This window comes from Ammoniphilus oxalaticus (assembly GCF_003609605.1).
Taxonomy (GTDB): domain Bacteria; phylum Bacillota; class Bacilli; order Aneurinibacillales; family RAOX-1; genus Ammoniphilus; species Ammoniphilus oxalaticus.
The window spans coordinates 57,672-115,342 of record NZ_MCHY01000008.1 but is presented as its reverse complement, the minus strand read 5'-3'; the positions used below and the strand labels follow the sequence as shown (position 1 = coordinate 115,342).

Below are 57,671 nucleotides of genomic sequence, written 5' to 3'. Positions count from 1 at the left end.
ATAGAGGTGAGTTTCTTGAAAAAAACCATAATCGCTGACCTCGCGCTCCTGTCTGTCGCGTTTATATGGGGAATTACGTTTGTGATCGTGCAAAATGCGATTGAAACGTTGCCTCCTCACACGTTTAACGCGCTACGCTTTTTTATGGCGGCGGTCTTATTGTTTATCATTATTGCGCTATTCTTTAAAGAGCAACTACGAATGTTTTCGAAAAAGATGTTCATTAGCGGTTTTATTCTTGGCATCTGGCTATTTGGCGGGTATGCTCTGCAAACAATTGGCTTACTGCATACGACCTCATCGAAAGCTGGATTCATCACCGCCCTTTCTGTCGCCCTCATCCCACTGTTTAGTTTCCTTTTTTTGAAACAAAAACTTCAGTGGCCCGCGATTGCAGGCGTTGTTGCGGCAACAATCGGTCTGTATTTCCTAACGCTTGGCGATTCTTTGTCCCTAAACAAAGGAGACTTTCTCGTATTTTTGTGCGCGATCTGCTTCGCTCTGCAAATTATCTTCACTGGAATCTACGCTCCGCATTATCCAGCGATCAGCTTGGCGTTTGTTCAGATTTTAACAGTAGCTTTATTAAGCGCGGGAGGCGCCTTTTTCTTTGAAAATTGGCAAGCTGCTTTGACCCCAACCCGTTTGTTTCAACCTCAAATTATTTGGGCGTTACTGATTACAGTCGGTCCAGCGACCGTCTTTGCTTTTTTAGCCCAAACAATCTGTCAAAAATTTACGACCCCTACACGCGTTGCCCTCATCTATGCGATGGAACCCGTGTTTGCCGCCCTTGCTTCTTTCTTTTGGACTGACGATGTGTTAGGATACAAAGCATTAGGCGGATGCCTACTCATTTTTATCGGAATGATCTTGTCGGAACTACGGCCCGAACAACCGTTTGTTAAGAAAACGATCAAGCAATGATTGGAGTTGAAAGATAAAACCGTGTACAAGATGATCACGATTGATGTCGACGATACATTGCTCAATGATGCGGGAATCGTAACAGAAGGAACAAAACAAGCGATCATGCAGGCGATGGAGCGCGGTGTCAAAGTCACGTTAGCAACAGGACGGATGTATGCTTCTGCTGTACAGGTAGCGCAACAAATGGGCTTAAACGTTCCATTGATTACATATCAAGGCTCTCTCGTTAAAAACCTGATCGATGGCGAAACACTCTATGAACGTTTTGTCCCACAGGAAATTACCGAACTTTTATTTGATTACGCGGACAAACATCAGTTGCATCTTCAGGGCTACTTTCAAGATCGACTTTATGGAACGGAAGATAACGATAAGATTAAACGCTACGCTTCGATCGCCAAAGTCCCCTACACCATTGAAGATGCGGCGTTCTTACGAGCCAAGCCTCTAACTAAATTATTGTTCTTTGAAGAACCTGACGTTTTGGAAATACACGAACAACATTTTAAAAAAGTGTTTGGTGATCGCGTCTACATCACAAGATCAAAACCATTCTTTTTAGAAGTTTTGCACCGAGATGCGACAAAAGGGCATGCGGTCCGTTTCCTCGCCGAACGATCTGGGTGCTCGATGTCAGATGTGATCGCGATCGGAGATAGTTGGAACGACCATGAAATGATCGAGGCAGCAGGTCTTGGAGTGGCAATGGACAATGCAATCGATTCCCTAAAAGCAATTGCTGACTATATCACACGAAGCAATAATGACGATGGGGTTAAACACGTCATTGAAAAATTTATCTTAAAATAAAAACAAGAGACTGTCTCGGAAAAATTCTTCCGTTCAGTCTCTTTTTATTTGGGCAAGCAACTGTTTCCAAGCTTCGTCTTTTCCTTGTCCTGTTTCAGATGAAAACAGAACAATGGAATCCCCTGACTGCAAGCCAAGCGTTTCCTTCACGATCTTCTGATGTTTTTGCAATTGCCCTTTCGATATTTTATCCGCTTTCGTTGCGACGATCACGACAGGAATGTGATAAAACTTTAAGAATTCATACATCGCTTTATCATCCGCAGTGGGAGGATGACGTAGATCCACCAGTTGAACGACAGCCCGCAACGGATCTCTTCCAACAAAATATTCTTCAATCATTTTGCCCCATTTTTCTTTCTCCGTTTTGGAGACACGAGCAAACCCATAGCCAGGCACGTCTACAAAATAAAATTGTTCGTTAATCTTAAAAAAATTTAACGTCTGTGTTTTGCCAGGTCTGGATGATGTGCGAGCAATGTTTTTCCGATTTAACATGCGGTTGATAAATGACGATTTCCCAACATTCGAACGCCCAGCCAGAGCAATTTCTGGCAGGGCATCCTGAGGGTATTGGGCAGATGCGACAGCGCTAATAATAAATTCTGCCGTATTTACCTTCATACTGTGACCTTCCCATCATCAATGACTAAAGCTTTGTCTAACACTTCATCAAGATGTTCGACCGGGATAAATGTCAAGTCTTGTTTTACCGTATCTGGTATTTCGTCAATATCTTTTTCATTTTCCTTCGGCATGATAATCGTTTTTAAACCAGCGCGATGCGCCGCTAACGACTTTTCTTTCAAACCGCCAATCGGCAACACTCTGCCGCGCAACGTAATTTCACCTGTCATCCCAACTTCCTTAGAAACCGGTGTGCTGCATAACGCGGAAATAAGAGCGGTTGCGATTGTAATTCCAGCCGATGGGCCGTCTTTAGGAATGGCGCCCTCAGGAACGTGAATGTGGATGTCGCTTTTTTCGTAAAAATCGGGATCGATTTTTAACTCCTCCGCGCGAGAACGTATGTAGCTAAACGCGGCCTGCGCCGACTCCTTCATCACATCGCCTAGTTTACCAGTCAACGTCAACTTCCCTTTGCCTGGCAAAACGGCAACCTCAATCGTCAACGTGTCACCGCCCGCTTCAGTCCAAGCAAGGCCTGTGCAGGCTCCTACTTGATCTTCTGTTTCCGCCAGACCATACCTAAACTTACTCTTGCCGATCAACTCTTCAAGCGTTTCAAGGGTAACATTGAGCTCTTGCGCTTCGTCGCTGACAATCTGTTTAGCCGCTTTCCGACAGATCGTTTCCATCATACGGTTTAAATCTCGAACCCCGGCTTCTCGTGTATACAAACGGATAATTTCTAGCAGTCCTTCTTCCGAGACCGTTAGTTGCTCTTCCGCCAAACCGTGTTCTTCCATTTGTTTAGGCAACAGATACTTTTTTGCGATATTTAATTTTTCAATCTCTGTGTAGCCCGGGATATGCAACATTTCCATCCGATCAAGTAATGGTCTAGGAATCGTATGCACTGTGTTCGCTGTTGTAATAAACATTACCTTGGATAAATCATAAGGTTCTTCAATGTAGTGATCACTGAACGTGTCGTTTTGATTCGGGTCTAACACTTCCAATAGCGCCGCGGCGGGATCACCCCGAAAATCATTGGCCATCTTATCGATTTCATCCAATAAAAAGACAGGATTAACCGTTCCAGCTGTCTTCATTCCTTGGATCACCCGGCCCGGCATCGCCCCGACATATGTGCGACGGTGCCCCCGAATTTCGGCTTCATCCCTAACGCCCCCCAAGGAAATTCGCACAAACTCCCTTCCAAGGGACCGAGCGACAGAACGGGCTAACGATGTTTTTCCAACACCTGGAGGTCCGACAAGACAGAGTATTGGACCTTTTAATCGTTTGACCAGCTTTTGCACCGCCAGGTATTCGAGCACTCGCTCTTTCGCCTTTTCTAAACCATAATGGTCTTCATCCAACACTTCTTTCGCATGGTTAATATCTAGGTTATCTTCAGTTACTTTTGTCCAGGGTATGGAGAATAACCAGTCGATATAGTTACGAATCACGTTTCCTTCAGCAGAGGTTGGAGGCGTCTTTTCCAGTCGGTCAATTTCTTTTGCAATTTTTTCTTCTACTTGATCCGGTCCATCAAATTCGCTTAGCTGTTTACGAAGTTCTTCGACTTCGCCCGCTCTTCCTTCTTTATCGCCTAACTCTTTCTGGATCGCTTTCATTTGTTCGCGCAAATAGTATTCCTTCTGCGTTTTTTCCATCTGTTTCTTAACGCGTTGGCCTATTTTTCGTTCTAACTCTAACACTTCGCGCTCATTGTTCAAAATCTCCAGCAATATTTCTAAGCGAGCTTTGACATTTATCGCTTCTAGCACATTTTGTTTATCCTTCATCTTCAATGTCAAATGAGAAGTAATCACATCAGCTAAGCGACCTGGTTCATCAATATCTGATACAGAGGCTAATGTCTCTGGCGTCACTTTCTTTGACAACTTAATATATTGCTCAAACGTCCTTAATACGGACCGCATTAATGCTTCGACCTCGGCCATTTCGTCCATTTCATCTTCTAACTCGCTAATAGCTACCTCGAAATACTCGTCTTCGTTTAGAAATTGATCGATTCTCGCTCTTTTTAATCCTTCTACAAGCACTCGAATCGTTCCATTTGGAAGCTTTAGCATTTGCTTAATCTTAGCAATCGTTCCCACCTTAAAAATCTGCTCTTTCGTCGGCTCTTCAAGGTGAACTTCTTCCTGTGTTGCCAGAAGAATTAAATTATCATCCACCATTGCCTTTTCTAACGCTTTTACAGATTTCTCGCGACCCACATCAAGGTGAAGAACCATCGTTGGGAAAACTAATAGACCTCTTAACGGAAGTAACGGTATCTTTCGTTCTCTCCCTGTTGTTCCCATTATGACACCTCCCTGGCCTCTTCTATGGACAATATTTTATCGTAACTCTATGTTATTGTCTAACCTTTCCAACGATTGAAGCGGTTAAATCGAGATTGACGATGCCGATAAAACGTCATTCGCCGCTGGAATGACCTTTGATTCAGATGCGACGTCTGTCCCTAAAGCATGTTGAAACACTTCTTCAACTCGCTTTACTGGAATGACCTTAATGTCCTCTACCGTGTCAAATATTGCTTGCCAATTATCACTTGGGATGATCACTTGCTTACAACCGGCCTGCTTCGCAGCCTCAACTTTTGCGACAATCCCGCCAACGGGCTTCACATTGCCGTGAATACTTACTTCACCTGTCATCGCCGTTAGATTATCCACTGCTTGCTTATGAATGGCTGAATAGATAGCTGTCGCCATCGTCACACCAGCAGATGGTCCATCGATTGGGGTTCCGCCAGGAAAATTGATATGCAAATCATAATCCTCAATATTCGACCCTTGCAACTTCAACACAGTCAATACATTTTCCAACGAACCTTTGGCCATCGATTTTCGACGAATCGTTCGATAACCGCCGCCCATCTCTTCTTCTTCAACAACCCCTGTAATGGCAATTTTACCTGTTCCAGGTTGTTCCGTTTGGCGCGCGGTCACCTCGATTTCAAGTAGCATTCCCATATTCGGCCCATACACGGCTAAACCGTTCACCAAACCCACTTGAGGCTTATCATGAACTTTTCGTTCTGCGCGAGGCGATTTTTGACTGCTATGTACAACCCATTCCACATCTGCTTTCGTCACTTTATCACGCTTATCTGTGATCGCTAAACCGACCGCAATCTGCACGGTATTAACAGCTTCCCGACCATTTGTCGCATACTTTGCAACCACTTCAATCGCGCCTGGATCAGCGACAAAGCCCATTTTTTTAACTGCATTTGCCGCAATCTTTTTAATCTCATCCGCCAACAAAGGACGAAAGAAAATTTCTAGACAACGTGAGCGAATCGCAGGGGGGATTTCATCAGGCGTTCGCGTCGTTGCCCCAACCAACCTAAAATCAGCGGGTAACCCATTCTGAAAAATATCATGAATATGTTGGGGAATCGTTGTGTTTTCTTCATTATAATAAGCGCTTTCTAAAAATACTTTTCGATCCTCGAGCACCTTTAACATTTTGTTCATTTGAATCGGATGAAGCTCACCAATTTCATCAATGAACAACATCCCGCCATGCGCCTTAGTGACTGCGCCTGGTTTTGGCTGTGGAATACCTGCTTGTCCCATCGCGCCCGCTCCTTGATAGATCGGATCATGGACAGAACCAATCAGCGGGTCCGCAATCCCTCTTTCATCAAAACGGGCCGTCGTTGCATCCAATTCTACAAAAGCGGATTGATTTGTAAAAGGGGATAGCCTACTTTTCTTTGCCTCTTCTAAAACAACTCGAGCCGCTGCCGTTTTTCCGACACCCGGAGGTCCATAAATGATGACATGCTGCGGGTTTGGCCCACATAAGGCCGCTTTTAACGTTCGAATTCCATCTTGTTGCCCAACAATATCTTGTAAATGAGAAGGTCGTGTTTTTTCCGCTATCGGTTCGGTTAAGGAAATCGCTCGTAACTTACGCAAAGACTCCATCTCTTTACGAGATTCACGATCTACAGCCGTTCGGTTCGTCCGTTGATTACGAAGCAAATTCCAAAAATAGATTCCGATCACCACTGCAAAGAAAACTTGTACCACCATCAGCAACATCGACCAATTCATTTCTATTCCCTCCCATAAAGTTTACTATATGCAATATTATTGCCTTTATGAGAGGAAATTAGACCTTCTTTTACCAGCCCAAGCGATCTTTAACAAAAAAGGGCGCTACTCGCGGCAGCACCCTCTAACAAATTTTTATGCGCTTTCCTTTGGTTTCTGAACGAGCCCTTCTTCTGTGTACATCAACGGCTCACTCTTCTCGATTACCGTTTCTTCCGTAATCACACACTTCACAATATCATCGCGCGAAGGCAAATCATACATCACATCGAGCATGATTCCTTCAATGATAGAGCGTAGACCTCGAGCGCCAGTGTTTCGTTTGATCGCTTCTTTAGAAATCTCTTCTAAAGCGCCTTCTGTAAACTCGAGTTCAACCTCATCCATCTCTAATAGCTTCTGATATTGCTTTACCAAAGCATTCTTTGGCGCGGTTAGAATCTCAACCAGAGCGCCTTCATCAAGCGGCTCTAACATACTCATAACCGGCAGACGACCTACAAACTCAGGGATTAAACCAAATCTTAATAGATCTTCTGGCAACGCCATCTTCAAATATTCACCTGGTTTCAGATCTCGCTGACCATCCGCAGCTTCTGTTCCAAAACCGATGACTTTCTTCCCAACGCGACGCTTTACGATTTGCTCAATGCCATCAAACGCGCCTCCGCAAATAAAGAGAACGTTAGACGTATCGATTTGAATAAACTCTTGATGTGGATGTTTTCGTCCACCTTGTGGAGGAACGCTGGCCACGGTTCCTTCCAGAATCTTCAGCAACGCTTGTTGCACCCCTTCGCCAGAGACATCTCTAGTGATCGAAGGATTTTCCGATTTTCTGGCCACTTTATCAATTTCATCGATATAAATAATGCCACGTTCTGCTTTTTCTACATCATAATCAGCAGCTTGAATCAACTTTAACAGTATATTTTCAACATCTTCACCCACGTAACCTGCTTCTGTTAAAGAAGTTGCATCCGCAATCGCAAACGGCACATTAAGAATTCTTGCAAGTGTTTGGGCAATGAGCGTTTTACCGCTTCCCGTAGGCCCAAGCATCAAAATATTACTCTTTGACAACTCGACATCATCAACTTTAGACCCTGTATTAATACGTTTGTAATGGTTGTAAACAGCAACAGCCATTGTCTTCTTCGCATCTTCTTGCCCGATGACATATTCATCAAGGAACTTTCTAATTTCGTTCGGCTTCGGAATTTCTTTAATATCAATCTCTTCTTCCGCGCCCAATTCCTCTTCTACAATTTCTGTGCACAGTTCGATACACTCATCACAAATATAAACGCCAGGACCGGCTACTAACTTACGAACTTGATCTTGTGATTTCCCACAAAAAGAGCACTTAAGTTGGCCCTTTTCATCATTAAACTTAAACATACTATCACCCCTTAGGCTTGGTCTCTATTAGTGATCACTGCGTCAATCAAGCCATACTCCTCAGCTTCCGACGAACTCATAAAGTAATCTCGATCCGTATCTAGCTCCACTTTTTCCAAAGGCTGACCTGTATTTTCCGCCAAAATTCGATTTAACTGATCCCTTGTTTTCAAAATCCATTCCGCATGAATCTTGATATCGGTAGCCTGACCCCTCACCCCGCCTAATGGCTGATGGATCATCACTTCACTGTTAGGGAGGGAGAAACGCTTACCCTTTTCACCTGCGGCTAGCAAAAAAGCTCCCATACTCGCCGCAAGTCCAATGCAGATAGTAGAAACATGAGGCTTTATAAATTGCATTGTATCATAAATAGCCATGCCTGCAGTGACAGAACCGCCCGGTGAATTTATGTATAGGTGAATGTCTTTATCTGGATCATCCGCCGCCAGAAATAACAGTTGGGCAACAACAGCATTAGCCACCTCATCATCGATCTCTGTCCCAAGCAATATGATTCGATCTTTTAGTAGACGGGAATAAATATCATAAGCTCGTTCTCCTCGATTGGTCGTTTCTACAACCATAGGTATAAACATATCGCCATTCCCCTCCTTTGTATCATTGTATCACTTTTGTAAAAACAAGGCACGAACATTCTCGCGCCTTGTTTTAATCTCCTAAACGTTAAGCCGTCACCTTATTCCACTCTACTAGTAAATCAATTGTTTTGCGAATGCGCACGTCATTTTTGATCCCTTCAAATTGATCGCGCATTTCGAAAAAGCCGCGAATTTCTTCAACTGGTTGTTGATACATGTCCGCTAAGTTTTGCAATTCCTCTGTAATATCTTCTTCAGTCACTTCCACATTTTCAGCTTTGGAAATCGCTTCTAACGTTAAGGAATTACGCACGCGTTGAGCCGCGTCCTCCTTCATTCTTTCTTTGATTTCATCTTCATCCGTATTCGAAATCCTTAAGTATAGCTCCATGTCAATTCCTTGTTGCATTAGGCGTTGCTCAAGATCTTTGAACATGTGATCCACTTCGTGTTCAATCATCACTTCTGGAATATCAACTGTAGCGTTTTCCGATACTTTCTCGATGACCGCTTGACGCTCATAATTTTCTTTTTCTTCCTCAGCTTCTTTTTCAAGTTTATTCTTGATGTCTGCTTTCAATTCATCTAAAGTGTCAAATTCACTGACATCTTTCGCTAACTCATCGTCTAATTCCGGCACACTTTTTCGTTTAATGCTATTCAATTTCACTTTGAATGTAGCTTCTTTTCCAGCTAGATCGTCAACATGGTAATCTTCAGGGAATGTAACGATAACATCCTTTTCCTGTCCGATCTCCATCCCAATCACTTGATCTTCAAAGCCAGGAATGAATGTGCCCGATCCGATCTCAAGATCGTAATCATCGCCTGTTCCGCCTTCAAAAGCAATGTCATCGACAAAACCTTCAAAATCGATCGTCGCTTGATCGCCTTCTTCCGCCGGGCGGTCTTCAACGACATTTAATTGCGCGGCGCGCTCTTGCATTTGTTGCAATTCCTTGTTAATGGCTTCATCCGTGACTGAAAAGTCTTGCTGTTCGATTTCTAGACCTTTGTATTCTCCTAATTCAACTTCTGGTTTCACAGTCACTGTCGCTTTAATAATCCAGTTTTGATTTCTTCCCATTTGGTCAACATCAACATCTGGGCGATCAATCGGATCAATTCCTGTTTCTTGAACAGCTTGTCCATACACTTGCGGGAAAAGAATTTCCAAAGCTTCTTGGTAAAGCGACTCTACACCAAAGCGCGCTTCAAAGATATTGCGTGGAATTCTCCCTTTTCTAAATCCAGGTAGGTTAACTTGTTTAACCACTTTTTTAAACGCTTGATCTACCGCGCCTTCAACCTGATCCTGTTCAACTTCAATCGTTAAGACACCTTGATTATTTTCAAGTTTTTCCCAATTGGCTTTCATTTTATTCTTTCTCCTCCTGAAAATTAAATACGATCTTCTATGTAAAGATCCTATCTGAACGGAATTTTATCATCGTCGATACTCGTAAAATTATAACCCTCTCATTATATCTCATAAGCTTGACCGATATCAACCGATCATCTAAGACATTTATAAGGTAATTATTTCAACGTCCCTCTAAATTCAACATAAGTTCGAGCGCTTGATAACACTCCAAAAGTTTATCGACGGGCGCCTCGTATTGTTCAGCGACCTCACTTATGGATGATTGATTGTTTAAGGCATGATCCGTCGCTAAATGCAGCGCGCCAGCCCACGTTCCAACGCGATCAAATTTAGTGTAAAGAGGATAAGCAGCAAGTAGGAATTCAATCCACAATTGCAACGCGAATGAAGAAAACATCGGATCATTATCATACGTCGTATTAGTTACGATATCAATGACCGATTGCGCTGATTCACCCAACCCTTGCTCAAAATCAGGCGTATCAGCGACCTTTGTTTTCCTGAATCCCCCCCACTTATAGACATGAACGTCACCTGATTCTCCAAGCGCTTTCAAAGCATTCAGGGCAAATGTCTTTAATATGGGGTCCGCTGCTCGATTCGTTAACAAATGTTTTAACGCTTCAATACTTTCTGGTCTTTCAACATATTTTAGTTGTTCAATCGCTTGCAGTTGCCGATCAAAATCACCGCTTGCCAAACCTCTCATTAACTTTACAACATAATCCGCGTCCGCTTCCAACCGATCATGGACTTGTTGCCCCACTAACGAACGTTCTGGCTGATTATCGTCTGTTGTCTGTTCCAACAGGGTTTCGCATGAGAGATAGATTTCAAAAAAATCCTGATAAGCTGTCGGTGATAAGGCTTGTTCGGCAAATAGCCGCGAAAGGACTTCACATACCCGTTCATACTTCTCTAAATGAATGAGCGATATAACATACATCCGTAAAACGTCCGTGAGTTCCCCCTGCTCCTGCTGCAACATCCTTTCGGCCAGCGCTACTGTATCCCGATGCAATTCAAGATCATGATAAATCATCAATAACTCCAACGCAATCTCAGCCCGCTCTGGCTCGAGCGCTAACGCTTGCTCTAGATGTTCTCGGGCGCGCTCATAATCTTGTGAATTCTTCGCTTTCAAGGCAAGAATAACATGTCTATCAAACAGATTCGGAAGCGATATGACGTTATCGGTTGATTTGTTTGTCATTAGCTCGAGGTTCACCCCTCTGCAAAATAGCCCGTATCATAGAAGGCGGGGAAGCTCTGTCACAAACTTCCTAACAGCCTCTCCCCGATGGCTAATTTTATTCTTTTCGCGTTCAGTCAATTGCGCCATCGTCAGATCCCGTTCAGGCAGATAAAATATGGGATCGTAACCGAAGCCTTCATGTCCGCGCGGAGCTAAAACGATTTCTCCTTCGCAGCTGCCAGAGCATGTCCACGTTCTTTGCCCCGGGGCGGCAAAGGCAAGCGCGCAACGAAAACGCGCTTGCCTAGCGTCGACGGGAGTTGCGCTCATCAATGCAATCAATTTTTCTATATTATCACGATCGGTTGCGTTTAAGCCAGCGAAACGCGCGGAATAAACGCCTGGCTGTCCGTCTAGCGCGTCAACTTCTAAACCAGAATCATCAGCCAAAGCAGGTAGTCCGAGTAACTTCGAAACCGTCTCCGCCTTTTTGATCGCATTCTGTTCAAAGGTTTCGCCATCCTCTTCAATTTCAGGACACTCGGGATAGTCATCCAATCCTTTGACTACAATTCCGTGTTCGCTAAGCATTCCGTTTAACTCTTCAATCTTTCCTTTGTTTCGCGTCGCCAGCACGATAATTGCGCTCATTTTAATCACCCTGATTAATGTAGGTCGCCACTTCGCCTAACGCTTCTTTCTGAAGAGCAACTAACTCCTGAACGCCTTTTCGGCCTAATTCCAAAAGGCCTTGCAGCTGGTCATACGTAAATGGCTTTTCTTCGCCCGTCCCTTGCACTTCAACGAACTGCCCGTTGCCCGTCATCACAATATTCATATCTACAATGGCGCTTGAGTCCTCGACATACGCTAAATCTAGAGCCATTTCCTCACCGATAATCCCGACGCTCGTCGCCGCCAAATAATCCCGCAATGGCAATTGCGCCCACTCGCGCTTTTCTCTCAATTTTCCTAATGCGTCAGCCATCGCGATGAAAGCCCCCGTGATTGACGCCGTCCGCGTTCCGCCATCCGCTTGAATCACGTCACAATCCAACCAAATGGTTCGCTCTCCTAACGCTTCCAAATCGACAACGGACCGAAGCGCTCTGCCAATCAAACGTTGAATTTCCATTGTTCTACCGCCGATTCTACCCTTGCTAGCCTCACGAATATTGCGCGTTTCTGTCGCGCGCGGCAACATCGAATATTCCGCGGTAATCCATCCTTTTCCTTGCCCGCGCATAAACGGGGGAACCTTTTCATCAATCGTGGCAGTACAAATCACTTTCGTATCGCCAACCTCAATTAAAACGGAACCTTCAGCATGTTTTATGTAGTCTTTCGTTATTTTAATAGGTCTTAATTGATCTAAATTTCTTTGATCCACTCTCATTACATATCCCTCCCAATCTATTACTGGATAATTATAGCATAACTCCATCCTTCATATCATTGCCTATTCAATACGGTTGCATGTGTCATAAAAAAAGAAAAAAGAGGCGGATTGCTCCCCTCTTACATTTTCCCAGGATTCATTTGTGTCGGTCTTGAAACCGGCTTACTATAATCTTTATCTCCGGCTGTTACATTTGTTTTGCCATTTACCATAAATTGAACCTGCCCAACATCCGCATTCTCGGTCAACGACAAGAGAATGGAATCCATTGCTAGCGGGTTCGCTTTACCATCGTTGTAATCTAGAATTTTCTCATCTAAATTAACGGTAGCTACACCGTTATCAATTTTCACATCAAGCACCTTCGTTGTCGGTAGAATAGAGGAGAATAGGTTCGCGCCTTGCTTCGGTCCCCTAATCAATTCATTTACCGTTGCCATCGCTTTGTCATCCGTACGCGAAATCAAGCGAGTAACCGGAACGAAATAGGTTTCTTTATTAGCCATTTCCCCTTGGAAATAAAGAGTAATCGGTGTTGTCTCACCCATTTTCACATTTGCCGCCAGTTCTTTATTGATTCCATCCGCCCGTGAAAGCGACGAGATGGGTGTTCCATCTACCGGCATGACTTCTTGGGGATGTCCATTTATCCAAATTTTCACTTCCTTTACGGATTCAAAGGAAGTAAGAGCGAAGGTAATCGCGTCCACGATCTTTTGCTCATCTTTCGCTTCATAATTTCCAAATTTATCTGAAAAATCTACTGTCGCTACACCGTCCTTAATATTAACACCTTGCACGACTGTGCCTTTTGGGAGTAATGCGGTGAATCCATCGGGCTTTACGTCCTCAATTGGCCCGCCTTTAACCATGTAATTCAGAACTTGCTTCGCTGGCCCTTCCGCTTTCGGTAATTGTACGGTAATCGGAACAACAAAGCCTTCCGGATCCATGAGATAGACAGGAGTAGCAACATCTTCTACCATCGCTTTTGCTGGGTCATCGGTATCCGCTTTCCCCTGATCGCCAATAAGACTAAGCGTAACTTCTTCACTCGGTCCTTGCGGTTTGTTGTTTTTTGACATTCTCGGCGGATCAACCGGCTTTGAGCCTGTAGATTGTTCGGGTCCAAACAACCCGCATCCTGAAAGCATAGCCACCGACAAAGTCAAAGGAATAAGTACAGTTAATTTCCGTGACATTTCTTGTCCCTCCTCAAGGTTTCTGTATTCTATATATACGAGCCTTAAGGAGATTTATACTAACTATTTGTCCAAGGTAGAGTACAAACTGTCTGATTCGCTAGATTGACCTGTTCAAGATCGAGCGGGGCATTCAAAAATGTTCTTGCAATTTGCTCCATGACAGTCGAATTTCCGCTCACGAAAAACTTATGCTGGAGCGGAACCGCTGGCTGATTTTGTGATGCGAGCAAACCTTTATAATCGAGCACAACACTTAGTTCCCGCGCCGTTTCTTCTGCCGAGCTAATCAGCTTCACTTGTTCCCCAATGACAGCGCGGATATATTTGGATAGCAACGGATAGTGGGTGCATCCCAAAATTAACGTATCAATTGGTACCCCTTTAAACGAACTTAACGATCTTTGCGCAATCTCGTAAGCCTCTCGCTCATTTGAAATACCCGCTTCCACAAAAGGAGCCAATTCAGGGCAAGCCAAACTGTAGACCTTTACATTCGGATTGATTCTTTTTAAGGCCTGTTCATAAGCTCCGCTCCGAATCGTCCCCTCCGTTCCAATCACACCGATCACGCCGCTCTTCGTTTCCTTGATTGCCGTCCTCGCGCCTGGGTCAATCACACCGATAATCGGAATTGGAGCCACTTGCGAAATTTCGCGCAACACAACCGCAGTCGCGGTATTACAAGCGATCACTAACGCCTTCATCCGCTGTTGAGCTAAGTGGGCAATCATCTGCATCGTAAATGTTCTTACCTCTTCAGCTGGTCGCGGTCCATAGGGACACCTTGCTGTATCTCCAAAGTACATCAACGGCTCTTGCGGCAATTGCCGCATAATTTCATGCGCAACCGTCAAGCCGCCCACCCCAGAATCAATTACACCTATTCTCACATTGTCTCCATCCTTTTTGCTTGGATTATTCTATATCTTATTCATTTTTATCCCTCATTGCGTCTCCGCCAAAAAATCAGGAGCTATCAAACGCCGCTTTTACGCGGTTTTCTCCATATCCGTTTCAAATAACGCTTAACGTCGCTCCAAGCGATCACTTTAAATAACATTAACCCGCAGCCATAACTAGTAACACCTGCGGCCACGAGCCACATGACGGACGCAAAAACCTGAGAACGATAAGCGAGGGCTGAATGCGGGAAATAGGTAATTAAAGCGATCAAGACAACGCTCATTAGCGCGGTTGGCTGAAACCATTTGACTAGTTCCCAACCAATCCTAACGTTCTTTTGCAGCGATGCATAAATAGCCCACAAACAAAGGACAGACATGATCACATAAGCAAGCAGCGTAGCGTATGCCGCGCCTTGAATCCCCCATTGTCTAATCAATAAGACATTCCCTGAGATCTTCGCAACCATTCCCGCTAAAAGAAACAAGGCGGGATAAAACTGCTTGCTCAAACCTTGTAAAACACCAGATGCCGATACCGCTAAAGATAGAAAGAACGTTGCCGCAGCGAGAGCTTGCAACGTTGCGCTGCCATGCGCATCCCCATAAAATAAAATATTTAATGGATGGGCGATTAAGACCATGCCGACACTCGCGGGCAAGCCAATCAATACTGTCACCTGTAACGCTTTGCGTATTTGCGCTCGCTTTTCCCGCATCGTTGCTGCCGAAGCAAGCGCGGGAACGACGGCAAGAGCAAGTCCTGTCGCATAGAAAGAAGAAAATTGCACGATCGGAACACCGCGGCTATAGATACCAAATTGTTCAGTAGCTAACGAATTTGACAAACCGCCGCTTTGTAGTAAGTGGATGACGGAGACCGAGTCGATCATCCCGATCACGGGAATCATTAATGAGCTGAGGCTGACGGGGATTGACACAACGAGAATTCTCCATCCATAGCGCGCGCGTCTCTCGCTTCGCTTTAATGAATCGCCTTGGTTACGGCTCAATCGAAAATAAGCATAGAGCAAAGACAGCAGAGCAATCGTTAATCCAAAAAAACTTCCGAACGCGGCGCCAGCCGCCGCAACCGCTACCCCTTTACCTTGACGCATAAACAAATAAACGATATAAGTCATCGCGCTGACACGAACGAGTTGTTCAATCACTTGGGATGACGCGGAAAAAACCATCTGTTGGCAGCCGTTAAAGTAACCTCGTAAAAGAGCGACAAATGGAACGACAAGCATTGCGAAAGCGAGCGCTTGAATCGATAATTTCGTATCGTGATTCCCAATCCAACCCGCGATCCTTGATGACCCAAAGAAAAATAACAAAAAACCGCCAATAGAAACAAACACCATTAAGCGAAAAGCTGATTTCATGACCACAGCAATTTCCGCTTCACGTTTTAACATTAGATTTTTTGAAATTAACTTAGATATAGCGATTGGAATCCCAGAGACAGATAAAATTAAGATCGTATTATATATCGGGAAAACGAGCTGATAAAGAGCTAAACCTTCATTACCCGCAAAATGCTTCAACGGGATCACATAGAATAGTCCGAGTAATTTTGAGACAAACGCGGCAACACTAAGCGCGATCGCTCCTTTTAAAAACACCTGCCTTGACACAATGATCCCTTTTCCTTTCTGAATACAACTTACTCCTAAGCGCAAAGTCTAGATTTTTGCGAACTACCTCACATTATGCTTTTAAATTAGAATCGATGCAATTACAAATCCAAACAAAAAAATAAGAGGAGTTCTCCAACTCCTCTTTCGCCTTAGTTATAATTATTGATCGCAAAACAATGTTATCTGCTTTTCACAAGCAGTTCAATTGCTTCCTTTACAAGCTTGCTCGTATCGCCGCCTGTTTCTTTTTCATCTAACAAACACTGTTCCAGATTAACAGCTACAATCGTCGCAATCGCCTTATCTGCCGCATTTCGCACGGCCGAAAGTTGACTTACCACATCTTTGCAATTTTTCCCTTCGTCCATCATACGAAGAATCCCGCGAACTTGACCTTCCATCCGTTTTAAACGATTCTTTATTTCATCTGTATACATAAATGTTCACCACCCCATCTTATACACATACACGTATCTTCCATTATAAGCGAACCAAACTGATTTAAACAGCCTCCAAAATGGTTTAATCTGGGATAAGCGGAAAGGTGAATATTACGTTTTAAAAAGGCGAAAACAAGAGAATAGGATTAATCTTCTTCTAAAAATAAGGTTTTATCCCTAACCACTTGTCGTTATTCTAAATTTGAATGGGGCATATTTTTTTGTTTACTGGTATACTAAACTAAAGCTATATTTATTTCATTAAAATAATTACCTGGGAGTGAGTATAGGTGAGCGGCAGCGAATTTAGAGAATACATGAAGAAAGAAGCCAATCAAATCCTATCCAAAATTAAACGTGAAAAAAATCCAACTAAAAAACACTTACTTTGCGAAAACTTACTAGAAATTTATGAAGAACTGGATATTGAGGTAGCGTCAACTCACTCTCTATGGGCCGAAATAGAAATGAATTATGAAGATTTCAAAAGATAACTCTCCTGGGAACTCACCCAAGAGAGTTTGGTTTTTAATATGCGGCCGCTTTACATAAGCACGGTCCCGAGCACGACCGATGTTCCGATAATAACAGCCCCTAACAATCGAGCCACTGCTTTATTCCCTTGCGCGATTTCATCGCTCACTTTAAATTTAGGGGTTAAAAATTCAAATAATAAATAAACAAGTGATAAAATAACCATTCCAATCACGGACCAGCTAATCATTGACAGCCAGGAAAGACTGTTATACGAAACCATCGCCACGATAATCGATAATCCAAGCAATTTACTGCCCAAATACATCCCTGCCGCTTCGTTCCCTTTCTGAATTTCCTCTAGATCATTAAATTTAGTCAGCCTACCAAATATGAATACACCGACTAACATAATCGCTATAATTAACACAACTCCGATCGCTACGTTGACTAAATCAAACAACTCAATCATATAGCACCTCCATTTTCCTCGATCCCAGCTGGAATAAAGTACGCTAAATTACCTGTCACTTCTCCCCCGACACGCGGCAAAATACCCGCAAAAACGCCACCGATCACAAACGATCCGATCAGTAAATACCCGTTGAATTGGCCTTCTTCCGTCGGTATTTCCATTCTTTCCTGCTTGATTCGTTTTTGATAGATCCGCGGTTGACTGCTGTAATAATCCCTCGTTGCCAGGGCCTCTTCATCATCTAGCTCATGTTCCCAGCTAACCTTGCTCGGTGCGCCTTGTTCATCAAAAAGCAACGTCCCTTTCCCTTCCCTTCCAAAAAAAGCTTTAGAAACCCACGCAACTTTATTTTCACGAAAATAAGTATCTTCAAAATAAGTAGGTAACAAATAATTGGCAATGGTCTCGCATTCTTCATCCGTAAAAAAAGGAGCGCCAGTGTTCCATAAGCTAGGAAGCTGATCATTCTTTTCATACAAAGACCAAATTAAGGCCATAAATCCCTTCGATTGGGTAATAATGCTTTGGACTGGATTAATAATTGCCAGCTTTTTTTGCTCAATCAAATCGAGAATAGCTCGACCAGTTTCAAAGCCATCCTCATCTGTGTCATGAACTAAATATTCTAACGGATACAGTCGATACCAAATATCAACCTGCTCCCCTTCGTAAAACAACCCAACATTCGGTACTACTTCTAATTTGTCTAATGGAGCAAAAATAGCGGGATATCCCGCTTGACGGGCTAAATTCATTAAATGTGTCGTATTGCATGCGTCCTCTTCATGCCAATCATAACATGAAAAAACAATCTGTCCCGTAAACCCGCATTGACGATAATATTGAATTAGCGTTGCGAACGATTTACGAATTTGCTCATCCATTGCTTCCGATGGATTGATCATTCCACCAACTCGCTCAACGATGGCTCCCGCAAGGTATGCCGTTTCTGGAATCCCTGTTGGCGTATCGGTATTATTTTCAATTAACTTTATCCCGTCCGGCTGAATAATCCAATCCTGCCTCGACACCCCATGATAAGGAACTTCCATGCGAGCGTTCGCAATTAAGGCGGGATGAACACCTAATTGATTAACGAGCGCGGGATCAGGCAAATAACGCTGCGTAAACCGGAGCGTCTTTTGAAATATTTTATCTACTTTTTTCGATGCGTTCTCCAATAATTCTATTTCTTTTTTAGAAAACACGGTTATCGCAGGCACACAATATTCTTGATCATACATGCGATGATATGGAATTTTGGCGCCTAGTTCACCCGAAAACAATTCATTGTGACTGAGCGGCAATGCTTTAACTTTTCTCATCGTTTATCCTCCAGAAAAAAATCCGCCGCTTTTCTTGCCGCCACTGCCTACCCCTTGCTTAATCATCGGTGAAGAGGAGCGGATTGGAGAATCTTTAGAAGCGTAGCCATGACCCCGATAATAAGAAGAATTGTTATTATCACAATCCAGCTCCCATTTTCCATTCCGATCTCGCTCCCACTTGCATTCATCTTCGGCCGTTAATTGTTGGCTTCCACACCCGCTTAACGCGATTGGCGCGCTAAACAATAAAGAAAAAGCGACCCATTTTTGAAAAAACGGTGTCCCCTCAGGCGGTTCCGTTAAACCTGATTTTTGAACTTCTTTTTTAAACCATGTTTGAACTTCCTTTTTCATATATCTTCCCACCTCCATTAATCGCGAAATGAGGTCTCTTGTATAAACAATAAAATTTTCTTTCGATTCGGATCCAAAATTGCGTAGTTGACCTCATAGTGCTTTTCGGCTATGCGCAAATAATGGTCCAATAACACTTGCGCCGCATGCCATGTTTGCTCAAATGTCGCCACCGTTAACAGATGATATTCATTTTCTAAAACAACCCAGTACTCAGCTTCGTAACGTCCGGCCAAATCATGTCTAGCAAAAACGACTTGTTCAATCTGCTCACCTGTCGGCGTTTCTTTTATTTCAAACGGTTTAATATAAATACAGGAGTAGTCCCCTTCTGTTTCATTTGATGTATGTTCCCATATTTTATTGCGAAGCACAGTAGCATCCACTAACTTTCTAATGAATAAAACTTCTCGGCTCACCAACATCCGATTAATCGTCTCAATCGGTTCAGAATTTTGTTCATCCCAATGTTGATATATAAGCGGCAACTGTTGTTGTGACAAGCGCTCCCCTCCTTTTTTTATCTTTAATAAATGATACTACTATTGCTAACGTGTGAGTATAAGACTTGTTGCTCAAATTTGGCGAAAAAGAAAAACCCCCGCTTTGCGCGAGGGTAACACGGGGTCCTAACCTGTCAACCAAACAACGTTTCTTGATGCCACTAATACTTCAATCATTATTCAGGAAAACGAAGTTCTCCGACTTTCAATAATTCGACAACTGCTTGCGCCCTACCTTTAACGCCAAGTTTTTGCATAACATTGCTGATGTGGTTGCGAACTGTCTTCTCACTGATAAACAGTTGTTTTGCAATTTCTCTCGTCGTCTTATCTTGTACTAATAATTCAAATACTTCTCTTTCACGATTGGTTAGTAAAGGCTTAGACTTTTGCTCGTTTCCCTCCAAAAAGTCTCCCCTCCTTGCTACGGGCTCAATAACAAGGCTAAGGGTACAGTCACATTATTGTATGATTGGGCGCGGGTAGCGGTGCGGACTCTAACACGATTGGGCCGGCGCCCACATTAATTATTATTGAATTTAGGGGCGCGGACCGTTCGAGCAAGCTATAATCGGCTGCTTTAAACCAAGCAAGCGGATCTGCGCCTGTTTCGCGGAGCGAGTAAATATGTACTGACACGTCCTAATATCTAGGTAACGCGCGCCGATCTCGTGTTGACTTAGTTGGATGATGGGCTCCGTCACTTCTTTGAAAACTAACACAATTTCCCCAAAACGAAAGCATTCCTTAATACAAGTTTTAGCAGAATACCCTGGGGCTGATTCCAATAAGTGGACAGGCTCAAATCCAAATTGCTCAATCAAATGCTGTCGGTCCGCTAATTGTTCCTCATTTTTTGTAGTTACGTAGGCATCAGGATATAAAAATGGATATTTTTGCTCCAAATACTTAAAGTCTATTCCGTGAAAAAACATTAAACGTTCACCTTTCTTCACTATCGTCTATTGCTCATTATGTTTTTCCGCGGTTAAATTCATACATCAATTAAAAAGCGCCTTCGTTTGTTGCTTTGTCAACAAACGAAGGCGCTCTGGGAACTTTAGGGTAGACCTAGTTACCAAAAAACTTCTTAATACTATGCTTCGTCGTCTCCCGATTCATCGCCGCGATCGACGTCGTTAATGGAATACCTTTCGGGCAAGATTGCACACAGTTTTGCGAATTTCCACATTCGGTAATGCCGCCTCTGCCCATTAACCCTTCTAAGCGTTCATGCGCATTCATTTTCCCGGTCGGATGTTCATTAAATAGTCGCACTTGAGAAATCGCGGCAGGACCAATAAAAGGCGAACCCGTATTTACATTAGGACAAGCTTCTAAACAGACACCGCAAGTCATGCATTTGGAGAGTTCGTATGCCCATTGGCGATCTGCTTCCGGCATGCGCGGTCCAGGACCAAGATCATGTGTTCCATCGATCGGAATCCAAGCTTGGACTCGTTTAAGCGAATCAAACATGAACTCGCGATCGATTACCAAATCCCGCATCACTGGGAACGTGTTCATCGGCGCTAAACGAATCGGCTGTTCCAACTGATCAATTAAAGCTGTGCAAGCCTGCCGTGGCTTCCCGTTAATGATCATTGAGCAAGCGCCGCAAACTTCTTCAAGGCAATTGGAATCCCAGATAACAGGTGTCACTTTTGACCCTTTAGAATTGACAGGGGCCCGTTGAATTTCCATCAAGGCCCCGATCACGTTCATATTTTGTCGACTTGAAATTTTAAACTCCTCTTTGTAAGGAGCGCTTTCCGGGTCATCTTGACGCGTGATAATCAATGTAACTGTTTTTTCTGGCATTACTGCGCCGCCCCCTTCTTCGTCGTGTAATCCCGCTTACGAGGCTCCAGCAAAGAAGTATCAATATCTTCATAATGGATTTGCGGTCCTTCGGCGGACCATGCGGCTATCGTTGTCTTTAGAAACTGTTCATCATTTCTGTCTGGAAAATCAGGTTTATAATGAGCCCCGCGGCTTTCATCACGTTTTAAAGCGCCGATCGTAATCACACGGGCTAACTCCAACATGTTCCATAGTTGACGAGTAAATGTTGCCGATTGGTTGTTCCATTTGGCGCTATCGCTCACATTAATCCTCTTATAACGCTCCATCAACTCTAAAATCTTATCGTCCGTTTTTTGAAGACGGTCATTAAATCGCACAACTGTAACATTATCAGTCATCCATTCCCCTAGCTCTTGATGGATCAAATAAGCATTCTCACTGCCGTCCATCTTTAAAATTTCGTCATATTGCTGCTGATCCCGCTTTAATTGTTGATCAAAAACTGAGCTAGACAAATCAGCCGCCGATCGACTTAAACCATTTATATATTCAATCGCTTTCGGTCCAGCCACCATTCCTCCATAAACAGCCGAAAGCAATGAATTAGCCCCTAAGCGGTTTGCCCCATGTTGAGAATAATCACATTCGCCAGCCGCGAACAACCCTTTAATATTCGTCTGTTGGTCATAGTCAACCCATAGACCGCCCATCGAATAGTGCACGGCGGGGAATATTTTCATCGGCACTTTCCTCGGATCCTCACCCATAAACTTTTCATAAATATCAATAATTCCACCAAGCTTAATGTCCAGATCACGCGGATTCATATGAGATAAATCAAGGTAAACCATATTTTCGCCGTTAATGCCCATTTTTTGGTCAACACAGACAGAAAATATTTCTCGCGTAGCGATATCGCGCGGCACAAGATTTCCATAAGCGGGGTATTTTTCCTCTAAGAAGTACCACGGCTTTCCATCTTTATATGTCCAAACACGTCCGCCCTCTCCGCGCGCGGATTCGCTCATCAAGCGTAGTTTATCATCTCCCGGAATCGCCGTTGGATGAATTTGAATAAATTCGCCGTTCGCGTAATAAGCGCCTTGCCGATAGGCGGCCGAAGCCGCAGCCCCGGTATTAATGACAGAGTTTGTTGATTTCCCATAGACGATGCCGGGACCGCCTGTCGCCAGTATTACCGCATCCGAACGAAACGTTTTAAATTCCATAGAACGCAAGTTTTGAGCGACAATGCCGCGACACGTTCCTTCATCATCTTGAATAATGGATGTAAACTCCCAATGTTCATACTTTGTCACAAGCCCCTTCACCTCATAACGGCGGACTTGCTCATCCAACGCATACAACAATTGTTGTCCTGTCGTCGCCCCTGAAAACGCCGTTCGGTGGTGTTGTGTGCCTCCGAAACGTCTGAAGTCGATCAACCCTTCAGGCGTCCGATTGAACATGACGCCCATTCGATCGAACATATAAATAATCCCTGGGGCTGCCTCAGTCATCGCCTTTACCGGCGGCTGATTTGCTAGGAAATCGCCGCCGTAAATCGTATCATCGAAGTGTTCCCAAGGAGAGTCGCCTTCCCCTTTCGTATTCACCGCGCCATTTATTCCGCCTTGGGCGCACACGGAGTGAGATCGCTTGACAGGGACGATGGAAAACAACTCAACTGGCGTCCCTGCTTCCGCGCATTTAATCGCCGCCATTAACCCGGCCAATCCTCCACCAACAATGATGACTTTGCTCATTCCACGTTCCTCCTATCCATTGATTACTGCTGCTATCTCTACGGGGTTAATAAATGCGAACATCGCCATCAAGCCAAGATAAGACAAAATGACGAAAAAGCCAAGACAGGCGTATGTAGAAATCCTTTGCGATCTTGGTCCAACCGTAATCCCCCATGAAACGAGGAACGACCACAACCCATTACTAAAGTGAAACGTGGCAGCAAGCAGACCGATGACATACACGGCAATCATCCCTGGCATTTGAAATACACCAACCATCAAGTCATAAAATCCCTCCGGTTGCACATTTCCAATCGCAATTTGCACACGTGTTTGCCAGACATGCCAACTAATAAAGATTAGAGTTAAAATCCCAGTAGCCCGCTGTAAAAAAAATAATACGTTACGAAAGTAACCATAATTCATGACATTGTGTTTCGCTTGCAATGCGATATACAAACCGTAAATAGCGTGATAAAGTAGGGGAAGAAAAATGAAAACGACCTCTACAATGATCAGAAAGGGAATGCTCTCCATTATCTTAACTTGAGCTGTAAAGCGTTCTTTTCCGTAAGACGCTAAAAAGTTGGTGTATAAATGGAGTATCAAAAACCCTCCCACTGGAATAACCCCCAGTAACGAATGGAGCTTCCGATTAAAAAAGTGTCGGTTCGTCGCCATCCAATGATCCCCCTTTCAGTTCGTTGAAAATTACTCTTACTTCATTTTATTCGTCAAACGTCACACTTATTTCTTTTTTAGCAAACCCCCTTCTTTCATTACTCCATATTTTCAATAAGATTCATATAATCTCAATTTTGTAAATATTGTTAATTAATTTTACACGTATATTTTAAGAGCGTCAAGAAACGAGAAAAAGCATTTCAGACTGTGATTCATAATCTACTTCTACTGCGCATATATTGACATTATATTAAGCGTGAAGGAGAGGTTTCTATGAGACAAAGCTTTGCCGTTTCTTCTCTATTTAAAGAACGTATCCTACTTCCTCCTGAAAGCGTGTCGAACTCATCGCTTGGATATTTATTTTTTAGAGAGAAACTTCTAGAGCTTGTGTTAGGAGATAGCGAAACACATATTTTGTACTGGGTGGGAAAAGAGCTGGGGAATTCTCTTGATATTTTAGTTACCGAAGAAATTGAAGATATTTTTCTTCAGCTTGATCTTGGACAAGTACATATCACACAACAAACAGCCAACTTAGTGAAATATCGGATCTCGCACCATCGATTTAATTTGTTGCCGCCCTCTCGCTTAGAAAAAACATGTTATTTAGAAGCCGGGTTCATTGCGGGGGCCTTTGAAAAAGTAACATCCTACTATTGCGCCGCTCATGTTACATTACAAGAAAATAAAGATCAGGTTGACGTCTTGATCGAAGTGGCAATTGATCGAGCAAAAAATTTAGCCACTTAAAATAGAAAAAAAGAGAGGACCAACGGTCCTCTCTTTTCATATCTACTAGAATCTTATTCCGCCCGCAACTTTTTCAATACTTCAGCCGCAAGCTTATCGCCGATTCCCAATTTTCGATATTCCTCAACGCTTGCTTCTTTCATTTTTTTAATCGAACCAAAATGCTTGAGCAGTAATTGCTTTCTCTTTGGCCCAATCCCTTTGATATCATCGAGCTGAGAATAGAGCATCGATTTACCGCGAGTTTGTCGGTGGAACGTAATCGCGAAACGGTGCACCTCATCTTGAATACGTTGCAATAAATAAAATTCATGGCTATCCCGCGCAATGTCAACATCGCGCGGGGGATCGCCTAATAACAACTCCGCGGTCCGATGCCGCTCATCTTTAGCCAACCCGCATACGGGGATATAAAGCCCCAATTCGTTTTCCAATACATCTACCGCCGCCGATATTTGCCCTTTCCCGCCATCAATCACAATCAGATCAGGCAATGGCAATTTCTCGCGAAGCGCTCGCGTATACCTTCTACGCACGACCTCGCGCATCGATTCATAGTCATCCGGACCGATCACCGTCCTAATTTTATACTTACGGTATTCCCTTTTATCTGGCTCGCCATCCGTAAATACAACCATCGCTGAAACGGGATCTGTTCCTTGAATGTTAGAATTATCAAAAGCTTCGATACGATACGGCGTTCCAATTCCGAGCAAGTTCCCCAAATTAACAACAGCTTGTGTCGTTCTTGAATGATCTCGGGCGATTAATTGAAACTTCTCTTCAAGCGCGATCCGAGCATTCTCGTACGCCAAATCAACTAGTTTTTTCTTTTCCCCTCGTCTTGGAACAAATACCTTTACGTTCAACCATTGTTCCAACGTCTCGGCATCAGCCCCTACCGGTAAAAAGATCTCTTTCGGCGCCACCTGATCATCATAATAAAACTGAGCGACATAGGACATAAAATCGGCTTCTTCTTCTGCGTAGTAAGGAAACATCGCGACATTGCGCTCGATTAATTTACCTGCTCGAACATGGAAGACTTGCACACACATCCAGCCTTTATCGGCCGCGTAAGCAAAAATATCACGATCAATTTGATCTGTAAACGTAACCTGCTGCTTGACCATCAACGCATCGATCGCTTCGATTTGGTCACGGTATTCTTTTGCTTGTTCAAACTCGAGTCGATCCGAAGCATCCATCATCTTTGAGACCAACCGCTCACGGATTTCTCCGTGACCCCCATTCAAAAAGCGGTGAATTTCATCGACCATCTCTTTATTCACATCATCACTCACTTCGTATTCACAGGGAGCGAGACATTGATCAATATGATAATATAAACAAACTTGTTTCGGTATGTTTTTGCATTTACGTAAGGGATACAATTTATCTAGTAAATTTTTCGTTTGCGCCGCTGCCCCGGCATTGGCGTACGGACCGTAATACTTAGAACCGTCGCGTTCAACTTGACGGGTAACTTCCAATCTTGGGTGTTGATCATTTGTAATCCGAATAAAAGGATATGTTTTATCGTCCTTTAACAACACATTAAAACGGGGATGATGCTGCTTGATCAAGTTACACTCCAGCAACATCGCCTCAGAGTTACTTCTCGTTACAATATATTCAAAATCGGCAATCTCGCTAACAAGGTGTTGCGTCTTACTATCGTGACTGCCTGTAAAGTAAGATCGGACACGATTTCTTAGCACTTTCGCCTTACCGACATAGATCACTTTGTTTTCGGCGTTCTTCATTAAATAACAACCCGGCTTTTCAGGAAGCAGCGCTAGCTTATCTTTAATCAAGCCCATTTAATCACTCCCTATCCGCCTTTTATTTTACCACAATTCGAACCCTTATGTAGAATGGCAAAAGCCCCTAAGACGGATGTCTTAAGGGCTCTCCTTAAAAGTTACACTCATATCCAAGTCGCCTTGGTCCCTAGAACTTAAACGTGTTTATTCAACGTGCCAACGAGAGCGTCTTTCGGTTGAAAACCTACGATTTTATCTACGACTTCCCCGTCTTTGAAAACGAGTAACGTCGGAATGCTCATTACTCCAAAACGTCCAGCCGTTTCTGGATTTTCATCTACATTTAATTTAGTTATCTTTACCTTATCTCCGATTTCCGCATCTACTTCTTCCAATACTGGGGCAATCATCTTGCAAGGGCCACACCAAGGCGCCCAGAAATCGACCAAAACCGTTCCAGATTGTTCCACCTGTTGCGTAAAATCAGAGTCCGTTACATCAATAATAGCCATGCGAAGCGCTCCTCCTTTAGGGTAAATAGGTTTATCTTTCCAAATCTAAGTATAACATAATCTTTTCACAAAAAAATAGTTTGCCTGCTGCATTTGATTTTCCGCATCCCCTTTATCCTACCCTAAGCGATTATGAATCAGACAAGAGCGCTGTTTTTAATTCTTCCGTCAGAAGCGGCACAATCTCGAATAGATCCCCCACAATTCCATAATCCGCAACTTCAAAGATCGGGGCGTCAGGATCTTTGTTAATGGCAACAATCACTTTCGCTTGCGACATCCCCGCTAAATGCTGAATCGCCCCTGATATTCCGCAGGCGATATACAAATCAGGCGTAACCACTTTGCCTGTTTGACCAATTTGCAACGAATAATCGCAATAGTCCGCGTCACATGCCCCGCGTGAAGCGCCTACAGCTCCCCCTAATAGATCCGCAAGCTGTTGCAACGGTTCAAATCCTGCCGCGCTTTTTACGCCGCGTCCGCCCGCCACGACCACTTTTGCCTCTGAAAGGTCAACGCCTGTCGCTGTTTTCTTGACAATTTCTTTGATGATTGTTCGAATCTGGCTGGTTTCTACTTTATAGTCGATAATTGTTGGGTCTGTTTTTGAGTCGAGTGGTTTTGCTGTCATGTTATTCGGTCGTATCGTAGCCAACCAGCGGTCTTCTGCCATCTCCACTTGCTGGAACGCCTTTCCCGCATAAATCGGTCTCGTAAACGTTATTTTCCCAGCTTCCAATTGTATATCGGTCACATCAGAGACTAACCCGCGCCCTAAACGAGACGCTAAACGGGGCGCGATATCTCTGCCAACCGCTGTATGACCAAATAACAAAATATCGGGCTTTTCTTCCTGCGCTAATTGATGCAATACTTGCAGATAGCCGTCTGTTGTGTAATGAGATAGCTGATCGCCCGTTACGAAATAAACTTGATCCGCCCCAAACCTTCCAAGTTCATGCGCTAACGTTTGGTCATCACAGCCGATTAATACGGCTGTGATTTTGCCGCCCTCCGCAATTTCTTGGGCCGCGCTAAGCATTTCAAAAGAAATATTTCTTAACGCGCCAGCACGGATTTCACCTAACGCCAGGATATTTCTCATCTAAATCCCTCCTTTACACTACTTTTGCTTCATGACGAAGGAGTTGCGCAAGTTCTTTTACCTGTTCCCGCGGGGCGCCGGCTAACATTCGACCCGCCTCCTTTTTCGGCGCGTTAAATTGATCCACGATGACCGTCTTTGCCGCGATTTGATCCGCATTTAATCCTAAGTCATCGATAGTTAAACGTTCCATCGGTTTTCTTTTTGCTTTCATAATGCCCGGTAATGAAGGATAGCGAGGTTCATTTAATCCTTGCTGCGCCGTAACTAATAACGGCAATGGGACTTCGATCGCCTCTGAGTCTCCCTCAACATCCCGAATAACAGTAGCGACCGAATCCTTGATATTAATTTCTGTAACCGCCGCGACATGGGCGATCCCAAGTTCCTCCGCCAAGCGCGGTCCAACCTGGGCAGCCCCATGATCGATCGACATATTACCGGCTAAAATTAAATCGAAAGCGCGATCTTTAATGACGGCGGCTAATACTTTGGATATCGTATGCCCGTCTCCATCCACTATATGCTCATCGGAAACAATCACTGCCCGATCAGCCCCCATTGCCAGCGCCGTACGCAAGGCGCTTTCCGCTCGCGCTGGACCAACCGTAATCACGGTCACTTCACCGCCCCATTCATCGCGTAGCTTAATTGCTTCTTCCACCGCGTATTCATCGTAAGGATTTATGATAAATTCGGCTCCATCATCCTTTATTTGACCTTGCTCAATAATAATTTTTTCCTCTGTATCAAACGTTTGCTTCATTACGACTAATAAATTCATTACGCTACTCCTCCTTTAAAGAGGTTTTTAACGATCTTTAAAGACAGCTTTTCTTTTTTCAAGGAAGGCGCTAACCCCTTCCCTCGCATCTTCCGTACAAAAGAGTTGCCCAAATAATTCCGCTTCTAAAGCCTGACCTTCTTGCAATGGAAGGCGCAATCCATCATGAACAGCTTGCAGCGCCGCGGAAAGGGCCCGACCACTTTTTTCTAGGGCGATATTTTCCGACCACTTTTTTGCTGTTTGCGACAAAGTCTCATTAGGCACAGCCAGATTAACTAACCCAAGCCGCTCGGCTTCAAGACCGTTTACGTGATGCCCCATGAGTAACAGCTCTAATGCCTTCGCTTTACCAATCATCCGCGGCAGCCGTTGCGTGCCAGCAAAGCCGGGTATTAAACCGAGCGTTAATTCAGGTAAACCAAGCGCGGCTTGCTCTGTGGCAAGCCGTAAATGGCAGCTTAAAGCAAGTTCTAGTCCTCCTCCAAGGCAAGGCCCATTGATCACGGCTATAACCGGTTTTGAAAATCGTTCGATCCGATCAAACACTTTTTGCCCAACGGTAGCTAACTGCGCGCCTTTTTTTTCGTCGCCAAAAGCTTGCGCTAACTCTTTCACATCGGCCCCCGCCACAAAAAAACGACCCGCCCCTGTTAACGCGACTACTTTTATCTGTTCACTTGCCTCCACATAATCCAGACAAGCGGACAGCCCGACAAAAACTTCGCTATTGAGAGCATTTACCGGGGGGCGATAAATCGTCACATAACCCACTCGGTTTTCCACTCGTAAATCAACATGGGTAAACTTCATCTTGCTTCCCTCCAATATATGAAGACAAGGCTTCAATCATGAGTCTTGTCGCGCTGACTGATTGGCCGCCTATCCTTCTATTAGCAACTTTTTGAGCACTTTTCCAATCGATGATTTGGGCAATTCCGCTCTAAATTCATACTGTTTAGGCACTTTAAAAGCAGCCAACCGCTTTCGACAAAACTGATCTAGTTGTTCTTCTGAAACGGTTTCCCCTTCTTTCAACACCAAAAAAGCTTTTACCGTCTCACCGCGATAGTCATCCGCCACGCCAACAACCGCCGCTTCCGCGATCGCAGGGTGTTCAAACAACACTTCCTCCACTTCACGCGGGTAAATATTAAATCCACTGGCAATAATCAGATCTTTTTTACGATCAACAATGAAGAAAAATCCATCTTCATCCATGTAGGCTAGGTCACCCGTATATAGCCAGCCATCGCGTAATACGGCTTCCGTTTCATCAGGCTCATTCCAATACCCTTTCATGACTTGCGGACCTTTGACGATTAATTCGCCAACCCCACCCGGGGGCAAGGCTTCCCCGCTCTCTAGGTCAACTACTTTCGCGTCCGTATCTGGCCATGGTAAGCCGATGCTACCGTTTTTTCGTTGGTCCCAAAGCGGATTTGCGTGAGTGACTGGCGAACACTCCGTCAACCCATACCCCTCCACGAGTCGACCGCCTGTTACTTGTTCGAACTTTTCTTGAATTTCTAGCGGCAACGCGGCTGAACCGCTTAGGCAGGCCTCAATCGACGATATATCATAATTTGAAAGTTCGGGGTGTTGCAAAAGCGCGATATACATCGTTGGAGCCCCGGGGAAGACCGTCGGCTTTTGTTTTTGAATCGTTTTTAAAATGGAAGGAATCTCAAAGCGAGGTAATGTGATTAGACAACCGGCAAAACAAATGGATAAATTCATCGCCACCGTCATCCCATACACATGAAAAAATGGGATCACCGCTAAAAAGTTTTCCTTTCCTTGTTCAGCCTTATAAAACCAAGCTCTACATTGAATCACATTCGCAACGAGGTTTCGGTGAGTAAGCATGACCCCTTTCGCCACCCCCGTCGTTCCCCCCGTATATTGCAACAACGCCAAGTCTTCAGAAGGGTCGATAGAGGCGGGTGAAACGCAGGGGCTAGCGCTTACCAATAAGTTCTTGAAAGAAAAGTCGTCTGGCTCGATTTTTTTAATCTTCCCCTTTAATCGCTGTATGACTGGGAATACCCAGCTTTTGGGAAATGGTAAATAATCCTGTATTCCTGTAACGATGACATGTTGCAGTGACGTCTGTACCTGCGTCTTTTTGACAATCGGATACAGCAGATCAAGACAAACAATAAATTTGGCTCCTGAATCACCCAATTGATGCGCCAATTCACGTTCCTTATATAATGGATTGACTTGAACGACAACGGCTCCTAGCATTAAAATACCGTAGTAAGAGATGACCGCTTGCGGACAATTCGGCAACATGATCGCAACACGATCACCCTTTTGGATCCCCTTTTGCTGAAGGGCGCCCGCAAAATGTTGCGCATCAGACAGCAATTCACGATAGGTGATTATTTTTCCTAAAAATTGAATCGCTCGATGATCCGGGTATTGCTTTGCCGCTTGCGTCAAAAATTCAGTTAAAGCAATCTTTGGATAGTCTAATTGAGCTGGAATCATTGGGGGATAGTTCGTTAACCACGGCTGACTGTTCATGTAATCCCTCCCAAGCAAAAAAAGCGCTACTCATACTTATGAACATGAATTCCTTCTCATGCCATCAGTAAGTCGCGCTTTTTAATGGAAAAGTGATTACGGTCCAGCCGTTTCAGGCAGTTTATCGTCCTCTAATGTTTTTTGTATGAGGTGTTGAATTCGCTTTTTTTCCTCATCACTAACAACGTGAAACCATAAATTGTACCCGTGTTTTGGCATCCGCCGACTCGTTCCCCCCAACTCCATCGTTTCAATTTCTGAAGAAGAAAAGCCTTTAAACAATATCGCAAGTCGACCGATTTCATCGCTCGTCAAGTCTGTCTTTACATGCTCTTCTAAAATATCCATCAATTTAAAAACACGAAATAATGTGGTAAAGCGAGTTGCCTTATCCGCTAATTGTTTCATGACTTCCTGTTGTCGATCCATTCGGTCAAAATCGCTTGCGTCAGAACCAATCTCGCTTTTTCGAAAACGAGCATAATCTAACGCCTGCTTCCCATCCAATTGTTGCAACCCAGGGTGTAGATCGATTTCTGTTCCATCGCTTGGATCGCGATACTTCATACGACGCTTCACATCCACTTTCACTCCATCCAGTGAATCCACCAGCTTAATGAATCCTTCAAAATCAATCGTTGCATAGCGGTCCACTTTAATTCCTAGAAAGTCTTCAATTGTCTGCTTGACTAAAGGGGCTCCGCCGTAAAACATTGCATGATTAAATTTATCTTGACCGTACCCCGGAATCTTGACTAACGTGTCCCTCGGAATCGAAAGCAACTTAACCTGTTGCGAAGTCGGGTTCACAGCAGCCAATATAATCGTATCTGAACGCGCTTTCTTTTCCCCGCGAGTATCAACCCCTAAAATCATAATGGTAAACGGATCCAATCGCGGTCGCTGTTCTTTCTTTTTTTGTTCGTTCGGCGGGGATGGTTCTTCGTCTTGCCGCCACTGATCAGATTGAATCGAATGTAAAGGCTCGAACCATTCCCCTGTCATCCGCGTGTATTTAAAGTAGCCGTATCCCGTCAGTCCAACGCTCATCAAAAAACCGATGAGAAGCGTAACCACAATCGCTCTCTTCATTGTTAATAAACTCCTTCTGCAATCAGGACTCGACAGCTCAATTTCACTGTATCAGTACCCAGATAATCTAAGTATTTGTCAATCACAGCAGATCTAACCTTCGTTTATTGGGAAAACTTCCATTTCAATAGTCAAACTGCTATACTTAAGTGTACGATGCAGGAGAGGAAGAAAGAAGGTTGCTCCATGAGTAAGGTATTGATTTCTGGTTACTATGGGTTCGATAATGCCGGGGATGACACGGTTCTATTCGGTATCATTAGCTCCCTCCAAAAACTAAACCCCGCGATTCAAATATCCGTTCTCTCCAATAAACCTCAGGAAACAACGGCATTATTCGGCATTCCTGCCTATAATCGATGGCGGTTTTCAACGATTATGAATCAACTAAGACAAACCGATCTACTAATCATGGGCGGCGGCAGCTTACTGCAAGACGCAACGAGCCCGCGTAGCGTAATGTACTATTTAAGTATCGTTACGATGGCCAAACTACTGAATAAACCGGTCATCTTTTACGCCCAAGGATTTGGACCGATCTCCCATCCCGTTAGTAAATGGTTGATCAAGCGGATCGTGAACAAAGTGGATGTGATTACGGTTCGTGATCAAGGTTCAGCGGATGATATGAAGCAACTAGGCGTGACCCGCCCGATTCATATTACTGCCGATCCTGCCGTGATGATCCATCCAGAGGACGTTGATCTTGAATTAAGCCGCGGCAGACTTACGCATAATGGAAATAAATCGATTGCCATCTCGGTTCGAAAGTGGAAAAACGAAGAAAATTATAAAGTGGAATTGGCAAAGATGGCAGATGAATTGATAAAGCAAGACTGGAACGTTTACTTTCTGCCAATGCAATATCCAGCGGACGTCTCCCCTTCGCAGGACATCATGAACTATATGACACAACCTGGAGCGATTGTAATTAACGATCAAATGAATTTCCATGAAATCATTAGCTTCATTGGAAACATGGATTTTGTGATTGGCATGAGATTACACTCCATTATTCTTGCCGCTGTGATGGGCATTCCGTTTGTTGGCGTTTCCTATGACCCGAAAATTGATCGGTTTGTGGAACGGGCCCAGATGGATTCAGCCGGTTCGATTCAAACATTAGAATACGAGGTTTTAAGCGAGATTGTTAACCGCAATTTACGATCGCATCCGTTCGTTACGAAGAGGCTGAAAGCCCGCGTAACCGATTTAACCGCTCAAGCTGAGCAAAGCGGATTGCTTGCGATCGAATTACTCAAAAAATAAAAGGGGTCGACCACTGTTACGAGGTCTACCCCTTTTTATTATTTCAATAAAACGTTTAATAAATGCTCTACATATTGCCCCTGCTGCTCGCGGTAAGCCGAAAGGTCCCGCTGTTGTTCAAGTTCATCGAGACAGGCCTGTTTAAAATCGGCTAGATCTCTATTCTTAAATAATCGCGCGCCCGCTGGTCTTCGGACCACATCGCTTGTAACGACAGGCGTCCCTACGTATAACGCCTCACGAACAGAAATTGCGTCTCCGTCACTTGCCGTCGGTCTTACGAATAACGATGCTGCCCGAATGAGCGGGTGTAACGGCATTTTCTCCTCCAAAAATAAAAATCGGTCGGTGAGATTGTACGCGGCCAACCTTTCTTTCAACTCATCTAACGACTTCCGATCCACTATGTGTGTAATCGCATAAATAAAACCACAGTTCTCATTTTGTTGGGCTAACTCTAAAAACAGCTCGACACAAAGATCCGCTCCGTATAAATCGACCCCTTCATAATGATTGCCGATCCCCCCATTAGCGACGATCAATGTAGCGTATCGAGCAACGAACTGTTCGACATAAGCCGGGAGAGGCGTTGGCTCCCCCTCAGGAGGCGGAATAAACGCTGGAATGACGGATATCTTCTGCTGCGGAATCCCGATCTCCAACAATTTTTGTTCCACTTCCTCACTTACCGCTATAAAATGATCCGACAATAACGCCGTTACCTTAATTAATAGCTTTTGGATGAAGTCAAATCCCTCTCCATCATTTCGCATACTATGGATTGTATGGACCACTTTTTTCCCCTTGAGACGAAGTAAAGACAGAAGAAAACGCACTTGCCATCTTAAAAAGTGATTATGAACAATATCCGCATTGCGTTGAAAAAGGTACTTACGGCACCACGACTCCACTTGTCCAATCGGAATTACGGTTCTTTTTTTTGGTCCGCTCTCGCCGTTTTCATCATAAATTTGATACGCGATCCCACGCTGATGCAAAACATCGCATAAGCGTTCAATATGAACAGAAATCCCCCCATAGGGCGGGGGATAAACCCCTACTTCAGCTATCGTAGGCTGTCTTTTCATTGCGCTTGCTCGCTCCCTTTTCGCGCGAAATTATAGACGACTGAAATAATCGCTAACACCATCCAAAATAGAAAATCGACACGATACTGCCTCCACACATCCTCCGTTAAGCCCGCAATTCCAATTGCGATAACGGAACAGACAGCGGCTTTCGCTACTATGGATAACAAAGGATCTTTGGCGTAGTTTTTATTCAAGTATAAACTCGATACCGTCGTCCGCGCCGACTGATAAAACATATACATCAATGTTAAAAATGAGAGGATCCCGCCCGTAACTAGACTCATGAGAAAAATATTGTGAAAGTGGAAAACGCGCACATCCGGCATCATATAATCACTATACACTTTCAAAAACGTTTCAGAATCTAAGCCGATCCCCGTTACCCAAAAATCACGAATCATCGCTAACGCCGATTTCCACATCTCGAAGCGATACGACGCGGATGTATCCGTACCCGGGCTAGCAATCGTACTGATCCGGTTAATAATCGAGGCAGGTAAAAAGTTGACACCTATTGCCCCGCCAATCATCCCGACAACAAGCAATCTGCGGCTAATCATCGCCGCTAACAAGGCGATCGCCACAAAAATGGCCACCCAGCCGCCACGGGAGAACGTTAGCAACAATGCTAAAAAAATAACGAGAAATTGCCCCGCAAACAAGACACGATTGCCCCACGTTTTTGCGTAAAATATAAACGCAAACGCAAACGGCAGAATCATAATTAAATATTGGGCAAAAATATTCGGATTACCAAAAGTAGCAAATGCCCGTTTGTCTGTTCCCCATTTAGCAGAAGTAAAATCGAGCGTGAAATATTGAAAAATACCGTACACAGAAACGAGAGTCGTTGATAAAATCAACAACACCATAAATCGATACAATGTCTCACGCCGACCGATTTGCAACACGATTAATAGATATAAAAGGAAACTAATCGCAAAATATAAACCAAAGTCTTTCATGCTTAACATTAAATTGGCTGATGTAATCGCTGAGATAAATAAAGCGATCAAAAATAAAAAAACAGCCACGTTCAGATGGTTTCTTAAACGTTCTTTCCATTGTTCCACATTCGGGCGTTGCACAAAAAAGAGCAACAAAATCATTAAGATAAAGGCAAGTAATGGTCTGTACGTTAAAATCGGCAAAGTCAACGCAAATAAATACAAACCATATTCCGCTCGATACAGCGTAATCAACAAGAAGGCCGCTAGCATCGCCACTTCCCCGATCAGCGCCGCTTTGAATTGGACCAAGCCTAAACCGAATAGGAAGATAGGAAGTATGAAAAATAGCACTCGATTTTTACTCATGTAACACACCTATTTCTATTTATTCGGATCCAACAATCGAACAATCCATTTCACTGGGAAGCTACCCATCATAACTTCGCGTATCCTTGATGATCCGTAAGCTATCACTAAACATCCGTACCCTACCGCAAAGCCGATCGTTATGAGTAAATGCTGCTTGAATAAAAACAAAAAACTAAGCAGAAAAGTAAACATAAAGATTACCCAACTAACGAACGCGACGTTTCTATTTCCCTTATTGCTAATCGCCGCCAACAGCGAATGATTTCCTATTTTACTCGAAAACCAACTAAGTAGTCTCAAAAAACGATGTAACGCGCCCCCAATGATATATTCAAAAAAAGATTTTTTGTTCATTTTTAATCCTTCCTGATCTGGATGACCCGTGAAGTGAACATGGCATGCTCGGTAATGATCGGTAAGTATTGATTAGAATAAAAGAATGTATTGTCGATGATCGGGCTACCTGCCAATGAAACAAAGCCTGGAGCTGAGATGGTCAAAGCCACATCGTTTTCTTGTTCGGCATAGACGATTTGATGTTGACCGTGTTCATCCGCGATTACTTTCCTAGCTGGTCTAACTTCCTTATCAACAATCCTTCCAAATGGAAACATCGCCCCTTTTTGATAGACAGCGTCACCGATCAAAATATCTTCAGCAAGCGGTTGCCTCACGCCTTCGGCAATGATATGAACACGCATGTTCTCCGTCGGCATTTTCAATTGCTCTCTCAAAATTACTTTTTGAGATACAATATAAGCAACTACAAGCAACGAGATCAAAAAAATCAAATCTTTAAACGTAAATCGAACAGCTTGCTGGTTCACGATGGATCACCAATCTCTACGTCGCGCACAAGCGCTTCCATCATATAGACTGGCCCTTTGATCTTCACGCGGTTACCAACTAACAAACCGGTATCGCCAACGACCGCTGAATCCCCTGATACTCTTGCATTGGCTTTCATATGAATATAAACTTCATACTTTTCCGGCACAGGCGCCAGCACCGTTCGTCCGTCGGCTGTATTCACATAGTTCATGGCCGGCTTCTTTTCAACCGCGACCACCGTTCCCAACGTACTGTTGTTATCGACTAATTTAATCATATCCCCCTCTTTAATTTCATCGACAACAAACGGATGCTCTCCGGAATTGAATAACGTATAGGATACTTCTTGTTGTCCAGAAGATGTTCCAATTTGAATGTCTCCTGGTTTTAAAAACTTTAATCCGGCAAAAACAGACGCGCCGATCAGGATGATAATTAAAAATAAGTCCAAGATATTCATAAGACCAAATAGTCTTCCTCTTTCATCAATCGCTTTCATTTCGATTGGCCCTCCCTCATTGTAAACAGCTACTCAAGTTATCAAACCGAAGTAATTATATCTTATCATCCCCCATAGCTCAACAAAAACGCTTGATTTTTGTAGCCTCCTATGCAACAAATAAACTAGGTCTTTTTTAAATAAAGAGAAAAAGGTGTAAAACATGTCGCAAACGATTTTACGTTCCGCAATGATTATCATGGTTATGACACTAATCGGCAGAGTAATCGGCTTTTTGAGAGATACGCTGCTTGCCCACCAATTCGGGAATACATTCGTAACCGACGCATATGGAGTCGCCTACTCGATTCCTTATACGATATTTTTATTTGTGCCTGGCGCGTTAAACGCAATTTTCCTACCGACACTGAAACAACAGATAACGCTTAAGCAAAAGGATCAAGCAAGCGCCCTGTTTAGAAAAATGTTTACGTTTACGCTGCTGTTATATCTTGTCATTAGCATATTGGGATTTATTTACTCAAAAAATCTCGTTCAATTATTAGCTCCCGCTTACGAAGGAAAAGAGCTTGTCATCGCCACGCATTTGATGCAAATCATGTGGCCTTCCGCTCTATTCATTGGTTTGCTCGGGATGTTTCAAAGCACGCTCAATGCCCATCAGCAATATTTTTTCCCTACATTGAGCGCGGTCGTTAATTCACTCGTCATTATCGCCGCCTATCCGCTGCTCGTCCCCCATTTTGGAATTTATGGAGTCGCAATTGGAACGACAATCGGTTTTGCTTTTGCCGCGTTTACAATGCTGCCTTCTGTGGCAAAAGCGGGATACAACTTGAAACCGGATTTTTATTGGAACACGCTTGAAATGAGAAAAATAGGCGAACGTTTCTTTCCAATCATGCTCGGTTCTATTGTCACGCAAATGACGGTTTTCATTGAACTATACTTGGCTGTTGGCTTAGGGGAAGGAAAGCTAAGCTCACTGAAAAGAGCGTTTACCGTCTATCAGCTACCGATCGCTATTTTTGTCGGGGCCTTTATTTTACCGATTTTCCCGCATTTAGTAGAACATTTTACGAACAAAAAATGGGATCAAATGAAGGCATCAATCACGGAAGGGATGCGGTATTTGTTTTTGCTGTTATTGCCAACGATATTTGCCTTTGTGATGATTCCCAAAGAGCTGATTTCCTTCCTCTATCAGTGGGGCGGGAACAGTAAATTCGATGCTCGAGATGTGCAATGGACAAGCATCGCCCTTATTTTTTATGGTCTGGGGCTCTTCTTCGTCGCTTTAAAAGACCTGCTTACACGCGCCTTTTACGCGATGGAAAACACACGGACTCCCGTCATTGCCGCTGTGCTAAGCATCGGTGTTTTTACGGGAGCGAGTATGCTGCTGATTCCTTATCTCGATCACGGCGGCATTGCGCTAGGCACGGCGATCGGCGCTTTATTCCATACGTTATTCCTTGGCATTTTGCTAAGGAAGCAAATAGGGAGGTTTATTCTGCCCTCATTCTGGATTACGATGGTAAAAACATTGCTTAGTTCGGCGGTCATGAGTCTAAGCTTGATGCTTGCTAGGTCTACACTTCCTCAGGACACGCTCATAAAGGCTAAACTATCCACACTCGGCTTGATTGGACTCGGCGCCCTCAGCTTCCTAATCGCCATGATCATCTTGCGAGAATCGTTGGTCTTACACCTCTTGCAAAATATATCGAAGCGTCTACTAAGAAGATAGTCGCAAAAACAATAAGTCCTCGACACTGTGGTTTTAACACATGTTCGAGGACTTATTTACGCTTATTTTTCGAGATTATCTTTTGGTAAACATCGGCTGTTTTTCTTCCCATCGAATCGAGAGAAAAATCTGTCTTCACTCGTTTTACAGCCTGTTCAGTCAATTGTTGAGCCAATTGATCATTTTGCATGAGCGTTAAGATTTTAATTGCGATATCTGTGCTAGAACGAAGCGGGACAAGCAAACCATTGACTTCATCCTCTACAAAATCGAGGATCCCGCCAACTCCCGTTACGACAACAGGAATAGAAGCTGCCATTGCCTCCAACACATTTAAGCCCAGACCTTCGGATAATGAACCGCTCACAAAACATTGGAAACTATGTAAACAATCTGGAATATCTTTGCGAAAACCGAGAAAATGCACGTGGTCTTGAATCGACAACTCAACGCTCATTTTTTTCAACGTTTGTTCATAGGGACCTGCTCCCACGATCACTAAATGCGCGCTAGGTTGATCACGAAGAATTGTGGGCATGGCTTGCAACACATACTCAATCCCTTTCGCTTCGACTAACCGCGAGACGACTCCGATCAGATAGGCCTCCTTCGGCAAGGCAAGTTCCTCGCGCAACTTATCCCCTTGACCAGACGCATAAAGGTCGAAATCAATCCCGTGATGGACAAGCGAAATCTTCTCGTTGGGAACTCCTTCGAACAGCAATGTATCTTCGATTGAGCGCGAAATGGCGATGAACTGATTGTTCAGCCCTCTCGTTCTCTTTTCCATATTAGAGGCTACAAAGAACGCTAACTGATTTTGGTAATCATATCTCAGTATGCTATGTATCGTCGTCACTAACGGAATAGGCAATTTCCGCGCCGCAAGTCGACTAAAGAAATTGGCTTTAACCCCGTGAGTATGAATGATATCCGGTTGTTCTTTCATAAAAATCTGTTTCAAACTTGTAAGCAATCGAAGATCAAATCGCCCATGCGCAAGAACCTCTACTTCTATGCCTTGTTTTCGCAACCTTTCGGAAAACTCGGCTTCATAAAAGCAAACAACCCTCCCAATGTAGCCGTAGCGAGGTAGTAAGGATAAAAGCTGGATGATGTGTTGTTCCGCTCCGCCAAATTCTCCTCCGCCAATTACATGTAGCGCCCTTCTGTAGTGGTTCATGGTACAATCCCTTTCCGATGCTAACTCAAAAATGAATCTATCTTTCTATTGTATCGTTAGGTCGTGATTTGATCAAGAAGCTTAGCTAACATCCCAGCTTGTGTTTTTCTTTGATACATGCTCGTTGATGGTTCAATGACTGTCGATCGCTCCGTCCCATCCTGATTCAACCATTGCTCATACAAAATCATAATGCCCGCCTTAATCTCTTCTTTTGATGTTGGATTCACAACTTGCCCAAGTCCGTATTGTTCGATGATCGCCGTCGATTCCCCAGGCAAACTTAGCGCTAAGATTGGCTTGCCAATCGCCATATATTCAAATAGCTTGCCCGGAATATAGCGTCCTGACCCTGGCGCCGTATCCGCAATTAACAGCAAAACATCTGAGCTTTTCAATTCAATTAGCGCTTCCTGGTGCGGCAAATGCCCTAACACCTTCACAATATCTTCCAAACCTAACGCCTGAGCGCAGTCCATGTTTTCTGTATAGCCTGGATAGTCAAAAACACCCGCAAATTTTAATTCAATTAAGTCGCGCTTTAATTTCCCTTCAGCCAACAGTTCATGAATCGCCTGTAAAAATAAGCGCGGATTTCTCTCCTGATAAAATATCCCTGTATAAATAAAAGAGCAGCGTTGTCGATCGGATGCAATCGTGGCTAATTGCTGATAGTCTTCGGGATCAAAACCGTTATGAATGACTTCCGTCCGTTTAATGACATTGCCAAATTTACGCTGAAAGTCGTTCGCGAATGAACGAGTAACCGTAAGCAAAATATCCGCTTCACGCAAAACGTTTCGTTCCATCTTCTCTTCAACTTTCTCCCGCCACGCCACGCCTGGACGATGCATGTTTTGAGTCCAAGGATCGCGAAAGTCTACAATCCAAGGAAGACGCGTCTTCTTCTTTAAACGCAAACCGACGAGATGATTCGTGTACGGACCAGAAGTGGAAAAGATCGCGTCAATTTGATGTTCCCTAATAATCTCAAGACCTTTCTTCGTTGCAGATGGGAACCAAAGAATTTGGTCATCGGGAATAAGCGCATATTTCTTCATCTTTTTGAGTGTCGGAAAGAGAGCCGCTTTCACTGCGCTCTTCACATTTTTCTTCTGATTCGAGTTGTCCGTCTCTGACGAATCAGCTGAAACCGCAACAGCTGGCGGGGCCCCGAATGAAAACTCCTGTGTTCGATGAATGATCACCGTCTCGGGTAATTGGTTGAGCAACGATTCGTCTAAGGAAACATGGTAGATCGGTTCGACGGTCAACACGTGAACTTGCCAGCCATATTGATTTAGATATTTCGCCATTTTTAACGCTCTTTGCACACCGCCTCCGCCGATTGGCGGAAACAAGTAAGCGATAATTAAAACCTTTTTGGATTGATTCATTTTATCTCAACTTCTTTTTACTATATTCTCAACAATGTTGCCCCGTTTGAAGCCGTTTTAGGAATACGATGCTTCGTGTCAAGCAGAATCGGATCCTCGGCCATTCGCTTAATGAGAGCCTTCCAATCTAAGTCTAAAAACTCTTCCTGGACGGTTAAATAAATAAGAACGTCCGCATCATCGATCGCTGCTTGAATGTCGTCCACTTTGTACGAATAGACACTTGGCACCGCTGGATCATAGGCCTTGACGATGGCGCCACGCTCCAAGAGAAGTTCTACCACGTGATGCGGCGGACTAATCCGATCATCATTAGAAAAGTCTTTCATCGCCAAGCCAATCACCGCCACTTTTTTATTAAGCAGTGAATCTCCTCGTTTTTTTAACTCGTTATCGACCATATCCACCAGTTCTTGCGGCACGGCGTCATTGATTTTTCGAGCCAACTCCAACAGACCAATATCTACGCCCAGTTCCTTTGCTTTCGGCAATAAATAATACAATGCATTTGGCAAACAATATCCGCCCACACCCGGTCCAGGCGTCAATAAATTCACTCGTTTATGGGTATTCGCCACTTTAATTAACTCGAACGTATCGATTCCTAACTTTTCGGAAAAACGAGCAAATTGCTGTACCATCGCAATGTTTACATCGCGCTGAATATTTTCAATCACTTTCGCCGTTTCCACAACTTTAATTTCTGAAACGGTAATTTCCGCCTCTGTCACGAACCCTAAGATCGATTGCGCCCGTTGCGCGCTCTCCTCATTGACCCCGCCTAGCGCAAGAGGCATATGGATAAATTCCTCAAATGCTTTCCCTTCGGCGATTCGCTCGGAAGAATAAGCTAAATAAAAATCTTCCCCCGCTTTTAAACCGCTCTGTTCCAGGATTGGAGCGATGAACTCCTCCGTCGACCCAGGAATGACGGTGCTTCTAACAATGACCGTGTCCCCCTGCTTCAATACGGTTGCTAGTTCTTCGCAAGCGCTTCTTAAATAGGTAAGATTCGCGTCACCGTTCTCAACCGGAATCCCGACCGTAATAATATAAGTATCAACTTGGGATGCAGCTGTTTTATAGCTCGTTGTCCCTGTAAAACGCTGCTCTTTTAATTGTTCCCTTAATATTTCTTCTAATGACTTCCCCTCGTAAAATTCGAGATGGTGGGATACGCCGCGATTGATATTTTCAATATGTTGTTCAAGTACATCCACGCCGACCACTTTGGCCCCTTTCATTGCATAAGTTAACGCTAGTGGGAGCCCGATAAATCCTAAACCGATGACAGCAACTCTAGGTTGCGCATTGAATTCCATACTATTTCCTCCAAGTTTTTGAAAATACATTTTATGTAGTAGTTATAAACCAATAGGTTATGCCGCCTATAAAAAAGATGGTTGAAAAAATAATCAAAATGATCGTTAAACGTTTAAGCATTCATTTCCTCCAACGTTTATTACCGTTAACTATCCATGAATTATACACTATTATGCCCTAAAAGGGATATAGGAAAAAGCGGTTCCACGCGGGCGGCTAGGCAAAAAAAAAAGCGACCTTCAAGTGGCCGCAAGAACTCCCAACCTACTAATTAGGTTGATACACACATCATACCTATCTTTGCGATTCTCGTAAAGATTGAAATATTTCCATGACTCATTTTTTCACTTCAGTTCTACGATCGTCGCCCCAACCCCGCCTTCGCCTTGACCGCCAAAGCGGTACGATTTTACGTTTCGATGATTCTTTAAATAATTGTGAACACCCGTCCGTAACGCGCCTGTACCGCTTCCGTGAATCAAAGAGACACGATTCAAGTTCGAGATGAGCGCGTCATCCAAGTACTTATCAATGACTGGTAACGCATCATGAACAGTATAACCGCGCAAATCAATTTCCGGGCGGGCCGTCTCACGTGACATTTTAATTTTCGTATACGCGCTCGGCTCTTGCTTCTTTTTGGAACCAAGTTTAACAAGGTCTTTCGCCTTAATTGTCATTTTCAAAATCCCTAACTGAACTTGGAATTCATTGTTACTGAGATTAGCAATGATTTCCCCTTTCTGTCCAAGGGAAGTGACTTCGACTTCATCACCGATTTCTAATGTTTCCAGTTTTCTTCGTTTCGCTTGTTGCTTTCTCTCTGTCTCTCGTTCAAATTCAGGTATGGCTCCCTCAAGCCTTTTCTTTGCTTCAATTAACTTATGTTCTTTAATCCCATGCTGCTCTTCTTGAGCTAACCTTCTCAGATCCGCGATAATTTCATCCGCTTCTCTTCTCGCTTTGGCCACAGATTGCGCCGCTTCCTCTTCCGCTTGTTGAAGCAACTGGTTCTTTGCGCGGGCAAATTCGGCCTGTTCCCTTTCAAGCTCTTCACGTTGTTGCTCCATTTGCTTGCGAAGCTGATCCGTCCGCAAACGATTTTGTTCAGCGGCTAAACGGTTTTCTTCCAAGGTGGCGATCATCTTCTCAACGCGGGAATCATCGACGCTAATATGAGCTTTTGCCTCTTCGATGATCCCAGACGACAAGCCCAAGCGTCTAGCAATTGCAAATGCGTTACTTCGACCAGGCACCCCGACTAATAAGCGATACGTCGGACTTAATGTTTCAACGTCAAATTCCACACTCGCATTAAGCGCCTGCGGTCGATTGTACGCAAAAGCTTTCAATTCGCTATAGTGGGTCGTCGCCACAACTTTGGCTCCGATCCCATACATATGATCGAGAATCGCCATCGCCAATGCAGCGCCCTCTGTTGGGTCTGTGCCCGCGCCAAGTTCATCCATAAGAACGAGACTATTGGCGTCAATCTGTCCGAGGATTTGAATGATATTCGTCATATGTCCTGAAAATGTGCTTAAGTTTTGCTCTATACTTTGCTCATCCCCGATATCCGCGAAAACACCTGAAAAGATAGCCATCTCACTATCATCAAGGGCAGGAACATGCAATCCGCTCGCGGCCATTAAAGCGTGTAAACCGATCGTTTTTAATGTTACCGTCTTACCGCCCGTATTCGGTCCAGTCACAATCAGCGCTGAATAGTCATCACCCAATTCAACATCGATCGGCACGACTTCGTCTAACGGAATTAACGGGTGTCGACCTTTGTTTAGTTTAAAATAACCATTGTCGTTGAGCTTTGGCTGTGTGGCCCTTATTTGGTGGGCATAGCGCGCTTTTGCGAATGCGAAATCAAGTTCCGCCAGCATTTCCACGTTATGCGTAAGCATCTCAGCCTGCGCGGCCACAAGCTCTGTCATCTGTCGCAAAATACGCTCAACTTCTCGTTCCTCTTTTAAGCGATACTCTCGCAATTGATTATTTGCCTGTACGACCGCGTCGGGTTCGATAAACAAAGTCGCTCCAGAAGCCGACTGATCGTGAATCATGCCGCCAAAAACGTGACGATACTCTTGTTTAACAGGTATCACATACCGCTCTCCACGCACAGTCACAATGCTCTCTTGCAACATCTTCTGGTAAGATGAGGAACGAATAATCGAATCCAATCTTTCTTTAATACGTGATTCCGCAGTACGAATTTGAGAACGAATCTGAGCGAGGGCGGCGCTTGCCCGATCCACCACTTGTCCGTGTTCATCAATCGCCGCCTCGATCTCGCGTTCTAGCTCCGCCAAACGTTCAATCTGAGAGGTGAACTGTTCAAGTAAAGGCAGCGATTGTTCTTCTTCGATGACCGCTTCAATCGCTTTTCTCAATCTCCATCCGCCGCGAATCACACCGCTAATATCTAGCAGTTCGGATGTGCTTAATGTTCCGCCAAGCTTGGCCCTGCCGATGGCCGCTCGAATATTGCGAACGCCCGCAAAAGGGACGCTGCCTTTCAGCCGAATCACCGTATAAGCTTCAAATGTGATTTCTTGTCTGGTCACAGCCTCGCTAAGCTCCGTTGTCGGTTGTAGGCTCTCTATTTTTTCCCTTCCCAATGTAGAAGAGCAATGATCTAAAAGTTGTAAAATTACTTTATCAAATTCCAATGTTCGAAACAGCCGATCTTGCACCAAAAATCCCCTTTCTTACTCCAATGTCTTTTTATTATAACACGTAAAAGAATGTATAAAAAAAGCAGCGCCGGGGTAGCCTAGTTTACTATCTATCAAAAAGGATGATTGTTTTGACTACAACTTTACTCCGTTATCTCATGCGCTTTTTATTCATTTCCTTCGCGCTTATGTTGGTCGCGTTTCTCGTCCCAGGCTTTTCAATTCGGAGCTACACCGCGGCATTGCTCACCGTATCGGTTATGGCAGCTCTCGCGGCGCTTACCGAATCTCTTTTAAACAAACCCATTTCTTTATATACTCCCAATTTTATTGGACTGTTAGTGACTGCTTTAATCCTCTATATTAGTCAGTTTATCATCCATGGCGTTCGTATTACACTGATTGCCTCCCTCGTAGCATCCATGTTATTAACAATGTTGCTCCCCTTAATTTCAAGAGGAGACCTTTTAAACGGTCTTAAGAATAATGGACAAAAGTCCAACTATCCGTCAAAAAAAGGGATAAAATAGATGGACATTTGACAACTAACCCCACTTTATAGCTTCGAAAAAGGGGGATACAGTGTATGTAAGTGGATTTTTGACAACTAACACTCGTACTCACGCGGGAATTACCATCAATAAGTGGAATTCCGACAACTATTGACCGCCATGGCAAAACGGGGGACCCCGACCACCATACCTCCAAAAATAAGAAGGTTGTCCCGATAAGTTAGCTTAAGACCAACTTTCGGGACAACCCAAATCCATTTTATTTAATTTGTTGTCCAGCAAGCGCGCTCTCTGCCATTTTCACTAAACGCTTCGTAATTTCTCCGCCTACAGAACCATTGCTTCGCGATGTCGCATACGCTCCGAAATCATAGATCCCAAATTCGTTTGCGATCTCATACTTAAGTTCATCGATTAATGATGCGGATTGAGGAACAACTAACTTGTTTTGGTTTTGATTCGTCGGCATATAAATTCCCCCTTTATTAAGGTGTACCTTATGTTCCGCAGAAAATCCTCTCTGCATTCCTTGAAATTAAAGGGAAGACGAAATGAATCAGACCCGATCCAGCAGTTAAATTCATTCCGTCAGATCTCGCGCAACGCCGCTCGTTTCGGCCACTCTGGCAACTGTTTTGTAAAACGAGAAGAGTGATCGTGGGCGTATTGGGCAATGACCGATTGATCAAATTTCCCCTGCCAATTGTCAGGCATCAGCGGAGTCAACTGAACGACAATCAAGACGAGCGCAACTACCTTTAACACGCCGACACATCCGCCAAGACAGCTATTCATAATTGAAATTAATGGTAATTCCGCTAAAGATTGAAGGAATGAGCCTGTCACCCTGCATAGTATTCTCGCAAAAATGAAAACAAGAAAAAACGAAACAGCAAGATAAAACCATTTATGGATCGCTGGCATTCCTAAAAACGTTTGAAATGGGGGATAACTGCTCGTGTGAGGGAGAGGAAATTGTTTTTGAAGAAACACAGCTGTATCCTGCGAAAAAGAATAGGCGATCAGAAGAGAGAGAACAATCCCGACCAAACCGATCGCTTGCCCGATAAATCCTTTGCGATAACCCGACCTTATCGCCAATAGAAAGAGGCCTATTATAGCTAGATCGACCATCTTATTCCCCCCGTTGTTGTTCCTCCTCAAGAATACGAATCAACTCATCATACTCTTCCTTCAATTGATGCAATTCATCCGCGATATTTAAAGCGGATAGTACAGCAATTTTAGCCGTATCTAAACGCGTATTGCCATCCGCGACCTCACGCATTTTTGCATCTACAAAATTTGCGACTGATCGGAGATGCGAGGCGCTTGCTTTTCCAACCATCCGATATTGTTGACCATAAATGTCCACTGTTATTTTGTTTCTTTCATCACTCACGCGTTATTCATCCTCCATCCTTCCAACATTTCCTTAGGTAAGTATTATTATACATTCACTTGGAATAAAAAAAAAGGAGGGTCCTTCCCTTTTAACAGGAAAGGAGACCCTCTTTCCCTAATTATAGGGTCTCCACCTAGTTTATGAACGTAATTCTGCCTGATACGTCGTCGCCAAAGCCGCTACGATTCGCTCGTGAGCTTCATTTACTTCTTCATCCGTAAGGGTTCCTTCTGGTTTGCGATAAATAAGAGCGAAAGCTAAACTCTTCTTGTCCTTCGCAATTTTATCCCCTGTATAAACATCAAATAATTCCACGTTTTCCAGAATCGAACCGCCTTGCGCTCGAATCAGCTGCTTGATATGGCTAGCAGGGATTGACTCATCAACTAGGATACTCATATCACGCGTATTTGCCGGGTATCTTGGCAACAGTTGATACTGACCTAGCCTTGCTCGCAACGTATATAACTTCTCTAAATCAAGGTAAAAAACGTAACTTTCATCGATATCATATTTCTTTTGTAACGCTGGATGAACTTGTCCAACGTAACCGACCGAAACATCCCCAACCGCAATAGACGCTGTACGGCCAGGATGCATTCCTATGAGATCGCTCGTCCCCTCATAAGCAGCCCCCGTAACACCTAGCTGTTCCAACAACACTTCTACCGTCCCTTTTATCGTATAAAAATCAACGGGTTGAGCTTGCTGAGTCCAATGTTCTGTCGGGTAATCGCCAGTCATTAGCCCCGCAACAACGAGACTTTCCTGCGGTAACCGGGTTAGTTGAGCCTCATTGCTAATAAACACACGACCGATTTCAAAGATCGCCACATCGTGAGTCTGCCGATTTTTATTGTAAGCCGTCGTCTCAAGTAAGTGCGGCAATAAGTTCACCCTGAGGCGACCGCGCTCCTCACTCATCGGCATATTCAGCAAGATTCCTTCTGTATCCTCATGCAAAGGCGCAAAATCGTACATGATCTGTTCATTTGTAAACGAATAAGTGGAAACTTCATACAAACCAGCGCCGACCAACACGTTTCTCGCATCACGCAACCAAGCCTGATAATCCGTTAATCTCCCCCGAGTAGTCGGACCTGTCGGCAAGCTAGTTGGAATGTGATCATAGCCGTGTAGACGAGCCACCTCTTCCACTAAATCAACCTCACGCGTAATGTCTTGGCGTCGAGATGGAATTTCGACTTCAAATACACCCTTGTTCATTTCAAACGCGAATTTCAAACGATGTAAAATAGCTTCTGTTTCCGACAACGTTAGGCTCGTGCCCAGCGCCGCATTCAAGCGATCTTGTCGAAGAGTGACTGTGATCCTGTGATGTGGCTTCGTTTCATCTTTGGCGATACCTTTTGCAACAACACCTTGGGCAAGTTCCGCCATTAAAAGGGCCGCTCGGTCCAACGCCTTATGCGCGCCTTCGGGATCCACTTCTTTCTCGAAGCGTAAGCTTGCCTCAGACCGCATGTTTAACTTTTTAGAAGTTTTACGCACAGAAACACCAGAAAAAAGCGCGGATTCAAGCAATATGGTCGTCGTCTGCTCCGATACCTCTGAATTTGCGCCGCCCATCACACCCGCTAGCGCGATCGGCTTCTCGCCGTCCGTAATCAACAACATTTCATCATCCAGTTGATGCTCAATTTCATCCAACGTTACAAATTTTTCGCCTTGTTCAGCAAGACGAACGACGATTTGTCCATTACGTACTTTTTCATAATCAAACGCATGCAATGGCTGCCCTTGTTCCAGCATAACATAGTTTGTAATGTCAACGATATTATTGATCGGTCGAATCCCTGCCGCCATTAATCGATTTTGCATCCATTGCGGGGAGGGACCGAGTTGAATATCAGTAATTAAACGCGCAGAGTAATTCGCGCACTGTTCTGAAGCTGCGATTGAAACAGCCACTTGTCCTTCAATCGATTGTCCATTTTCAGGCGGATCAAGGCGAGGCAAGTTCACTTCCCTCCCTAGGATGGCGGCAACTTCATATGCAACACCAATCATACTTAAGCAATCAGACCGATTTGGCGTCAACTCCAATTCAAGCACGGTATCATCGAGACCAAGGTAAGCGAGCGCGTCTGCTCCGATCTCAGAATCATTCGCTAAAACCATGATTCCATCTTGTTGGCTTTTAGAAAGCAACTTATCATTGATTCCTAATTCTTTAGCCGAACAGATCATTCCCTTTGATTCAACGCCCCTTAGTTTCGCCTTTTTAATTTTTAAACCGCCAGGCAACACAGCTCCAACTTTAGAGACCACAACGCGCTGACCAGCGTCCACATTTTCCGCGCCGCAAACAATTTGCAGCCGCTCATCCCCGACATCTACCTGACAAACACTCAACTTGTCCGCATCGGGGTGTTTGCTCTTTTCCAACACATGACCGACCACAATTTGAGAAACGCCCTGATTCCGTTGCTCTACCGCTTCTACTTCCACACCGCTGCGCGTCAATCTTTCAGCCAGCTCTTCAGGTGTAATTCCTGATAAATCTACATACTCCTTGAGCCAATTAAATGATAATCTCATTTTCTACACTCTCTCCTTACCGACGATTAAATTGCTTCAAAAATCTAAGGTCATTGTTGTAAAAGTGGCGGATGTCCTCAATTCCGTATTTGAGCATCGCAATCCGCTCAACGCCCATTCCAAACGCAAAACCTGTATATTTTTCGGAGTCATATCCAGACATTTCAAGCACTTTTGGATGAACCATACCCGAACCTAAAATTTCTAACCAGCCTGTATCTTTACAAACGCGACAGCCTGTCCCATGACATACCGCGCACGTAACATCCACTTCCGCGCTCGGTTCCGTAAACGGGAAGAAACTAGGACGCAATCGAATTTCCACATCGCTGCCAAACATCTCTTGCGCAAAAAACAACAAGATCCCTTTTAAATCACTCATTCGAATATTTTCATCAATCACAAGCCCCTCGATTTGAGTGAATACGTGTGAATGAGTCGCGTCATCATCGTCCCGTCGATATACTCGTCCAGGGCACAGGATTTTAACAGGCGCCTCCCCTTGCTTCGCTTCCATTACCCGAGCTTGGTTTGGCGATGTATGGGTACGCATTAAAATATCTTCCGTAATATAAAACGAATCTTGCATATCGCGGGCCGGGTGATCCTTCGGCAAATTTAACGCTTCAAAGTTATAATAGTCGGTTTCAACTTCTGGACCTTCCGCGATTTCAAAACCGAGCCCAATGAACAAATCTTCAATTTGCTCGACAATCAAAGTGAGCGGGTGCTTTGCTCCTCTTGCCACAACCCTACCTGGCAGCGTCACATCAATTCGTTGACTCTCTAATTTTTCCTGCAATATAGCTTGCTCGAAAGCCTCCGTTTTTTCTTTAAGCAGCGATTCAATCACCGCTCGAACCTCATTCGCTTGTTGCCCCATAACAGGCCGTTCCTCAGGCGAGAGTTTACCCATTCCTTTCATTATTTCCGTGAGGGCCCCTCTTTTTCCTAAATACTTGACTCTAAGATCATTGAGCTCTGCAAGATCTTTAACATCCGATAAGCTTGCGAGCGCTGCTTCTTTTAACTCCACTAACTTTTCCTGCACAGTAATTCCTCCTTTAATCCAACAAAAAACCTCTCATCCCTGGCAAGGGACGAGAGGTCGCGGTACCACCCTTATTAGAACGATTACAAATACGGTCGATCGTTCTCACTTTACAAATGTTTAACGGTTGTTCACCGGTACCCCCTATTCGATATCCTTTCAGGGGACAGCTCCGGAGTGAATTCAGCTAGGTTACGCTATGAGGGAACTTCCAGTCTAGGCTCCCCTCCCTAAAACGATTAACGTAGCCATCGTTCGTTCATAGCTCGATCCTACTTACTTGTCTCCATCTTCACTTTATAATCATCTTCAATTCACGTTAATTATAGTCAATCGGCGCTTTCGGCGCAACTTGCTTTCTTTGACGGGTCGCTTCATACATAATAATTCCCGCGGCGATCGCGGCATTCAACGATTCAGCGCGGCCGTAGAGTGGGATCTTAATCCTTGAAGAGCAAGCGCGCAAAATTTCCTCAGAGACGCCATTCGCTTCATTGCCGATGACGATTCCAATAGATCCTGTGTAGTCTTGCTCATCATAGGCGACCGCCCCTTCCAAACTTGCGGCAATGAATGTGTATTCATGTTGTTGCAGCTGCCCAATAATTTCCGCTAAGTTCGCTTGAATAATCGGAATATGAAAAATAGAACCCATTGTTGAACGGACCACTTTGGAGTTATGCGGATCGACTGTGCCGTTGCCAAGGATGATTCCATCGACCCCCGCCGCGTCAGCTGCGCGAATGATCGTTCCAAGATTACCTGGATCCTGAATCGCGTCTAATAACAGCAAATACTTTTTATGTATAAAGGATTCCAATTCGTCCTTTTGGATTTTCGTAATCGCCATAATTCCTTGCGGCGTTTCTGTTTCAGACAATCGCCTCATAATAGTATCAGACACTTGAAAGCAAATTGAAGGGTTCGTCTGAGCAAATTGGCTAATGATCTCCGTTGCGGGGAATGCCTCCGTCATTAACAAGGCTTCGATTGGCGCTTCCTGCTTTATCGCCTCCTCGACTACGTGTTCCCCTTCAACAATAAACGATCCCGCCTGTTCTCTTCCTTTCCTTTTGCCTAGCTTAGCCCATTCTTTCACCCTTGCATTCTGTACCGATTCGATTCTTTCCATATCATCCACCTCTACTTACTCTTCTCCTCTAGTCGCTTCAAGTCACTATTATGTCCGATCACAACGAGCACATCGTCCTCCTGAATTACATCTTCCGCATTCGGAGCAATGTTTATGTTTTCACCGCTTTTAATCGCCATCACGTTCACCCCAAAGCGAGCGCGAATATCCAAGGTGACCAAATCTTTTCCAATCATCCCTGTAGTTGCCGCAATCTCAGCAACACTATAATCTTCGGCAAGTTCAATAAAATCTAAAATACCGGGTGAAACTAAATTGTTGGCAACCCTTGCCCCCATATCCCTTTCTGGGAATACAACCCGATCCGCTCCAATTTTATAAAGGACCTTACCGTGCCGTTCACTTTGCGCTTTTACAACAACTTTCTTAACCCCTAGTTCTTTTAAAATTAGCGTAGACAAGATGCTTGCCTGAATATCTTCGCCAATTGCAACGACAACCACGTCGAAATTACGCATCCCCAATTCTTTTAAAGCTTGTTCATCAGTCGAATCAGCCTGTACAGCGTAAGTAACCGACTGGATATGATCTTGAATTTTCTCTTCATCCGTATCAATTGCCATTACATCATAACCCATCTCATACAATGTCTTTGCTACACTTGAACCAAAACGTCCCATTCCAACTACCGCGAATGCTCGATCCGCCATGGCCCTCATTCCTAACATGATTTTTTTGTAAAAAATATTATAGCACAGCTAATTACCAATTCCTAACGGGATGAAAACGAGGAAGCATGCAAACGATAAAATGATCACATTTATGTCGGGAGGCAATCTAAATGCAACCATCTCAAGTCGATTTGCGTCGAGCCGTGCTTGCTAATGTTTCCGATTCATCGCTTGGAGAATTGCGAGAGACAATCATTGATGCGATCACAAGCGGCGAAGACAAAACGTTACCAGGTCTTGGCGTTCTGTTTGAAGTGCTGTGGAATCATAGCCCCGTCGAGACGCAGGGACAAATCCTGCAAATTTTACATCGTGAAATTAAACAATAACACGCCAATCCTCACTGCCACTTCGCTTAAAACAAAAAGAGTTCACCCGACGGTGAGCTCTCTTTGTTTTCTAACACGACATTATACCGATCTAATTTGTTCTAATTTTTGTTGATCTAAACGTTTAATTACTTCCACCAATAATCGTACCGCATTGTCGAAATCATCGCGATGAAGAATCGACGCGTGGCTGTGAATATATCTCGTCGCAACACTTACGACAAGGGATGGAACCCCCTTGCTATGCAAGTGTAATCGGCCCGCGTCCGTTCCGCCGCCAGAAATGGTGTCAAATTGGTATGGGATTTCTAATTCGTCCGCTGTTTCAATGACAAAATCGCGCAGTCCACGGTGTGGAATCATTGATGCGTCATAAAGCAGTAGTTGCGGCCCAGCGCCTAACTCTGACTGGGCGTCTTCCTTCTTGATGCCAGGCGTATCTCCCGCGATTCCAACGTCAACCGCGAAAGCGATATCAGGATCAACAGCGTGAACCGATGTTTGCGCTCCGCGTAATCCGACTTCTTCCTGAACCGTGCCAACGCCGTAAACAGCGCCCGCATAATTTGTATCTTTCAGCTGCTTAAGCACTTCGATTGCAATCGCGCAGCCAATCCGATTATCCCAAGCTTTTGCCATTAACAATTTTGGGTTTTTCATCACTGTAAAAGGACAGATGGGCACGACCGTATCGCCGGGACGAATCCCAAACTCCTCTGCTTCTTCTTTGCTGCTCGCTCCGATATCAATAAACATACTCTTAATTTCAACAGGCTTGCGTCGAGCTTCAGGGCTCAAAATGTGAGGCGGCGTTGAACCAATTACCCCTTCAATCGGGCCTTTCCTCGTTAAAACGGTTACGCGTTGGGCAAGCATCACTTGATTCCACCATCCACCAAGCGGTTGGAACCGTAGAAACCCTTTGTCCGTAATCATCGTAATCATAAATCCGACTTCATCCAAGTGACCCGCAACCATCACTTTTGGGCCTTGCTCCGGATTGCCTTGTCTAGCGATCAAACTTCCCAGATTATCGGTATAAACCTCGTCAGCATAAGGCTCTATGTACTTCTTCATGACTTCCCGAACGGCCCCTTCATGACCGGGAGCGCCTGGCGTTTCCGTTAATTCCTTGAACATTTCTAGCTGATTGTCCAGCATAAAAAGCCTCCTTTGTATAGTTTTGGTAATACGGGTCTTTCACGCATTTATTATAACCTAGTTTTCCGCGATTTGCACATCAGCCAGATTAGCCGTAAAGTAGCTCGGAAGTTGGCCTAGCTCATAATAGACAAGTAACAACGTTTCCGCTTCGGTAATCTCGCCGCTTGTCTCATATTTCTGCAAGTCAAATGGCAAAAGCTCGACGACTGCCCGTTTGTGCAATTCTCTTTCATCCATGTTATAAGACGTAAATTTCGGGCCTAATAGGTTCGGCTCATTTGCCGCCAGTCTCATTAACCGTTGCTGTTCGCTTTTTTCCATTTCAAACGTCCACCACGTTCTACGCGGCTTGTTGCGTTGCGTCAAAAAGTAATCTAACTGCATGATGCCCTTTGCAATCGGCAGATCCTTAATTTCTATATGCTCAAGAAATTGATAAAGTCGTGTAAACAAATCCTCGAGCTGATGTCCGATGCGTTGCCACCCATTCAATTCCCAATAGTCGCCAAACTGTTGGAAGAAATCGAACGGTGTTTCAAATTGTGTAGAAACCAAAAATTCGACTGTGCGATCCAGCCGGTGCGCATTCCAATACTTCTCCAAAACGTCTTCTACCCTTTTTATTTTGACGATATCGGAAAAAGGAAGCACGTCGTTACCTAATATTTCGTATGGGGCATGCTCCATCCACTTGTATCCATACTTGTCGGCATTGATCCTCATCCCTGTTCCTCTTAACATCTTTAAAAATCCTAACTGCAACTCCTCTGGTCGCATCGCGAAAACATCGTTGAACGTTTTACGAAAGGAATCATAGTCTTCTTCAGGCAATCCCGCAATTAAATCCAGATGCTGATCAATGTTTTCCGCATTTTTGATGGTCATTACTGTATGGCTCAATTTGTCAAAGTTCTGGCGGCGTTCAACGAGTATATTTGTTGCATCATTCGTTGATTGCACTCCAATTTCAAATCTAAAAATGCCAGGCGGAGCATGTTCCGCGAGATAATCCAGCACTTCAGGTCTCATAATATCTGCTGTAATTTCAAATTGAAAGACTGCTCCTCCGTGGTTCTTAATTAAAAAATCGAAAATTTCCATTGCATAATCACGGCGAATATTAAACGTGCGGTCAACAAATTTGATCAGTTTTACACCGTTATCAATTAAGTATTTCAGTTCTTTTTTTGCCCGCTCAATGTCAAAATAGCGCACTCCAACCTCAATCGAAGACAGACAAAAACTGCAAGAGAAAGGACAACCTCGCGAAGTCTCATAATAAACGACCCGATTGCGCAACTCCTCTATATCATCAAAACCAATATACGGCGAAGGAATGTCGTTTAGATCTAAGCGGGGATTAGGCGGATTTATCACAACCTCCTCTCCCTTTCGATAAGCAATTCCAAAAACAAGATCATATTTATGTTCGCCCTCAATCTCACTTAACAAATGATGAAGCGTTTCTTCTCCTTCTCCAACGACAATAAAGTCGACGCCTTGTAGTCGCTCCATCCAATAAGCTACGTCATAGGATACTTCAGGTCCGCCTAGTATGATCTTGAGTTGGGGATTTATTTTCTTTAACATATCAATTAAAATGATCGTCTCTTCAATATTCCAGATATAACAGGAAAAACCAACAACCGTTGGATTCGCGTTGATAATATCCGTGACGATATTGATAGGAGTATCCCGAATTGTAAACTCCATCATTTCTAATTCAAAATCTTGTTGGCAATACGCTTTTAAATAACGCAAAGCGAGTGAGGCATGAATATATTTAGCATTTAAAGTGGCAATGACTGTTTTCATTGGAAACCCCTTTCTCTGTGGGACGAATTGACCCGCAAACTTGCATTCTATTACAATGTACCTAAAATGAATCCAATTAGCTATTCTAATCGTATAGTAAGTCATATAAACCTAATCTTGTGAAGGAGTTACTATGATTCTCATTATTCGTATCCTGTTACTCATTTTATTAATCCTTGGAATTTATTGGTGTTTTACATTTTTTCTCCATCCCTATCGGAAAATTAACCGAGCGGTAGAACAGAAGCGAACCATCATGATGGACGACAAAGGAAATGTTCACCGCAACATTCTACTCGTTTATCGCGGCGTTCTATTTGAAGGGGAAAAATATATGGGGACGACGGAAGAAGCTTTTCAAATCGTTAAAATACACGTCTGGCCACGTCGCCATGAAGAACTTGTCGGATTGCAAAGAGAAGATTTTGAAGAAATCAGATCGATGATCCACGCCGCGTATCCCCATGCGGAAATAAGCTGGAAGAGCCCGATTCGCGAGTTGCTCCACAATAGTGAATAGCCATAGAAGGAAGTAGTACTCCTTCTATGGCTATTTTTTTAAGCTTCTAATATTTCGGCGATATAGTTTGCCATGTCGTTCGTTCCAACTGAAATTTCTCCAGTTGTGGCAATATCCGCTGTGCGAATTCCTTTATTCAGCACATCTTCAACCGCGTCTTCAATTCGTTTAGCGGCGTCATCTAGTCCGAATGAATAACGCAGCATCAATGCCGCTGACAAAATCGTAGCAATTGGATTAGCCAATTCTTGCCCAGCAATATCAGGCGCGGAACCATGGACAGGTTCGTATAGACCTAAATTTCCATCGGTTAAGCTTGCCGAGGCGAGCATCCCGATTGAACCGGTCAGCATTGCCGCTTCATCGCTTAAAATATCGCCAAACATATTTTCCGTTACAATCACGTCAAACTGTTTTGGCGCCCGCACTAACTGCATAGCGCATGCGTCCACTAGCATGTGCGTACATTCAATATTCGGGTACTCTTTAGCTATACGCTCAACAACACTTCTCCACAATCTAGAGCTTTCCAACACATTCGCTTTATCAACAGATACTAATCTGTTGTCTCGTTTACCTGCGATTTCAAAAGCCATCCTTACGATTCTTTCAATCTCAT

At 44.0% G+C, this 57,671-nt stretch carries 56 protein-coding genes, 1 pseudogene and 1 other annotated feature (1 of these 58 only partly in view); of the genes and pseudogenes, 9 read left to right on the top strand and 48 right to left on the bottom strand.

Annotated features, from left to right (window positions below):
* Window positions 1–6 precede the first annotated feature (6 nt).
* Window positions 7–927, top strand: a complete 921-nt coding sequence (locus BEP19_RS06750; protein ID WP_425452729.1) for a DMT family transporter — start codon at window positions 7–9, stop codon at window positions 925–927.
* Between the two features lie 21 nt (window positions 928–948).
* A complete protein-coding gene (locus BEP19_RS06745) occupies window positions 949–1,740 on the top strand; it encodes a Cof-type HAD-IIB family hydrolase (RefSeq protein WP_211329324.1) in 792 nt (263 codons plus the stop codon).
* A gap of 33 nt (window positions 1,741–1,773) precedes the next feature.
* Here BEP19_RS06745 and yihA read toward each other — a convergent pair whose 3' ends face one another.
* The 13 genes and pseudogenes from yihA to BEP19_RS06680 form a co-directional block, all read right to left on the bottom strand.
* The gene (gene yihA, locus BEP19_RS06740) at window positions 1,774–2,364 is read right to left on the bottom strand and encodes a ribosome biogenesis GTP-binding protein YihA/YsxC (RefSeq protein ID WP_120189091.1); all 591 of its coding nucleotides are present in this window, start codon (window positions 2,362–2,364) and stop codon (window positions 1,774–1,776) included.
* On the bottom strand, window positions 2,361–4,700 hold the full coding sequence (gene lon / locus BEP19_RS06735) for an endopeptidase La (protein ID WP_120189090.1): 2,340 nt from the start codon (window positions 4,698–4,700) through the stop codon (window positions 2,361–2,363). The genes yihA and lon overlap by 4 nt, the downstream gene beginning before the upstream one ends.
* An 84-nt stretch (window positions 4,701–4,784) precedes the next feature.
* A complete protein-coding gene (gene lonB, locus BEP19_RS06730) occupies window positions 4,785–6,467 on the bottom strand; it encodes an ATP-dependent protease LonB (RefSeq protein ID WP_120189089.1) in 1,683 nt (560 codons plus the stop codon).
* Between the two features lie 135 nt (window positions 6,468–6,602).
* Window positions 6,603–7,868 (bottom strand): ATP-dependent protease ATP-binding subunit ClpX, encoded by a 1,266-nt coding sequence (clpX, locus tag BEP19_RS06725; protein ID WP_120189088.1) that lies wholly within the window; start codon window positions 7,866–7,868, stop codon window positions 6,603–6,605.
* An 11-nt stretch (window positions 7,869–7,879) separates the two neighbouring features.
* Window positions 7,880–8,470: pseudogene (gene clpP / locus BEP19_RS06720) on the bottom strand (ATP-dependent Clp endopeptidase proteolytic subunit ClpP); the annotation flags it as partial.
* 85 nt (window positions 8,471–8,555) lie between these two features.
* Window positions 8,556–9,848, bottom strand: a complete 1,293-nt coding sequence (tig, locus tag BEP19_RS06715) for a trigger factor (protein WP_120189086.1) — start codon at window positions 9,846–9,848, stop codon at window positions 8,556–8,558.
* A 166-nt stretch (window positions 9,849–10,014) separates the two neighbouring features.
* A complete protein-coding gene (locus BEP19_RS06710) occupies window positions 10,015–11,067 on the bottom strand; it encodes a hypothetical protein (protein ID WP_120189085.1) in 1,053 nt (350 codons plus the stop codon).
* A gap of 36 nt (window positions 11,068–11,103) precedes the next feature.
* Window positions 11,104–11,700, bottom strand: a complete 597-nt coding sequence (locus BEP19_RS06705) for an XTP/dITP diphosphatase (protein ID WP_120189084.1) — start codon at window positions 11,698–11,700, stop codon at window positions 11,104–11,106.
* A 1-nt stretch (window position 11,701) separates the two neighbouring features.
* Window positions 11,702–12,445, bottom strand: a complete 744-nt coding sequence (rph, locus tag BEP19_RS06700; RefSeq protein WP_120189083.1) for a ribonuclease PH — start codon at window positions 12,443–12,445, stop codon at window positions 11,702–11,704.
* Window positions 12,446–12,567: 122 nt separating this feature from the next.
* Window positions 12,568–13,650 (bottom strand): GerMN domain-containing protein, encoded by a 1,083-nt coding sequence (locus BEP19_RS06695; RefSeq protein WP_120189082.1) that lies wholly within the window; start codon window positions 13,648–13,650, stop codon window positions 12,568–12,570.
* Between the two features lie 59 nt (window positions 13,651–13,709).
* Window positions 13,710–14,543 carry a glutamate racemase gene (racE, locus tag BEP19_RS06690; RefSeq protein ID WP_120189081.1) on the bottom strand — a complete coding sequence of 278 codons (834 nt, stop codon included), beginning with the start codon at window positions 14,541–14,543 and terminating at the stop codon, window positions 13,710–13,712.
* A gap of 86 nt (window positions 14,544–14,629) precedes the next feature.
* Window positions 14,630–16,195 carry a putative polysaccharide biosynthesis protein gene (locus BEP19_RS06685; RefSeq protein ID WP_170145293.1) on the bottom strand — a complete coding sequence of 522 codons (1,566 nt, stop codon included), beginning with the start codon at window positions 16,193–16,195 and terminating at the stop codon, window positions 14,630–14,632.
* A 182-nt stretch (window positions 16,196–16,377) separates the two neighbouring features.
* Window positions 16,378–16,635 carry a metal-sensitive transcriptional regulator gene (locus BEP19_RS06680; RefSeq protein ID WP_120189079.1) on the bottom strand — a complete coding sequence of 86 codons (258 nt, stop codon included), beginning with the start codon at window positions 16,633–16,635 and terminating at the stop codon, window positions 16,378–16,380.
* A gap of 293 nt (window positions 16,636–16,928) precedes the next feature.
* Between BEP19_RS06680 and BEP19_RS06675 the strand changes: the two genes are divergently transcribed.
* Window positions 16,929–17,132: a hypothetical protein gene (locus BEP19_RS06675; RefSeq protein ID WP_120189078.1), complete on the top strand. Its 204-nt coding sequence runs from the start codon at window positions 16,929–16,931 to the stop codon at window positions 17,130–17,132.
* 50 nt (window positions 17,133–17,182) lie between these two features.
* Here BEP19_RS06675 and BEP19_RS06670 read toward each other — a convergent pair whose 3' ends face one another.
* The 9 genes from BEP19_RS06670 to BEP19_RS06630 form a co-directional block, all read right to left on the bottom strand.
* A complete protein-coding gene (locus BEP19_RS06670) occupies window positions 17,183–17,584 on the bottom strand; it encodes a DUF350 domain-containing protein (RefSeq protein ID WP_120189077.1) in 402 nt (133 codons plus the stop codon).
* Window positions 17,581–18,912, bottom strand: coding sequence for a glutathionylspermidine synthase family protein (locus tag BEP19_RS06665; protein WP_120189076.1), 1,332 nt, complete (start codon window positions 18,910–18,912; stop codon window positions 17,581–17,583). The genes BEP19_RS06670 and BEP19_RS06665 overlap by 4 nt, the downstream gene beginning before the upstream one ends.
* A 3-nt stretch (window positions 18,913–18,915) precedes the next feature.
* Window positions 18,916–19,269: a hypothetical protein gene (locus BEP19_RS06660; RefSeq protein ID WP_120189075.1), complete on the bottom strand. Its 354-nt coding sequence runs from the start codon at window positions 19,267–19,269 to the stop codon at window positions 18,916–18,918.
* A 17-nt stretch (window positions 19,270–19,286) separates the two neighbouring features.
* Window positions 19,287–19,772: a hypothetical protein gene (locus BEP19_RS06655; RefSeq protein WP_120189074.1), complete on the bottom strand. Its 486-nt coding sequence runs from the start codon at window positions 19,770–19,772 to the stop codon at window positions 19,287–19,289.
* A gap of 176 nt (window positions 19,773–19,948) precedes the next feature.
* Window positions 19,949–20,179, bottom strand: a complete 231-nt coding sequence (locus BEP19_RS06650) for a helix-turn-helix domain-containing protein (RefSeq protein ID WP_120189073.1) — start codon at window positions 20,177–20,179, stop codon at window positions 19,949–19,951.
* Window positions 20,180–20,311: 132 nt separating this feature from the next.
* Entirely contained in the window at window positions 20,312–20,707 is a 396-nt protein-coding gene (locus BEP19_RS06645; protein ID WP_120189072.1) for a hypothetical protein, read from the bottom strand.
* A 136-nt stretch (window positions 20,708–20,843) separates the two neighbouring features.
* Window positions 20,844–21,593, bottom strand: a complete 750-nt coding sequence (gene sdhB / locus BEP19_RS06640; RefSeq protein WP_120189071.1) for a succinate dehydrogenase iron-sulfur subunit — start codon at window positions 21,591–21,593, stop codon at window positions 20,844–20,846.
* Window positions 21,593–23,344 carry a succinate dehydrogenase flavoprotein subunit gene (sdhA, locus tag BEP19_RS06635; protein ID WP_120189070.1) on the bottom strand — a complete coding sequence of 584 codons (1,752 nt, stop codon included), beginning with the start codon at window positions 23,342–23,344 and terminating at the stop codon, window positions 21,593–21,595. Before sdhA ends, sdhB begins: the two co-directional genes overlap by 1 nt.
* Window positions 23,345–23,356: 12 nt before the next feature.
* Window positions 23,357–24,007, bottom strand: a complete 651-nt coding sequence (locus BEP19_RS06630) for a succinate dehydrogenase cytochrome b558 subunit (RefSeq protein ID WP_120189069.1) — start codon at window positions 24,005–24,007, stop codon at window positions 23,357–23,359.
* A gap of 276 nt (window positions 24,008–24,283) precedes the next feature.
* Between BEP19_RS06630 and BEP19_RS06625 the strand changes: the two genes are divergently transcribed.
* The gene (locus tag BEP19_RS06625) at window positions 24,284–24,763 is read left to right on the top strand and encodes a DUF2507 domain-containing protein (RefSeq protein ID WP_120189068.1); all 480 of its coding nucleotides are present in this window, start codon (window positions 24,284–24,286) and stop codon (window positions 24,761–24,763) included.
* A gap of 53 nt (window positions 24,764–24,816) precedes the next feature.
* On the opposite strand, the gene uvrC is transcribed toward BEP19_RS06625, so the two are convergent.
* The 7 genes from uvrC to BEP19_RS06590 all read right to left on the bottom strand — a co-directional run bounded on the left by uvrC (window position 24,817) and on the right by BEP19_RS06590 (window position 32,557).
* Entirely contained in the window at window positions 24,817–26,586 is a 1,770-nt protein-coding gene (gene uvrC / locus BEP19_RS06620) for an excinuclease ABC subunit UvrC (RefSeq protein ID WP_120189067.1), read from the bottom strand.
* Between the two features lie 137 nt (window positions 26,587–26,723).
* Window positions 26,724–27,041 (bottom strand): thioredoxin, encoded by a 318-nt coding sequence (gene trxA / locus BEP19_RS06615; RefSeq protein WP_120189066.1) that lies wholly within the window; start codon window positions 27,039–27,041, stop codon window positions 26,724–26,726.
* A 130-nt stretch (window positions 27,042–27,171) separates the two neighbouring features.
* Entirely contained in the window at window positions 27,172–28,149 is a 978-nt protein-coding gene (locus tag BEP19_RS06610; RefSeq protein ID WP_120189065.1) for an electron transfer flavoprotein subunit alpha/FixB family protein, read from the bottom strand.
* A gap of 13 nt (window positions 28,150–28,162) precedes the next feature.
* Entirely contained in the window at window positions 28,163–28,933 is a 771-nt protein-coding gene (locus BEP19_RS06605) for an electron transfer flavoprotein subunit beta/FixA family protein (RefSeq protein ID WP_120189064.1), read from the bottom strand.
* A 27-nt stretch (window positions 28,934–28,960) separates the two neighbouring features.
* Window positions 28,961–29,746 carry an enoyl-CoA hydratase-related protein gene (locus BEP19_RS06600; RefSeq protein WP_120189063.1) on the bottom strand — a complete coding sequence of 262 codons (786 nt, stop codon included), beginning with the start codon at window positions 29,744–29,746 and terminating at the stop codon, window positions 28,961–28,963.
* A gap of 69 nt (window positions 29,747–29,815) precedes the next feature.
* Window positions 29,816–31,465 (bottom strand): long-chain-fatty-acid--CoA ligase, encoded by a 1,650-nt coding sequence (locus BEP19_RS06595; RefSeq protein ID WP_120189062.1) that lies wholly within the window; start codon window positions 31,463–31,465, stop codon window positions 29,816–29,818.
* 96 nt (window positions 31,466–31,561) lie between these two features.
* A complete protein-coding gene (locus BEP19_RS06590; RefSeq protein WP_120189061.1) occupies window positions 31,562–32,557 on the bottom strand; it encodes an LCP family protein in 996 nt (331 codons plus the stop codon).
* 186 nt (window positions 32,558–32,743) lie between these two features.
* On the opposite strand from BEP19_RS06590, the gene csaB reads away from it, so the two are divergent.
* Entirely contained in the window at window positions 32,744–33,826 is a 1,083-nt protein-coding gene (gene csaB / locus BEP19_RS06585; protein ID WP_120189060.1) for a polysaccharide pyruvyl transferase CsaB, read from the top strand.
* Window positions 33,827–33,864: 38 nt separating this feature from the next.
* Here csaB and BEP19_RS06580 read toward each other — a convergent pair whose 3' ends face one another.
* The 5 genes from BEP19_RS06580 to BEP19_RS06560 are packed head-to-tail and all read right to left on the bottom strand — an operon-like array spanning window position 33,865 to window position 37,566.
* Window positions 33,865–34,914, bottom strand: a complete 1,050-nt coding sequence (locus BEP19_RS06580) for a glycosyltransferase family 4 protein (RefSeq protein WP_120189059.1) — start codon at window positions 34,912–34,914, stop codon at window positions 33,865–33,867.
* A complete protein-coding gene (locus BEP19_RS06575) occupies window positions 34,911–36,233 on the bottom strand; it encodes an O-antigen ligase family protein (protein WP_120189058.1) in 1,323 nt (440 codons plus the stop codon). The genes BEP19_RS06580 and BEP19_RS06575 overlap by 4 nt, the downstream gene beginning before the upstream one ends.
* Window positions 36,234–36,248: 15 nt before the next feature.
* The gene (locus BEP19_RS06570; protein WP_120189057.1) at window positions 36,249–36,590 is read right to left on the bottom strand and encodes a hypothetical protein; all 342 of its coding nucleotides are present in this window, start codon (window positions 36,588–36,590) and stop codon (window positions 36,249–36,251) included.
* Window positions 36,591–36,592: 2 nt separating this feature from the next.
* Complete coding sequence (locus BEP19_RS06565) at window positions 36,593–37,063, bottom strand: hypothetical protein (RefSeq protein ID WP_120189056.1); 471 nt, start codon at window positions 37,061–37,063, stop codon at window positions 36,593–36,595.
* Window positions 37,060–37,566 carry a DUF4330 domain-containing protein gene (locus tag BEP19_RS06560; protein ID WP_120189055.1) on the bottom strand — a complete coding sequence of 169 codons (507 nt, stop codon included), beginning with the start codon at window positions 37,564–37,566 and terminating at the stop codon, window positions 37,060–37,062. The genes BEP19_RS06565 and BEP19_RS06560 overlap by 4 nt, the downstream gene beginning before the upstream one ends.
* A gap of 163 nt (window positions 37,567–37,729) precedes the next feature.
* Here BEP19_RS06560 and murJ point away from each other — a divergent pair, with 163 nt between their 5' ends.
* Window positions 37,730–39,277: a murein biosynthesis integral membrane protein MurJ gene (gene murJ / locus BEP19_RS06555; RefSeq protein WP_120189054.1), complete on the top strand. Its 1,548-nt coding sequence runs from the start codon at window positions 37,730–37,732 to the stop codon at window positions 39,275–39,277.
* A gap of 52 nt (window positions 39,278–39,329) precedes the next feature.
* Here murJ and BEP19_RS06550 read toward each other — a convergent pair whose 3' ends face one another.
* From BEP19_RS06550 to BEP19_RS06535, 4 genes are all read right to left on the bottom strand, one after another.
* Window positions 39,330–40,460 carry a glycosyltransferase gene (locus tag BEP19_RS06550; protein WP_120189053.1) on the bottom strand — a complete coding sequence of 377 codons (1,131 nt, stop codon included), beginning with the start codon at window positions 40,458–40,460 and terminating at the stop codon, window positions 39,330–39,332.
* A 56-nt stretch (window positions 40,461–40,516) separates the two neighbouring features.
* Entirely contained in the window at window positions 40,517–41,857 is a 1,341-nt protein-coding gene (locus BEP19_RS06545; protein ID WP_120189052.1) for a glycosyltransferase family 4 protein, read from the bottom strand.
* Window positions 41,858–41,877: 20 nt separating this feature from the next.
* Window positions 41,878–43,179 (bottom strand): nucleotide sugar dehydrogenase, encoded by a 1,302-nt coding sequence (locus BEP19_RS06540; protein WP_120189051.1) that lies wholly within the window; start codon window positions 43,177–43,179, stop codon window positions 41,878–41,880.
* 345 nt (window positions 43,180–43,524) lie between these two features.
* Window positions 43,525–45,888, bottom strand: a complete 2,364-nt coding sequence (locus tag BEP19_RS06535) for an endonuclease MutS2 (protein WP_120189050.1) — start codon at window positions 45,886–45,888, stop codon at window positions 43,525–43,527.
* 113 nt (window positions 45,889–46,001) lie between these two features.
* On the opposite strand from BEP19_RS06535, the gene BEP19_RS06530 reads away from it, so the two are divergent.
* A complete protein-coding gene (locus BEP19_RS06530; RefSeq protein ID WP_170145292.1) occupies window positions 46,002–46,400 on the top strand; it encodes a phage holin family protein in 399 nt (132 codons plus the stop codon).
* A 241-nt stretch (window positions 46,401–46,641) separates the two neighbouring features.
* On the opposite strand, the gene BEP19_RS06525 is transcribed toward BEP19_RS06530, so the two are convergent.
* The 7 genes from BEP19_RS06525 to BEP19_RS06495 form a co-directional block, all read right to left on the bottom strand.
* Window positions 46,642–46,851 (bottom strand): alpha/beta-type small acid-soluble spore protein, encoded by a 210-nt coding sequence (locus BEP19_RS06525; RefSeq protein WP_120189048.1) that lies wholly within the window; start codon window positions 46,849–46,851, stop codon window positions 46,642–46,644.
* A 119-nt stretch (window positions 46,852–46,970) separates the two neighbouring features.
* Window positions 46,971–47,516 carry a CvpA family protein gene (locus tag BEP19_RS06520; RefSeq protein ID WP_120189047.1) on the bottom strand — a complete coding sequence of 182 codons (546 nt, stop codon included), beginning with the start codon at window positions 47,514–47,516 and terminating at the stop codon, window positions 46,971–46,973.
* A 1-nt stretch (window position 47,517) separates the two neighbouring features.
* Entirely contained in the window at window positions 47,518–47,784 is a 267-nt protein-coding gene (gene zapA / locus BEP19_RS06515) for a cell division protein ZapA (RefSeq protein WP_120189046.1), read from the bottom strand.
* A 141-nt stretch (window positions 47,785–47,925) separates the two neighbouring features.
* Window positions 47,926–50,349, bottom strand: a complete 2,424-nt coding sequence (gene pheT, locus BEP19_RS06510; RefSeq protein WP_120189045.1) for a phenylalanine--tRNA ligase subunit beta — start codon at window positions 50,347–50,349, stop codon at window positions 47,926–47,928.
* Between the two features lie 16 nt (window positions 50,350–50,365).
* The gene (gene pheS / locus BEP19_RS06505; protein ID WP_120189044.1) at window positions 50,366–51,400 is read right to left on the bottom strand and encodes a phenylalanine--tRNA ligase subunit alpha; all 1,035 of its coding nucleotides are present in this window, start codon (window positions 51,398–51,400) and stop codon (window positions 50,366–50,368) included.
* Window positions 51,401–51,442: 42 nt separating this feature from the next.
* Window positions 51,443–51,702 (bottom strand) — a binding site (T-box leader).
* Between the two features lie 17 nt (window positions 51,703–51,719).
* Window positions 51,720–52,532: a TrmH family RNA methyltransferase gene (locus tag BEP19_RS06500; protein ID WP_120189950.1), complete on the bottom strand. Its 813-nt coding sequence runs from the start codon at window positions 52,530–52,532 to the stop codon at window positions 51,720–51,722.
* A gap of 11 nt (window positions 52,533–52,543) precedes the next feature.
* Entirely contained in the window at window positions 52,544–53,203 is a 660-nt protein-coding gene (locus tag BEP19_RS06495) for a potassium channel family protein (RefSeq protein ID WP_120189043.1), read from the bottom strand.
* A gap of 131 nt (window positions 53,204–53,334) precedes the next feature.
* On the opposite strand from BEP19_RS06495, the gene sspI reads away from it, so the two are divergent.
* Complete coding sequence (gene sspI / locus BEP19_RS06490) at window positions 53,335–53,553, top strand: small acid-soluble spore protein SspI (RefSeq protein ID WP_120189042.1); 219 nt, start codon at window positions 53,335–53,337, stop codon at window positions 53,551–53,553.
* Window positions 53,554–53,634: 81 nt separating this feature from the next.
* Here the strand turns inward: sspI and BEP19_RS06485 are convergent, their stop codons facing one another.
* Window positions 53,635–54,714 carry a M42 family metallopeptidase gene (locus BEP19_RS06485; RefSeq protein ID WP_245983409.1) on the bottom strand — a complete coding sequence of 360 codons (1,080 nt, stop codon included), beginning with the start codon at window positions 54,712–54,714 and terminating at the stop codon, window positions 53,635–53,637.
* Window positions 54,715–54,771: 57 nt separating this feature from the next.
* Complete coding sequence (locus BEP19_RS06480; RefSeq protein ID WP_120189041.1) at window positions 54,772–56,532, bottom strand: B12-binding domain-containing radical SAM protein; 1,761 nt, start codon at window positions 56,530–56,532, stop codon at window positions 54,772–54,774.
* Window positions 56,533–56,665: 133 nt separating this feature from the next.
* Here BEP19_RS06480 and BEP19_RS06475 point away from each other — a divergent pair, with 133 nt between their 5' ends.
* Window positions 56,666–57,052: a sigma-w pathway protein ysdB gene (locus tag BEP19_RS06475; RefSeq protein ID WP_120189040.1), complete on the top strand. Its 387-nt coding sequence runs from the start codon at window positions 56,666–56,668 to the stop codon at window positions 57,050–57,052.
* Between the two features lie 38 nt (window positions 57,053–57,090).
* Here the strand turns inward: BEP19_RS06475 and leuB are convergent, their stop codons facing one another.
* Window positions 57,091–57,671, bottom strand: partial view of a 3-isopropylmalate dehydrogenase gene (gene leuB, locus BEP19_RS06470; protein ID WP_120189039.1) — the 3' portion only. Its footprint extends 499 nt past the window's final position; the window shows 581 of its 1,080 coding nt (coding positions 500–1,080); its start codon lies beyond the right edge, outside the window; the stop codon is at window positions 57,091–57,093.

Excerpts from the sequence above, each read along its gene's own strand:
- yihA (WP_120189091.1), bottom strand. The coding sequence starts at position 2,364 with ATGAAGGTAAATACGGCAGAATTTATTATTAGCGCTGTCGCATCTGCC.
- lon (WP_120189090.1), bottom strand. The coding sequence starts at position 4,700 with ATGGGAACAACAGGGAGAGAACGAAAGATACCGTTACTTCCGTTAAGA.
- lonB (WP_120189089.1), bottom strand. The coding sequence starts at position 6,467 with ATGAATTGGTCGATGTTGCTGATGGTGGTACAAGTTTTCTTTGCAGTG.
- clpX (WP_120189088.1), bottom strand. The coding sequence starts at position 7,868 with ATGTTTAAGTTTAATGATGAAAAGGGCCAACTTAAGTGCTCTTTTTGT.
- tig (WP_120189086.1), bottom strand. The coding sequence starts at position 9,848 with ATGAAAGCCAATTGGGAAAAACTTGAAAATAATCAAGGTGTCTTAACG.
- BEP19_RS06710 (WP_120189085.1), bottom strand. The coding sequence starts at position 11,067 with ATGACAAACAAATCAACCGATAACGTCATATCGCTTCCGAATCTGTTT.
- BEP19_RS06705 (WP_120189084.1), bottom strand. The coding sequence starts at position 11,700 with ATGAGCGCAATTATCGTGCTGGCGACGCGAAACAAAGGAAAGATTGAA.
- rph (WP_120189083.1), bottom strand. The coding sequence starts at position 12,445 with ATGAGAGTGGATCAAAGAAATTTAGATCAATTAAGACCTATTAAAATA.
- BEP19_RS06695 (WP_120189082.1), bottom strand. The coding sequence starts at position 13,650 with ATGTCACGGAAATTAACTGTACTTATTCCTTTGACTTTGTCGGTGGCT.
- BEP19_RS06680 (WP_120189079.1), bottom strand. The coding sequence starts at position 16,635 with ATGTATACAGATGAAATAAAGAATCGTTTAAAACGGATGGAAGGTCAA.
- BEP19_RS06670 (WP_120189077.1), bottom strand. The coding sequence starts at position 17,584 with ATGATTGAGTTGTTTGATTTAGTCAACGTAGCGATCGGAGTTGTGTTA.
- BEP19_RS06665 (WP_120189076.1), bottom strand. The coding sequence starts at position 18,912 with ATGAGAAAAGTTAAAGCATTGCCGCTCAGTCACAATGAATTGTTTTCG.
- BEP19_RS06660 (WP_120189075.1), bottom strand. The coding sequence starts at position 19,269 with ATGAAAAAGGAAGTTCAAACATGGTTTAAAAAAGAAGTTCAAAAATCA.
- BEP19_RS06645 (WP_120189072.1), bottom strand. The coding sequence starts at position 20,707 with ATGTTTTTTCACGGAATAGACTTTAAGTATTTGGAGCAAAAATATCCA.
- sdhB (WP_120189071.1), bottom strand. The coding sequence starts at position 21,593 with ATGCCAGAAAAAACAGTTACATTGATTATCACGCGTCAAGATGACCCG.
- sdhA (WP_120189070.1), bottom strand. The coding sequence starts at position 23,344 with ATGAGCAAAGTCATCATTGTTGGTGGAGGATTGGCCGGGTTAATGGCG.
- BEP19_RS06630 (WP_120189069.1), bottom strand. The coding sequence starts at position 24,007 with ATGGCGACGAACCGACACTTTTTTAATCGGAAGCTCCATTCGTTACTG.
- BEP19_RS06625 (WP_120189068.1), top strand. The coding sequence starts at position 24,284 with ATGAGACAAAGCTTTGCCGTTTCTTCTCTATTTAAAGAACGTATCCTA.
- uvrC (WP_120189067.1), bottom strand. The coding sequence starts at position 26,586 with ATGGGCTTGATTAAAGATAAGCTAGCGCTGCTTCCTGAAAAGCCGGGT.
- trxA (WP_120189066.1), bottom strand. The coding sequence starts at position 27,041 with ATGGCTATTATTGATGTAACGGACTCTGATTTTACGCAACAGGTGGAA.
- BEP19_RS06610 (WP_120189065.1), bottom strand. The coding sequence starts at position 28,149 with ATGAGAAATATCCTGGCGTTAGGTGAAATCCGTGCTGGCGCGTTAAGA.
- BEP19_RS06605 (WP_120189064.1), bottom strand. The coding sequence starts at position 28,933 with ATGAATTTATTAGTCGTAATGAAGCAAACGTTTGATACAGAGGAAAAA.
- BEP19_RS06600 (WP_120189063.1), bottom strand. The coding sequence starts at position 29,746 with ATGAAGTTTACCCATGTTGATTTACGAGTGGAAAACCGAGTGGGTTAT.
- BEP19_RS06595 (WP_120189062.1), bottom strand. The coding sequence starts at position 31,465 with ATGAACAGTCAGCCGTGGTTAACGAACTATCCCCCAATGATTCCAGCT.
- BEP19_RS06590 (WP_120189061.1), bottom strand. The coding sequence starts at position 32,557 with ATGAAGAGAGCGATTGTGGTTACGCTTCTCATCGGTTTTTTGATGAGC.
- csaB (WP_120189060.1), top strand. The coding sequence starts at position 32,744 with ATGAGTAAGGTATTGATTTCTGGTTACTATGGGTTCGATAATGCCGGG.
- BEP19_RS06580 (WP_120189059.1), bottom strand. The coding sequence starts at position 34,914 with ATGAAAAGACAGCCTACGATAGCTGAAGTAGGGGTTTATCCCCCGCCC.
- BEP19_RS06575 (WP_120189058.1), bottom strand. The coding sequence starts at position 36,233 with ATGAGTAAAAATCGAGTGCTATTTTTCATACTTCCTATCTTCCTATTC.
- BEP19_RS06570 (WP_120189057.1), bottom strand. The coding sequence starts at position 36,590 with ATGAACAAAAAATCTTTTTTTGAATATATCATTGGGGGCGCGTTACAT.
- BEP19_RS06560 (WP_120189055.1), bottom strand. The coding sequence starts at position 37,566 with ATGAAAGCGATTGATGAAAGAGGAAGACTATTTGGTCTTATGAATATC.
- murJ (WP_120189054.1), top strand. The coding sequence starts at position 37,730 with ATGTCGCAAACGATTTTACGTTCCGCAATGATTATCATGGTTATGACA.
- BEP19_RS06550 (WP_120189053.1), bottom strand. The coding sequence starts at position 40,460 with ATGAACCACTACAGAAGGGCGCTACATGTAATTGGCGGAGGAGAATTT.
- BEP19_RS06545 (WP_120189052.1), bottom strand. The coding sequence starts at position 41,857 with ATGAATCAATCCAAAAAGGTTTTAATTATCGCTTACTTGTTTCCGCCA.
- BEP19_RS06540 (WP_120189051.1), bottom strand. The coding sequence starts at position 43,179 with ATGGAATTCAATGCGCAACCTAGAGTTGCTGTCATCGGTTTAGGATTT.
- BEP19_RS06525 (WP_120189048.1), bottom strand. The coding sequence starts at position 46,851 with ATGCCGACGAATCAAAACCAAAACAAGTTAGTTGTTCCTCAATCCGCA.
- BEP19_RS06520 (WP_120189047.1), bottom strand. The coding sequence starts at position 47,516 with ATGGTCGATCTAGCTATAATAGGCCTCTTTCTATTGGCGATAAGGTCG.
- pheT (WP_120189045.1), bottom strand. The coding sequence starts at position 50,349 with ATGAGATTATCATTTAATTGGCTCAAGGAGTATGTAGATTTATCAGGA.
- BEP19_RS06500 (WP_120189950.1), bottom strand. The coding sequence starts at position 52,532 with ATGGAAAGAATCGAATCGGTACAGAATGCAAGGGTGAAAGAATGGGCT.
- BEP19_RS06495 (WP_120189043.1), bottom strand. The coding sequence starts at position 53,203 with ATGGCGGATCGAGCATTCGCGGTAGTTGGAATGGGACGTTTTGGTTCA.
- sspI (WP_120189042.1), top strand. The coding sequence starts at position 53,335 with ATGCAACCATCTCAAGTCGATTTGCGTCGAGCCGTGCTTGCTAATGTT.
- BEP19_RS06485 (WP_245983409.1), bottom strand. The coding sequence starts at position 54,714 with ATGCTGGACAATCAGCTAGAAATGTTCAAGGAATTAACGGAAACGCCA.
- BEP19_RS06480 (WP_120189041.1), bottom strand. The coding sequence starts at position 56,532 with ATGAAAACAGTCATTGCCACTTTAAATGCTAAATATATTCATGCCTCA.
- BEP19_RS06475 (WP_120189040.1), top strand. The coding sequence starts at position 56,666 with ATGATTCTCATTATTCGTATCCTGTTACTCATTTTATTAATCCTTGGA.